This is a genomic window from Oceanobacillus neutriphilus, assembly GCF_014645515.1.
Classification (GTDB): Bacteria; Bacillota; Bacilli; order Bacillales; family Amphibacillaceae; genus Oceanobacillus; species Oceanobacillus neutriphilus.
Genome location: NZ_BMLW01000003.1, coordinates 230,179 through 287,849, shown reverse-complemented (window position 1 = coordinate 287,849; position 57,671 = coordinate 230,179). Strand labels below are relative to the sequence as shown.

General features: G+C 38.8%; 45 protein-coding genes and 1 tRNA gene (2 of these 46 only partly in view). 11 read left to right on the top strand and 35 right to left on the bottom strand.

All coding sequences use genetic code 11. From position 1 onward, the window contains the following. Together IEX29_RS06885 and fumC are read right to left on the bottom strand one after the other, a co-directional pair. A protein-coding gene (locus IEX29_RS06885) for a thiamine pyrophosphate-binding protein (RefSeq protein WP_188733722.1) crosses the window boundary here: on the bottom strand, nucleotides 1–693 show its start. It extends 975 nt beyond the left edge of the window; the window shows 693 of its 1,668 coding nt (coding positions 1–693); its start codon is at nucleotides 691–693; the stop codon falls past the left edge of the window. 457 nt (nucleotides 694–1,150) lie between these two features. Continuing rightward, on the bottom strand, nucleotides 1,151–2,536 hold the full coding sequence (fumC, locus tag IEX29_RS06880) for a class II fumarate hydratase (protein WP_188733721.1): 1,386 nt from the start codon (nucleotides 2,534–2,536) through the stop codon (nucleotides 1,151–1,153). A 157-nt stretch (nucleotides 2,537–2,693) separates the two neighbouring features. Between fumC and IEX29_RS06875 the strand changes: the two genes are divergently transcribed. Next, nucleotides 2,694–3,608, top strand: coding sequence for a zinc dependent phospholipase C family protein (locus IEX29_RS06875; RefSeq protein ID WP_188733720.1), 915 nt, complete (start codon nucleotides 2,694–2,696; stop codon nucleotides 3,606–3,608). A 69-nt stretch (nucleotides 3,609–3,677) separates the two neighbouring features. On the opposite strand, the gene IEX29_RS06870 is transcribed toward IEX29_RS06875, so the two are convergent. Beyond that, nucleotides 3,678–4,988 (bottom strand): MFS transporter, encoded by a 1,311-nt coding sequence (locus tag IEX29_RS06870; RefSeq protein WP_188733719.1) that lies wholly within the window; start codon nucleotides 4,986–4,988, stop codon nucleotides 3,678–3,680. 162 nt (nucleotides 4,989–5,150) lie between these two features. Continuing rightward, the gene (locus tag IEX29_RS06865) at nucleotides 5,151–5,387 is read right to left on the bottom strand and encodes a hypothetical protein (RefSeq protein WP_188733718.1); all 237 of its coding nucleotides are present in this window, start codon (nucleotides 5,385–5,387) and stop codon (nucleotides 5,151–5,153) included. A gap of 316 nt (nucleotides 5,388–5,703) precedes the next feature. Here IEX29_RS06865 and IEX29_RS06860 point away from each other — a divergent pair, with 316 nt between their 5' ends. Together IEX29_RS06860 and nhaC are read left to right on the top strand one after the other, a co-directional pair. Then, a complete protein-coding gene (locus tag IEX29_RS06860) occupies nucleotides 5,704–6,585 on the top strand; it encodes a cation diffusion facilitator family transporter (RefSeq protein ID WP_188733717.1) in 882 nt (293 codons plus the stop codon). A gap of 370 nt (nucleotides 6,586–6,955) precedes the next feature. After that, nucleotides 6,956–8,323 (top strand): Na+/H+ antiporter NhaC, encoded by a 1,368-nt coding sequence (gene nhaC / locus IEX29_RS06855; protein ID WP_188733716.1) that lies wholly within the window; start codon nucleotides 6,956–6,958, stop codon nucleotides 8,321–8,323. A gap of 65 nt (nucleotides 8,324–8,388) precedes the next feature. Here nhaC and map read toward each other — a convergent pair whose 3' ends face one another. After that, on the bottom strand, nucleotides 8,389–9,141 hold the full coding sequence (map, locus tag IEX29_RS06850) for a type I methionyl aminopeptidase (protein ID WP_188733715.1): 753 nt from the start codon (nucleotides 9,139–9,141) through the stop codon (nucleotides 8,389–8,391). Nucleotides 9,142–10,299: 1,158 nt separating this feature from the next. Here map and IEX29_RS06845 point away from each other — a divergent pair. Continuing rightward, complete coding sequence (locus IEX29_RS06845) at nucleotides 10,300–11,025, top strand: ABC transporter ATP-binding protein (RefSeq protein WP_188733714.1); 726 nt, start codon at nucleotides 10,300–10,302, stop codon at nucleotides 11,023–11,025. Further along, nucleotides 11,015–12,658: a putative ABC transporter permease subunit gene (locus tag IEX29_RS06840; RefSeq protein WP_188733713.1), complete on the top strand. Its 1,644-nt coding sequence runs from the start codon at nucleotides 11,015–11,017 to the stop codon at nucleotides 12,656–12,658. The genes IEX29_RS06845 and IEX29_RS06840 overlap by 11 nt, the downstream gene beginning before the upstream one ends. 49 nt (nucleotides 12,659–12,707) lie before the next feature. On the opposite strand, the gene IEX29_RS06835 is transcribed toward IEX29_RS06840, so the two are convergent. The 4 genes from IEX29_RS06835 to IEX29_RS06820 form a co-directional block, all read right to left on the bottom strand. Continuing rightward, nucleotides 12,708–12,854, bottom strand: coding sequence for a YjcZ family sporulation protein (locus tag IEX29_RS06835; RefSeq protein WP_147208196.1), 147 nt, complete (start codon nucleotides 12,852–12,854; stop codon nucleotides 12,708–12,710). A 76-nt stretch (nucleotides 12,855–12,930) separates the two neighbouring features. Next, nucleotides 12,931–13,689, bottom strand: coding sequence for a (S)-benzoin forming benzil reductase (locus IEX29_RS06830; RefSeq protein ID WP_188733712.1), 759 nt, complete (start codon nucleotides 13,687–13,689; stop codon nucleotides 12,931–12,933). Between the two features lie 110 nt (nucleotides 13,690–13,799). Then, nucleotides 13,800–15,161: a dipeptidase gene (locus IEX29_RS06825; protein WP_188733711.1), complete on the bottom strand. Its 1,362-nt coding sequence runs from the start codon at nucleotides 15,159–15,161 to the stop codon at nucleotides 13,800–13,802. A gap of 450 nt (nucleotides 15,162–15,611) precedes the next feature. Beyond that, nucleotides 15,612–16,196: a YhcN/YlaJ family sporulation lipoprotein gene (locus IEX29_RS06820; protein WP_188733710.1), complete on the bottom strand. Its 585-nt coding sequence runs from the start codon at nucleotides 16,194–16,196 to the stop codon at nucleotides 15,612–15,614. 221 nt (nucleotides 16,197–16,417) lie between these two features. On the opposite strand from IEX29_RS06820, the gene IEX29_RS06815 reads away from it, so the two are divergent. Then, a complete protein-coding gene (locus tag IEX29_RS06815) occupies nucleotides 16,418–16,651 on the top strand; it encodes a YhdB family protein (protein WP_188733818.1) in 234 nt (77 codons plus the stop codon). A 64-nt stretch (nucleotides 16,652–16,715) separates the two neighbouring features. On the opposite strand, the gene IEX29_RS06810 is transcribed toward IEX29_RS06815, so the two are convergent. From IEX29_RS06810 to IEX29_RS06785, 6 genes are all read right to left on the bottom strand, one after another. Beyond that, nucleotides 16,716–17,960 (bottom strand): anti-sigma-I factor RsgI family protein, encoded by a 1,245-nt coding sequence (locus IEX29_RS06810; RefSeq protein ID WP_188733709.1) that lies wholly within the window; start codon nucleotides 17,958–17,960, stop codon nucleotides 16,716–16,718. Next, nucleotides 17,960–18,700 carry an RNA polymerase sigma-I factor gene (sigI, locus tag IEX29_RS06805; protein ID WP_188733708.1) on the bottom strand — a complete coding sequence of 247 codons (741 nt, stop codon included), beginning with the start codon at nucleotides 18,698–18,700 and terminating at the stop codon, nucleotides 17,960–17,962. The genes IEX29_RS06810 and sigI overlap by 1 nt, the downstream gene beginning before the upstream one ends. Before the next feature lie 558 nt (nucleotides 18,701–19,258). Further along, nucleotides 19,259–19,981 carry a PRC-barrel domain-containing protein gene (locus IEX29_RS06800; protein ID WP_188733707.1) on the bottom strand — a complete coding sequence of 241 codons (723 nt, stop codon included), beginning with the start codon at nucleotides 19,979–19,981 and terminating at the stop codon, nucleotides 19,259–19,261. A 73-nt stretch (nucleotides 19,982–20,054) separates the two neighbouring features. Next, complete coding sequence (locus tag IEX29_RS06795; RefSeq protein ID WP_188733706.1) at nucleotides 20,055–20,876, bottom strand: S1C family serine protease; 822 nt, start codon at nucleotides 20,874–20,876, stop codon at nucleotides 20,055–20,057. 142 nt (nucleotides 20,877–21,018) lie between these two features. Next, nucleotides 21,019–23,046, bottom strand: a complete 2,028-nt coding sequence (locus IEX29_RS06790) for an ABC transporter ATP-binding protein (protein ID WP_188733705.1) — start codon at nucleotides 23,044–23,046, stop codon at nucleotides 21,019–21,021. Nucleotides 23,047–23,048: 2 nt separating this feature from the next. Beyond that, complete coding sequence (locus IEX29_RS06785; protein ID WP_188733704.1) at nucleotides 23,049–24,788, bottom strand: ABC transporter ATP-binding protein; 1,740 nt, start codon at nucleotides 24,786–24,788, stop codon at nucleotides 23,049–23,051. A gap of 446 nt (nucleotides 24,789–25,234) precedes the next feature. On the opposite strand from IEX29_RS06785, the gene IEX29_RS06780 reads away from it, so the two are divergent. Further along, complete coding sequence (locus IEX29_RS06780) at nucleotides 25,235–25,789, top strand: beta-class carbonic anhydrase (protein WP_373290654.1); 555 nt, start codon at nucleotides 25,235–25,237, stop codon at nucleotides 25,787–25,789. A 62-nt stretch (nucleotides 25,790–25,851) separates the two neighbouring features. Here the strand turns inward: IEX29_RS06780 and murG are convergent, their stop codons facing one another. Further along, on the bottom strand, nucleotides 25,852–26,937 hold the full coding sequence (murG, locus tag IEX29_RS06775; protein ID WP_188733702.1) for an undecaprenyldiphospho-muramoylpentapeptide beta-N-acetylglucosaminyltransferase: 1,086 nt from the start codon (nucleotides 26,935–26,937) through the stop codon (nucleotides 25,852–25,854). A 106-nt stretch (nucleotides 26,938–27,043) separates the two neighbouring features. Here murG and IEX29_RS06770 point away from each other — a divergent pair, with 106 nt between their 5' ends. Beyond that, nucleotides 27,044–28,411 (top strand): MATE family efflux transporter, encoded by a 1,368-nt coding sequence (locus IEX29_RS06770; protein WP_188733701.1) that lies wholly within the window; start codon nucleotides 27,044–27,046, stop codon nucleotides 28,409–28,411. A 71-nt stretch (nucleotides 28,412–28,482) separates the two neighbouring features. Here the strand turns inward: IEX29_RS06770 and IEX29_RS06765 are convergent, their stop codons facing one another. The 8 genes from IEX29_RS06765 to IEX29_RS06730 all read right to left on the bottom strand — a co-directional run bounded on the left by IEX29_RS06765 (nucleotide 28,483) and on the right by IEX29_RS06730 (nucleotide 39,584). Continuing rightward, nucleotides 28,483–29,670 carry a NupC/NupG family nucleoside CNT transporter gene (locus tag IEX29_RS06765; RefSeq protein WP_188733700.1) on the bottom strand — a complete coding sequence of 396 codons (1,188 nt, stop codon included), beginning with the start codon at nucleotides 29,668–29,670 and terminating at the stop codon, nucleotides 28,483–28,485. Between the two features lie 437 nt (nucleotides 29,671–30,107). Then, a complete protein-coding gene (odhB, locus tag IEX29_RS06760; RefSeq protein WP_188733699.1) occupies nucleotides 30,108–31,367 on the bottom strand; it encodes a 2-oxoglutarate dehydrogenase complex dihydrolipoyllysine-residue succinyltransferase in 1,260 nt (419 codons plus the stop codon). Then, on the bottom strand, nucleotides 31,354–34,242 hold the full coding sequence (locus IEX29_RS06755; protein WP_188733698.1) for a 2-oxoglutarate dehydrogenase E1 component: 2,889 nt from the start codon (nucleotides 34,240–34,242) through the stop codon (nucleotides 31,354–31,356). Before IEX29_RS06755 ends, odhB begins: the two co-directional genes overlap by 14 nt. Nucleotides 34,243–34,908: 666 nt before the next feature. Next, the gene (locus tag IEX29_RS06750; RefSeq protein ID WP_188733817.1) at nucleotides 34,909–35,382 is read right to left on the bottom strand and encodes a tRNA (cytidine(34)-2'-O)-methyltransferase; all 474 of its coding nucleotides are present in this window, start codon (nucleotides 35,380–35,382) and stop codon (nucleotides 34,909–34,911) included. 77 nt (nucleotides 35,383–35,459) lie between these two features. After that, nucleotides 35,460–36,314 (bottom strand): amidase domain-containing protein, encoded by an 855-nt coding sequence (locus tag IEX29_RS06745; protein WP_188733697.1) that lies wholly within the window; start codon nucleotides 36,312–36,314, stop codon nucleotides 35,460–35,462. A gap of 99 nt (nucleotides 36,315–36,413) precedes the next feature. Beyond that, nucleotides 36,414–37,550, bottom strand: a complete 1,137-nt coding sequence (queG, locus tag IEX29_RS06740; RefSeq protein WP_188733816.1) for a tRNA epoxyqueuosine(34) reductase QueG — start codon at nucleotides 37,548–37,550, stop codon at nucleotides 36,414–36,416. Between the two features lie 68 nt (nucleotides 37,551–37,618). Next, on the bottom strand, nucleotides 37,619–39,316 hold the full coding sequence (locus IEX29_RS06735) for an ABC-ATPase domain-containing protein (RefSeq protein WP_188733696.1): 1,698 nt from the start codon (nucleotides 39,314–39,316) through the stop codon (nucleotides 37,619–37,621). A gap of 194 nt (nucleotides 39,317–39,510) precedes the next feature. Then, nucleotides 39,511–39,584: transfer RNA gene (locus IEX29_RS06730), tRNA-Gly, on the bottom strand. A 412-nt stretch (nucleotides 39,585–39,996) separates the two neighbouring features. On the opposite strand from IEX29_RS06730, the gene IEX29_RS06725 reads away from it, so the two are divergent. The 3 genes from IEX29_RS06725 to IEX29_RS06715 all read left to right on the top strand — a co-directional run bounded on the left by IEX29_RS06725 (nucleotide 39,997) and on the right by IEX29_RS06715 (nucleotide 43,794). Then, nucleotides 39,997–40,227: a hypothetical protein gene (locus tag IEX29_RS06725; RefSeq protein ID WP_188733695.1), complete on the top strand. Its 231-nt coding sequence runs from the start codon at nucleotides 39,997–39,999 to the stop codon at nucleotides 40,225–40,227. A gap of 522 nt (nucleotides 40,228–40,749) precedes the next feature. Then, nucleotides 40,750–41,622, top strand: a complete 873-nt coding sequence (gene dat / locus IEX29_RS06720) for a D-amino-acid transaminase (protein WP_188733694.1) — start codon at nucleotides 40,750–40,752, stop codon at nucleotides 41,620–41,622. Nucleotides 41,623–41,787: 165 nt separating this feature from the next. Then, on the top strand, nucleotides 41,788–43,794 hold the full coding sequence (locus tag IEX29_RS06715; RefSeq protein ID WP_188733693.1) for a S9 family peptidase: 2,007 nt from the start codon (nucleotides 41,788–41,790) through the stop codon (nucleotides 43,792–43,794). A gap of 85 nt (nucleotides 43,795–43,879) precedes the next feature. Here IEX29_RS06715 and carB read toward each other — a convergent pair whose 3' ends face one another. The 11 genes from carB to IEX29_RS06660 form a co-directional block, all read right to left on the bottom strand. Next, nucleotides 43,880–47,107 (bottom strand): carbamoyl-phosphate synthase (glutamine-hydrolyzing) large subunit, encoded by a 3,228-nt coding sequence (gene carB / locus IEX29_RS06710; protein ID WP_188733692.1) that lies wholly within the window; start codon nucleotides 47,105–47,107, stop codon nucleotides 43,880–43,882. 3 nt (nucleotides 47,108–47,110) lie between these two features. Then, nucleotides 47,111–48,304: an aspartate aminotransferase family protein gene (locus IEX29_RS06705; RefSeq protein ID WP_188733691.1), complete on the bottom strand. Its 1,194-nt coding sequence runs from the start codon at nucleotides 48,302–48,304 to the stop codon at nucleotides 47,111–47,113. Beyond that, nucleotides 48,297–49,097, bottom strand: a complete 801-nt coding sequence (gene argB, locus IEX29_RS06700) for an acetylglutamate kinase (RefSeq protein ID WP_188733690.1) — start codon at nucleotides 49,095–49,097, stop codon at nucleotides 48,297–48,299. Before argB ends, IEX29_RS06705 begins: the two co-directional genes overlap by 8 nt. 9 nt (nucleotides 49,098–49,106) lie before the next feature. Next, nucleotides 49,107–50,327: a bifunctional ornithine acetyltransferase/N-acetylglutamate synthase gene (gene argJ / locus IEX29_RS06695; protein WP_188733689.1), complete on the bottom strand. Its 1,221-nt coding sequence runs from the start codon at nucleotides 50,325–50,327 to the stop codon at nucleotides 49,107–49,109. 15 nt (nucleotides 50,328–50,342) lie between these two features. Beyond that, nucleotides 50,343–51,380, bottom strand: a complete 1,038-nt coding sequence (gene argC / locus IEX29_RS06690) for an N-acetyl-gamma-glutamyl-phosphate reductase (protein WP_188733688.1) — start codon at nucleotides 51,378–51,380, stop codon at nucleotides 50,343–50,345. Between the two features lie 201 nt (nucleotides 51,381–51,581). Beyond that, nucleotides 51,582–52,433, bottom strand: a complete 852-nt coding sequence (locus tag IEX29_RS06685; RefSeq protein ID WP_188733687.1) for an AraC family transcriptional regulator — start codon at nucleotides 52,431–52,433, stop codon at nucleotides 51,582–51,584. 115 nt (nucleotides 52,434–52,548) lie between these two features. After that, a complete protein-coding gene (locus IEX29_RS06680; RefSeq protein WP_188733686.1) occupies nucleotides 52,549–53,514 on the bottom strand; it encodes an alpha/beta hydrolase in 966 nt (321 codons plus the stop codon). A 604-nt stretch (nucleotides 53,515–54,118) separates the two neighbouring features. Next, a complete protein-coding gene (locus IEX29_RS06675) occupies nucleotides 54,119–55,231 on the bottom strand; it encodes an ABC transporter permease (protein WP_188733685.1) in 1,113 nt (370 codons plus the stop codon). Further along, a complete protein-coding gene (locus IEX29_RS06670) occupies nucleotides 55,228–56,484 on the bottom strand; it encodes an ABC transporter permease (RefSeq protein ID WP_188733684.1) in 1,257 nt (418 codons plus the stop codon). Before IEX29_RS06670 ends, IEX29_RS06675 begins: the two co-directional genes overlap by 4 nt. A gap of 14 nt (nucleotides 56,485–56,498) precedes the next feature. Further along, complete coding sequence (locus tag IEX29_RS06665) at nucleotides 56,499–57,431, bottom strand: ABC transporter ATP-binding protein (protein WP_188733683.1); 933 nt, start codon at nucleotides 57,429–57,431, stop codon at nucleotides 56,499–56,501. A 230-nt stretch (nucleotides 57,432–57,661) separates the two neighbouring features. Continuing rightward, a protein-coding gene (locus IEX29_RS06660; protein WP_188733682.1) for a cytochrome c oxidase assembly protein crosses the window boundary here: on the bottom strand, nucleotides 57,662–57,671 show its 3' end. 830 nt of this gene lie beyond the right edge of the window; 10 of the gene's 840 nt are visible here — the last part of the coding sequence; its start codon lies beyond the right edge, outside the window; its stop codon occupies nucleotides 57,662–57,664.

Here is a 57,671-nt window from a genome sequence, read left to right as displayed (position 1 = left end):
TTCTACTAATGTTAAAAGCTCTTCAGATGCTCCGGAATGAATAATGCCATCGCCTGTCCAAACAATCGGCCTTTTCGCAGATATAATTGCTTCCATGATTTCTTCCGGTACAATAATTTCTGTCTTCTCCGGTTGTATTTCTGTCTCAATAATCTGGTTTTGCGGGATGATTTGTGCTTGGAAATTCGTTGGAATCGATACAGTGACAGGACCTTTAGGGACCTCCAGAGCATCGCTAATTGCCGTCCGCATAAATGGTGTAATCTGACGGGGTAACCGTAATAAGTAAGATGATTTATTAACACCATCCATCATTTTTTGCTGGTCTTTACACTCATGGATGTAGCGCAAATCTTTTCCGATATAGCTATAGTCTGCTTCTCCTGTAATGTGAAGCAGCGGCGTTCCTGAATTCCATGTTTCCGTTAATGAGCCTGCTCCATTACCAGCTCCGGCGCCTGTACTGGTAAGCACAACACCTAATTTACCTGTCGTACGTGAATAAGCATCTGCCATATTAACAGCGCCGCTCTCTCCCCGGGCAGTCGCCATTCGAATCGAGCCTTCCTTGAGCATTGCTTCATAAATAGGCATATTATGGATACTGACAATTCCAAAAATTGTATCTACTCCTGCCTCGACAAGTTCTTTCACAATTGCATCTGCAACTGTAAACTCTTTCTGTTTTACCATGATAATCCTCTCCTTGCTGCCTGTATGCTTTTCTCACCTTTTTCATCGGACACTTCCATTACCTCCCCAAACAGCGCAGTAAAATATAACTGGCTGCGCAGATCCTATGAATTATTTCTATGTATTTTATGATTCTCATGTAAAGCCTCTCTCCAATAATAAATAATAGAGAAAGGAAAAAAATAGACCGATTATAAGTGAGAAAAAAAGACCAAATGGAAGTTTTAATTTATGTTCAGCTTATAGTACCCTTCCAAAGATTGCAAGGGAAGTGAAGGGATTTCCCTGGTGTTTCCCGGGTTTTGATAGCGATTACATCATATGCAGAGAGACTTGCTCTGCATATTGGATTTTCAAACAAAAAAGTTTACTTTCACATAAATATTCCGTTTTTTCACTCAAAAAACTGTTGAGCTTTAAATATAGAAACTCAACAGTTTTTCGGGTTTATTTGTACTTATTTTGGATGTGTCATTTCTTCTGGTTTCACGTATTCATCAAATTGCTCGGCAGTCAGCAAATCAAGCTTTACAGCTGTTTCTTTTAATGTTGCATTATCAGCAAAGGCGGTTTTTGCAATTTTTGCAGCATTTTCATAGCCGATATGCGGGTTTAAAGCTGTTACCAGCATTAGTGAGCCATGCAGGTTTTTCTCGATTTGCTCCAGGTTTGCTTCAATTCCTACAGCACAACGCTCATCAAAGGAAAGAATGCTGTCTGCCAGTAACTGACTGGACTGTAAGAAGTTATAAGCGATGACCGGTTTGAATACATTTAATTCAAAATTCCCTTGACTGGCTGCAAATCCGATTGCCGCATCATTACCCATTACCTGTGTTGCAACCATGGTTACTGCTTCACTTTGGGTCGGATTTACTTTTCCTGGCATGATGGAGCTTCCCGGCTCATTCGCAGGTATAGAAATTTCTCCAATCCCGCATCGTGGTCCACTTGCCAGCCAGCGGACATCATTGGCAATTTTCATCATGTCTGCGGCCAGTCCCTTTAATGCTCCGTGTGCGTAAACAGTCTCATCATGACTGGTTAAGGCATGGAATTTATTTTTAGCAGAAGTAAAGGTTTTTCCAGTATACGCTGAAATAGCTTTACAAACCTTTTCCGAGAAATCTGGATGTGCGTTTAAACCAGTTCCTACAGCTGTTCCGCCAATAGCAAGCTCCCGCAGATGCTCGTTACTTTCTTTAATCATAGTGTATGATTTTTCCAGCATCCGGTGCCAGCCGCTGATTTCCTGGCCTAATGTCAATGGCGTTGCATCCTGCAGATGCGTTCTGCCAATTTTTACAATATCAGTGAATTTATTTTGTTTTTCTTCCAGGGTTTCCTTTAATTGTTGAATGGCAGGCAATACTGTATCTTCCAGCTTTAATACAGCTGCTACATGCATGGCAGTAGGATATGTATCATTCGAGCTTTGCGATTTATTCACATCATCATTTGGATGAAGCTTTAATTCACTTCCCTGCTCTTTTAACCATTCATTCCCTACATAGGCCAATACTTCGTTCACATTCATATTTGATTGTGTGCCGCTTCCTGTTTGCCAAACTACTAATGGAAAATGTTCATTTAATTTATCTGCTAATACCTGATCAGCAGCATATTTTATTGCTTCTGCTTTTTCTTCTTCCATTAAGCCCAAATCAAGGTTAGCAATTGCTGTACTTCTTTTTAAAATTGCAAACGCTTTAATAATTTCTACAGGCATTGTTTCCTGACCAATCGGAAAGTTCTGCTTACTGCGCTGCGTTTGTGCTCCCCAATATTTATCTGCCGGGACCTTGATTTCCCCAATTGTATCTTTTTCTATGCGATAATCCATCCTGATTCCTCCTTGAACTTTTCCTGAATCCATATCTAGTGTACCAAATTTTTTCATTTTTTTCGATTTCTTTTTCATGATATGATAAAGGTAATCTTATTTTCAGAAATCATTCTCTATTCACCTACTTTAACCTGATAGAAACGAGGAATAAAACATGCCAAATATCTGGACCCATATTTTTTTCGCAGAAGATGCCTGTAAATCATTATCATATGATATACCTGACTCTCCTGACAGACATGCTTTGTTTTTAGGTGCCCAAGGTCCCGATCCCTTCTTTTATTATCGATTTTGGCCGTGGCTCTCCGGTCAAAAGGAAGGACATGATATCGGCGATACATTACATACCAAAGAATGCGGTCCCTTTCTGCTGCATCTTATTGAGAAGGCGTACAAGCAATCAGATGAGGTAAAAGCTTATGTAACGGGTTTTATCACACATCATTTTCTGGACCGGCATACGCACCCTTATATCCATTATCGGGCCGGTTATCAAGGAAGCAGGCATCAAATGCTGGAAACAATTATTGATACCAAAATGGCTTTAAAACATCGGCAAATGGAAATTTGGAAGCACCCGGCTTACGCAGAGATTTACGTTGGCAAAACATTACCTCCAACCATCCGGCATTTTTTGGATGAAGCTATCCGGAATGTTTATCCAGACCTTGCCTTTCAAATAAGCACTATACAGGATGCTTATCAGGATATGATCACCGCACAGAAAATTTTTTCTGATCCTTCAGGTTGGAAAAATAAGCTGTTGAAGCCATTTATCCATTCCTATTCGCATCAGCCGGCAGATGAATTTATCGATTACCTTAATGAAGAAAAAACGGCCTGGGTTCATTCAGCTACGGGAGAATTACACGAGGAAAGCTTTGAAGAATTATATACTGATGCTTTAAATGATGTAGTCAGCGTACTTCCTCTGGTCGTGGACTATTGGAATGAAGCCGAAGAATCCACAAAAAAACAGCTGATCCGCCGTATTGATAATATTTCATATGATACCGGCACACATATAGCTGATCATTATACAAACCGTTTCAGTGCACCAATTGTATAATATAAAGAAGCACATACTTTTTGATTTCATCAGGTTAAAAAGCATGCGCTTCTTTTATTTTGATTCCATTTATTGTGGACGTATTTTTACTTCCTCATTTTTATTCGAAGCTCTTTGTGCCTCTTCTATCCCTTTATCAATATCTACAAATTTCAAAAGAATAATTCCAATAATAAAGAAGAAGACAAGTGACAGAATCCCTAAACGGCTATTTCCAGTCAGCTGCCCGATGATTGCAAACATAAACGGACCGATAACAGCTGCAAATTTGGATGAAATTCCGTAAAACCCAAAAAACTCAGCGTGCTTGCCAGTCGGAATCATTCTTCCAAAAATAGACCGGCTCAATGATTGCGCCCCTCCCTGAACCATACCTACAATAATCGCTAAAATATAAAAATGTAGCGCTGTACTCATAAAGTAACCAATAATGACTATTCCTAAATAAACATATAAAGTAATGAATAGAGCTTTCTTTGCTGTAATTTTTACCGCCAGCCAGCCAAAAAAGAATGTAAATGGAATCCCGACAAACTGCGTAATTAATAATGCAATAATTAGATCATTCTGGCCGATGCCTATTTCACTTCCATAAACCGTTGCCATACGAATAATGGTCGAAATACCGTCATTATACAGCCAAAAAGCAATCAGGAATATAATCAGCTGTTTGAATTGCTTCATTTCCCGGAAAGTATTTCCTACTCGTGAGAAGCCGATTGATACATATGATTTCGTCCGCTCTACTTTTTCTTTTTTCTCTTCTTTTATATTTTTAAGCAGCGGAATCGTAAAAATAAGCCACCATATCCCTACAGAAGCAAGTGAAATTCTGGTTGCCCACTCTGTATCTGCAATTCCAAACCATGACGGATTTAATATCATCATGACATTAATGGCAAGTAGAATCCCGCCGCCAATATATCCATATGCAAAGCCTCCTGATGATACCCTATCCATCTCTTCCTTCTCTGCAATCTCTGGTAAAAAACCGTCATAAAATATATTTCCGCCGGAGAACCCGATCGATCCAACAATAAATAATAATGAAGCAAGCAAATAATCTCCTTCACTGATAAAGATCATCAGAATACTTGCGATAATCCCCATAAATGAGAAAAAACGGAGAAATTTTTTCTTTGCCGCTGAAAAATCACTGATAGCACCCAGTATTGGCGCAAGGATTGCAACGATCAAAACAGAGATAGATTGTGAATACCCCCAATAGCTCGTTGCTAAATGGTCATCCAGACCCGATGCAGCAACAGTTGAATAATAAACGGGCAGCACGGCAGCCATAATCGTTGTCGCAAAAGCAGAGTTTCCAAAATCGTACATCATCCAGCTGCGCTGTATTTTCTTTTTCGATTTTGCGTCCATCTTATCCCCCCTTACTTGCATTATAATGGATTTATTTGGTTTATCCTATCTGTTTTTTTTAATCAATATGAATTTACAAAATATTCACTTTGGCAAGAAGGCATAATTACAGACACAAAAAAAGCATAGGCACGCTTTTGACTGCGTCCTATGCTTGTATTCTTAATCTTCCCAAACATATTGTTTGTAAGCTTTACTATATTTCTTAAAATCATTATAATTATTTGTTTCAATTGCATGATTTATTTTATCTTCCAAGTGAGACTTATTCCAGTTAAAACAAAGCTCGTCCAATAATAATTGTGCATACAGCTGCTCTTCAAACGCCAGTTCTTTTCTTGCTGTTAACGGCTCTCCTACATATTGAAAAAAGCGATAAATGACTTTTTCTTGTTTCACGGAAAATTCCCCCTTAAGCCTTTTTCCCATTATGCACAAACTTTCTATAAATTTCAACTAAAAAATATTTTAAAATATTTTTTTCCGAATTATTTTTCAAATAGAGAGCAACAATAAATACTGCCTGAGTAATGTTTTTTTCCCATAGGAAAATATGCTTGCAGCTTTCAATAACTCTTCCTGTGGTCTGTTATGTTTCTCTAGACCCACCAGCGGGTGATTTGATAGACTATATAAGCTATCTTTTTAAAAGAGGATGTTCAAAAAGGAATGCTTCATCGCTTCACATTGAATAATAAAATATGGTGGGATTAAAATGAATAATCATAATGAAAACTTAAAAACCGGGGAAAAGGGTGCCTGGTTAAGTATTATTGCATATATCTTCTTAGCTGTTATGAAGCTTTATATTGCTTCCATCGGAAATTCTGACGGCCTGCGGGCTGACGGTTTAAATAACTTTACAGATATCATTGCTTCCATTGCTGTATTAGTCGGATTAAAAATAGCACGAAAGCCGGCAGACTCCGTACATCGTTACGGCCATTACCGGGCAGAAAGTATTGCTTCTTTATTTGCAGCTTTTGTTATGATGCTTATCGGCCTTCAGGTTATATTTACTGCCGGTCAGACGCTGTATCTATCCAACTACTCTCAGCCGGATATGCTGACAGCCTGGGTTGCTCTCTTTGCAGCCTTCGTTATGCTTGGTGTATACAGCTATAATTTAAAGCTGTCAAAAAAAGTAGGAAGCAGCGCACTTTTTGCAGCGGCAATGGATAACCGCTCCGATGCTTTTGTAAGTGTCGGTGTCTTTATCGGTATTATCGGAGCACAATTTGGACTTTACTGGTTAGATCCTGTGGTTGCGGTGTTAGTCGGCTTAATCATTTGCAAAACAGCCTGGGATATCTTTAAAGACTCCACCGTTACGTTGACAGACGGATTTGATTATAAGAAATTGGATGAAATGAAGGACGCCATCCGGACATTTAAAAATGTGCGGGACATAGTTGATATTAAAGGCCGGATTCACGGAAACCAGGAGCTTTTAGATATAACTATCCTGGTGGATCCAGCACTGAATGTCGTTGACAGTCATGCGATCACAGAGCAAATTGAAGACTATCTGTATAAAGAATACGGAATCAATCACGCATTAATTCATATTGAACCATACGAAGAAGACAAAGAATGAATGTAACAAAATCTGTTATTGACAATTCCAGTAAATTAATTGTATAGTCATTATTAACAATTCTATCGTTTTGACAGTAAAAGTCCGAAGTAAATCATTATATGACAATTTTCAGAGACAAGGCGGGTGGTGAAAGCCTTGGTGTATAATAGATTGAATTACAGGCTTTGCATTTATACTTGTCACTGAAATCAAGTGGATGTACTTTTTTGTGCATCAACCAGGGTGGTAACGCGGAGATATACTTCGTCCCTATTACAGGGGCGGAGTTTTTTTATTGGTTTAAATAAATGATTCAGCTTCCATCTGTACTTTTTATGGAAAAATAGCAATACCATATAGAATGTATTTTCAAGAGGAGGAAATAAAAATGAATTCAATTGAAGCAAAACATAATCCTTCATTAGCTGTTTCCATCATTTTTCTCATATTGATTGTAGCAATTATCAGCTTTTTTATGATTGGACTGGAAGCTAACCCCCATATACCTATTCTAATAGCTATATTTGTTTTAATCGGCTATGGTTTATGGAATAAAATCAGCTTTCAAGCACTTCAAAATGCGATGAGTTTAGGAGCCGGTTCTGCAATGGGCGCAGTATTTCTCTTTTTTGTTATCGGTATTTTAATCAGCAGCTGGATGATCAGCGGTACAATTCCCGTGCTGATGATGACAGGCCTGTCTATTATTACGACAACCTGGTTCTACGCGATTGTTTTTACCGTTACAGCAATAATCGGAATTTCCTTAGGAAGCTCGTTAACAACAACCGCTACAGTCGGAGTTGCTTTAATCGGAATGGCCGGTGCCATGGATGCCTCCGTGGCAATTACAGCAGGAGCGATTGTTTCCGGAGCTTTTTTCGGTGATAAGATGTCTCCTTTATCGGATACGACTAACCTTGCTTCAACGGTTGTCGGTGTAGATTTATTTGAGCATATCAAACATATCAGTTTAACTACCATACCTGCGTTTATTATATCATTTATTATTTTTGCAATTTTATCACCAGGTAAATCATATGCAAGTAATAATATTGAACAATATCAGGATGCTTTACAAGCTGCCGGTTTGATTCACTGGAGTTCATGGATTCCATTAATAGTACTGATCATTTGTACTATTTTTAAGCTTTCTGCTTTTTTATCGTTATCTATCAGCAGTGTCATTGCGAGCATAATAGCTGTCACAGTTAATAAATTCCCATTTAGTGATATTCCAAAAATCTGGTTTGGCGGCTATACGGGAGACTCTGACTTTGACCCTGTAAATGAATTAATTTCAAAAGGCGGGATGGATAGTATGTTTTTCACCATCGCTCTGGTGCTGCTTGCATTGAGCTTTGGCGGACTGCTGTTTGTTACAGGTATTTTACCGACCATACTTGAAACACTTCAATCCAGGCTCAGAAAAACCAGATCAATCATCGCTTCAACTGCCGCCACCGCTATTGGTGTGAATGTTTTTATCGGGGAACAATATTTATCCATTCTGTTAACCGGGGAAACATTCCAGCGGATTTATGAACGGGCCGGATTAACAAAGAAAGCACTGTCGCGAACTTTAGAGGATGCAGGAACAGTGATTAACCCGCTCGTTCCATGGAGTGTGTGCGGTGTATTTATTGCAGATGTCCTTGGCGTTCCTGTACTGACCTACCTGCCATTTGCATTTTTCTGCCTGCTAAGTCCGGTAATTACTATTTTGTTTGGTGCAAGAACTGCTAAAAAGCAATAAATAAAAAATAGAATCCCCAATGAATCGATGCTTGATTTCATTGGGGATTTTTCTATTTCAATCCATTATTTATCCTGCTCTGTTAAAATAATCGCTTCATCTTTTGTAATGACAATTTGATGTTCAAATTGTGCAGAGCGTCCTTTATCCACTGTTCTGGCTGTCCATCCATTATCATCCATCTTACTGCGCCAATCACCTTCATTAATCATCGGTTCAATGGTAATAACCATGCCTTCTTTTAAACGAATACCTTTATTTGGTAATCCGTAATGCGGGACATGTGGATCTTCATGAATGGTAGGTCCAATCCCATGACCTGTAAAATCACGCACAACGGAAAATCCTTCTGCTTCGGCATAAGACTGGATAGCATGGCCGATATCACCTAAGCGATTTCCGTGTTTTGCTTGGGCAATCCCTTTATACAATGCTTCTTTCGTCACTTCAATCAGTTTCTGCCCTTTTTCATCTACATTCCCGACGGCATATGTCCAGGCCGAGTCGGCTAAACCTCCGTTTAGATTTACAACCATATCAACTGTTACAATGTCACCATCTTTTAGAGGTTTGTCATTTGGAAATCCGTGACAGATTTCGTCATTTAAGGAAGCACAAATTGCATAAGGATAACCATTATAGCCTTTTTGCTCCGGTGTTGCACCATGCTCCTCTAAAAATTTTTCCACAAAGGTATCTAATTCCAGTGTAGTAACACCCGGTTTAATACGCTTTGCAATTTCTTTATGCGTTGCGACCAGCAAATCTGCGGCTTCCTGCATTTGCTGTACTTCTCGTTTGCTTTTTCTAGTTATCATTCACTTTTCTTCCTTTCTATGTTCTATATACGCGATACTTTATGGGTAATAAACTTATTTTAAATGCTGTTTCGTATCCATAGTCCATTGTAAATTTTAACACAAGCGCCCGGAAACTAACAGAAAGTTAACTTTCCTAGTCTTATGATAATCTGTATTCCTGGTGTATAAATTGTGTAATCCTATCAGGAACAATTATTTTTGCTTAAAGTTAGAAAATTCCTATTTTGCTAAACTTAAGCAGCATGTTACGATATAGATATATTTTTTCCGCTGTTCAGTTTCTTATCTTAATAACTCAATTTTCGCACCTGAGAATAAGCAACTATACCTTCCTATTCCAGGATGAACATGTTCTTCATTATGCTGCTTGCATGTTGTTAAATCATCCTTCTATTGAAATGGAGATTGTGTATAGCGCCGCTCCGACCAACCACTACGCTTTCCATGGAGGACGGCTTCAGCTAACTTGAAAAGAAACCCGCTTTTCAAGTGGATCTTCAGCTCGCCCTGCGATGCACAAATGTTTCCGATGGGGCGAGTAATCGCAGTCCCAGGACGTGCAAGTGCAGGGGTTGTGACAGGAGTCTGCCTGGTTGGTCTGCGCTCAATTAAGCTTCTACAGCGAATGAAAGGAATTATATCTTGATGGAGTTGGATGAAATCATTGCCTTTTGCTTGATGAAAAGATCATTTTAGCATTTCAAATGGTTGATTTGCAATTTAAATGATGATAGAGCATGGATAGTAAATATCGAATTGCTTTCATGAATAGAGAATAATCATGAAAGAATATTTTATCGTGAATCAGGAAAAATGTTGTATCTGATCTAATTTCTATTTAGTCAGCTGCTTCAGCTTGTATAGAGCACTCCTTCTAGCGGAGGCGGACCGTTTTGACTCCTGAGGGATTAGCATCATCTGAAGATCCACTTTTGCCAAGTGCTCTTCTTGGCAAAAGTTAGCTGAAGAGCATGCCCCTAGGAAAGCAAAACGGTCCGCCGCAGCGGTGGCTTCACACGTTACCTTATTTCCAGCTAGAGTTTATGCTTTGTCAAAAGATAGATGGAAAGAACGATCAACACCTGTCTCTATGATAAGCAAGTTATTTTTTAAGGTACGAAAGTTGAGTTAATAACAAAAAATGGAGGCTTCCTAATGATAGAAATAGCTCAAATTAATAAAAGCTTTGATGGAAAAAATCAAATTATTGAAGATTTAACATTAACCGTTCCTGATGGAAAAATTGTCGGTTTCCTCGGACCAAATGGAGCAGGTAAATCTACTACGATTAATATGATGACCGGAATTTTACCAATTGATAAAGGGAGAATTTCTCTAAATGGTATCGATATTGAAAAAGAACCCTTAAAGGCGAAGCAGATTTTCGGATTCGTCCCTGACCGCTCAGATATCTTTCTAAGATTAAAAGGATTAGAATATCTTAATTTTATTGCAGATATTTATCAGGTTCCTGAAGAAATGCGCCAGGAGAAAATCAAATACCTTACAGAACAATTTGCAATTGATCATGCGCTCGGAAATTATATTCAAAGTTATTCACATGGAATGCGTCAAAAAATCGCAGTTACGTCTGTCCTTCTGCATGATCCTGATATTTGGATTTTAGATGAACCATTAACCGGTCTGGACCCGAAATCTTCGCATGCTTTAAAACAAATGATGCGGGAACATGCTGACAAAGGGAATACCGTCTTTTTCTCCAGCCACGGTCTGGAAGTTGTTGAGCAGATTTGTGATGAAGTAGCCATTATTAATCACGGAAAGCTGTTATTTTATGGAACGATTGAAGAGCTGCAGGCAAAATATCAAACAGATCAGTCCCTTGAAAATGTATTTTTGGAGTTGACGAATGATGCGTAATACTTGGGAAGTAACTAAAATCATGTTAAAAATGCAGTATTCGTCTGGCGGCAAACATAGTAATACATGGATTTATGCTTTACTTGCAGTTATTCTGATTCCATTTTTCCTTATCATAATGATGCAGGTCTTTGGGGCAATTATTGAAAATGTTTATCACATGCTGACAGAAGTGAATCAGGAGAGTATGCTGCTTGGCTTCGTATTACTCTTTATTACTGCTATACTGCTCTTCTTTTCTTTTATTACCATTTTATCAGCATTTTATTTTTCAGATGATATTACAGCTTACATCCCGTTACCTTTACACCCTTATCAATTATTAATTGGTAAAGCAGCAAATCCATTAATTTATAATTATTTAATTTCAGCAGTTATTTTTATTCCATTTCTGTTTATTTACGGAAGCATCAGCAGTGCACCTATTTTATTTTATGTCTATGGTTTTATTTTGTTTATTTTTTTTCCAATTATTCCGTTTACTATTGTAGCAATTATACTTATGTTCCTGATGCGGTATGTAAATATCGCAAAAAATAAAGATCGTTCCAAAATCTTTATGGGGGCGGGTTCCCTGATATTTGTTATTCTGGTTAATGTACTTGTCCGTTTAAATTTGGATGATGCAGCGTTAATGAGCGCCTTTACTGCCTATATACAGGAGCAGGAGGGTTTATTAAAGATGATTACAACGATTTTTCCACCTGCCTACTTTGGGGCACTCAGTCTCCATTTCGCAAATAGCTGGCAAGGTTTGCTGGCTATTGTGGCCCTCCTGGCTATTTTTATAATCACTGCATTGTTATTTATCTGGGCAGGTCAGCGATTTTACCTGAAGGGCGTAAGAGGCATGAGCTCAGGGAGTAAAGGAAATTTATCTGAGAAAGCCTCTCATAAATTAACGAAACAGCGTTCCATTTTAAAAACATATATACGGAAAGAAATAAAAATCATCATTCGTACACCGGCTTTTTTAATGCAGTGTGTTGTTCAGCCGTTATTTTTTCCCGTATTTATAACTGTTATTCTATTTTTAGACCTGGGAGAAGGACTATCATCACTGGGCTCTGTTACACCGGAAAAAAATCTTTTTCTCATCTTATTTATGCTTTCGATTGTTATGTTAAGTATAAATGCCACAGCATTCACTGCTATTTCCAGAGAAGGACCGAGCCGAAAATTAAATTTATTCCTGCCAATACCGTTTCATCATTTGATTTTTGCGAAACTGCTGGTGGCTTACCTTATCCCGCTTATACCATTTATATTGATTACCTTTATTGGAATATATGTAAATATCCCGATTCATATATTAATCGGCTGGATAGGTATTTCCTTATTATATAACTGTCTGGCGGTAATCATTAACTTTCTTATCGATGTGTATAGCCCGAAGCTTCACTGGACAGATGAACAGGAATTATTTAAAGGAAGATTTACACCATTATTTATTTCTCTCGGGCAGACAGCCTTTTTTGGGATTATAACCCTTATACTTTGGAATACAAATATGGAGAATGTTTATTTGATCATGCTCATTCTTCTGATCGCTGTGGCAGGTTTAACAGATATTGCAAAAACATATTTAAAGAAAAAAATAACCTTGGAAACATTACAGAATCTGGACAATTAACCTTTGAAAAAAGACTTACCGGAAAAATCCGGTAAGTCTTTTTTAATAATTAACAGTAGTAACCGCCAGTGTAACACTGGTTGCCGCCTGAATACGCGGTTCCAATAATAATTAACAAGATAAATAACACAACTAATAACGCAAAGCCAGCTGAGCCGAAGCTTTGACGATCTTCACAACATTCTTCTCTACCCATGTGTATAACCTCCTCTATCTGAACTACTTTAACTTATGCAGCTCTGCTCAAATTGGGAAGGCGAATGACTATTTTTTTAAATATACTCCCGGACATCATAAATTTTTCCGTTTTCTAAATGTTCATCGGTTAAGATATCAATCAAAACACCGCCGATGATATCTGCATCCTTTAATTGATTATTTTCTTTTAATGCACGAAAGCTTTCTACATCTTTAAAAGCTCCCTCTGAGCTTGAGCGGATTGTCTTTTGCATTCCGGTATCCATTACCCCCGGACTAAATGCAATGATAGCATGCCCTGTCCCTTGTTCCGCCTGCTCTATAGCAACTGTTTGTGTATACATATTCATACTTGCTTTTGTAGAACAATATACACTCCATCCATACTTCGGTTTTAAAGCCGCCCCCGAAGTCACGATTGCTGTAATAAGCTGTACGCTATTTTCTGATGCTTTTTTTAAGAAATGATTCGTTAAAATCATTGGTGCAACCGTGTTTACGTGAACCTGTTTCATTAAATCATCCACTTCAATATTTTCGGCACGATCAATTGGATCGACCAGGCCTGCATTATTAATTAAGTATACTTTAGACACGCTGGTATCTTTAAATAATGTTTCATCTAAGTTGTTCATTGCTGCCTGTATCGAAGTTTTTTCAGATAAATCGCAGGCTACGTAATTATAATTAGCATTATTTTCTTTAGCATAGGTATATAAATTGGTGTTATCTGTTCTGGAAATCCCCACTACATTTATTCCGGACTCTAAAAAAAGCTTTGCAAGCCCTGCTCCTAAACCCTTCGAAGCTCCAGTAATAATTGCTGTCTCCATACGCTTTGCCCCTCTCTGTTCTAATTATTATTTATTCCCCTTTGTAAAAAATCAGCCTCAACCAGGTCTAACCGATTGAAAGCTGATCTTTTGTCAATACTTACAATGTATTACAGTTCATTCCAATAATAAGCTAGTGTTTCCATACCTTTTTCAAAGCTGTCAACCGGAAAGCTTTCATTTGGCGAATGAAGCCGGTCTTCCGGTGTACCAAACCCTAAAAGAACAATTGGATATTGATATGCAGCTTCCAGCCATTCCACTACAGGAATGGAGCCTCCCATTCTCAGGAAAACTGTTTCTTTTCCAAACGCTTTTGTATAGCTTTTAGCCGCTTTTTTAATTAATGGGTGATCCGGTTCTACTTTATATGCTTTTGCAGAAAGCTTTTCCTTTTCCACATGAACATGGACACCTGATGGAGCATGTTTATGAATATGGTCCACTAATTTTTCCTGAATGTCCTGTGGGTCCTGTCCAGGGACAAGACGACATGTAATTTTAGCAGTTGCTGTAGAAGGAATAATTGTCTTCGTACCCTTTCCCTGATACCCGCCAAATAGTCCATTTACTTCTAGGGTTGGTCTGCCCATGGTATGTTCTTTTGCTGTATACCCTTTTTCAGATACCGTTTCCGGGATGTTCGTTGCTTTTACAAAGTCTTCTCCCGGCGCTTTTTCCATAAGCTCTCTTTCATCTGGCGTCAAATCCTCCACACCATCGTAAAAACCATCAACCGTAATGACTTCATCCTCATCCTTCATAGATGCCAGCAAATGACTCATTGCCATTAAAGGATTTCGGACTGCTCCGCCATACATACCAGAATGAAGATCATGGTCCGGTCCTGTTAATGTAATTTCAACCCCTGTAAAGCCTTTTAAACCGTACAAAATAGTCGGCTGATTTTTTTCTGCCATACCAGAATCAGAAATAACTGCAAAATCTGCCTGAAATTGATCTTTCTTCTCATGAAGAAGTTCATAAAGATTCTCACTGCCTATTTCTTCTTCCCCTTCAATACAGACTTTTACATTCATCGGCAGCTTCCCTTCCGTTTTTAATAACGCTTCAAAAACTGCAAGGTGCATAAATGTTTGTCCTTTGTCATCGCTTGATCCACGGGCATAGATTCTTCCATCCCGCACTTCTGCCTTGAATGGTTCACTATCCCATAAATCAATTGGATCAACCGGCTGAACATCATAATGACCATAAAGTAAAACTGTTGGAGCTTCAGGTCCTGCTTCTGTATATTCTGCATAAACAAGCGGGTGCCCTTTTGTTTCCATTTTTTCTACGCTTTCAAACCCCAGTTCATTTAAATACCCGGTTAAAAAATCAGCAGCTCGGTGTATATCCTCCTTGTGTGCCGGGTCTGTACTTACACTCGGAATTGCTAAGAATTCATATAATTTTTTTAATAATGCTTCCTGATTTTCTTTTAAGTAAGCAATTGCTTTTTCGCTCATAGCCTTTATTTCCTCCCTCAACATTATGTAAATTTAAAAAACGGCTTTCTTAATAAATAATGTATCACGTACCTGCCACATATCCTTATCAGGATACTTCATGCCGTGCTTTTTTTGGTTCAACATTTTTATGATTTCCAGAAAGTGACCAGCTGCCCATTCCCATTGAATTTCATTACAACCAGGAACCTCTGCTGCTTCTTATACATCATATCGTAAAACTTCCTTCTATTTCAAATATTGCAATGCTTTGAACCTTTTTATATCATACATGAAATAAACATCAAAGAAAAGGAAAGAACGGTGTGCTATACGCTGATGCATTTTCTTTATACTTTTACACATAAGTTTTCCATTTGAAAATAAAAATCCAATTCCTGTTGTAAAACTGACGGAATTGGATTTTTATCACAATAAATTGTAAAACACTATTCAAAGAGTGGTGTTGTATTATTTTCCATCCGGGAAAACACGGTCAATCATATTGCCAATTTGATCAAAGAAGCCTTCGACTGGATGACCATTATCCATATCATTGACATATCTGTCAGCTAGGTCCAGAAAATCCGGATTAGTTGTTACATGAACGTGATCAATAGAAGGATCTACAGAACGGACGATATCTGCAATTTTGTCTTTTACTTCATCAGTAACTTCCATCCCGTCATTGTCCTTATTATTGTCATGTCTAATTTCATCATTGTCAGTATCTAAATTAGCACCAACATATGCATTATTTTTCGTTGTTAGCACATAGGCATGATCAATATCATCCATTTCTTCTGTAATTTTTTCAGCTGCTTCTTTGGATACATTATAATCGGCTTCACGATCATTGTCACGGTCAGATACTCTTTCTAACGTATGGTCACGGCCCTGATTCCTTGCATCGTCACCCATGTTGTGACCTTGATATCGTGTCGGCTCAACATTTCCCTCATTATCGTTAGGATTCGTATCTCCATTATCCGTGTTTTGACAAGCTACTAACGCCATCATAAGAACAGCTAAAACTGCAAATAAACGTAATTTCATTTTCATTCCTCCTTACCTGTTTGCCTTTATTATGGATAGGAAGGTAAGGATTTATGCACATAAAAAACGTTAATTTTTGGAAACGAGACCATGAAAGTAGCAGGGATATTTAAAGAGCAATGGAGATGATATAAACGAGGTAATTTACCTTTTTAACTTAGCCTGTCTATATTAAGATGGTCTTCCTTCTTTATAAAGGAGTGATAATTTTGATACCTGAGATGCCTGACTATGACAAAGCTTTATACTACACTATATGGGGACAGTGGGATAATTTATTTTTGTTAATGTCACGGACAGATGATGATTTACTTGCAAAAAAAATCGAACGTTTTCTTTACGATTACCACCATTCGTCCAGTCAAAAAAACGTTGAACAATCTCACAATACACTGCTTTACTATCTGGAACATGCCCTTCAAATCAGCAGTCCATGGATGTATGAAATTGAATAATTTACTTGCTGAAAAAGCAGATGCCAGTCAAGCATTTTGGGCTTACATCTGCTTTTTTACAGTCTTATCCTGTATAAGTATCCATTTCAGGCTCTGTGTTTTCCTCCTGAACTGGAGGAAAATCATCCTGTTCTCTATTCATATCCTCTTTGTTTTCAACAACTTGTGTTCCATTTTGGGAATCATATTGTTCCTGTTCATATCCGCTCATATTTTCCTCTGAGTCTTTTGGAAAAACATTTTCCTCTTTTTCCGCAAACAGCATATCCTCTTGCTTTTTATGTTCTTTCTTTTCCTCAAACTCCTGTGTTTCCTTATATTGCTTTTGTTCTGCATTTATATCCATTTCTGACGGATTATCTAACCCTTGTATCATTTTATCATCTGTGAAGGAGTGATCTTTTCCCGTCTCTTCCTGAACATCCTGGTGTATGCCAGTCTTCCGGTCTTTTTTATCATCCTTCACATCATTGTCTATATCAGTTGTATCATCTGTATATTTATTATTTTGCTGCTCTGGAGGATTGGCTTGTTCCATAGAACGGTCAGCTTCCGAATCAAACTCTTGTTCTCCATAGAAAAAATCAATAATAGCACTATCTTCTTCTGAGTCTGTTGTAACATCATTCACCTGTTCTATTTCACCTTCCTCGCCGTTTGCCATTTCAAGAGCCATTATTTCATTCATTGATTTATCTTGATTTTGCGCAATTTCCCGGATCTCTTCTGGAATAATCAAAGTTGAAACCTCCCAATCGGGAAGCGATTCTATGTATGGAGTAATTTCTGTGATGACTTCATCTTTGCTATCCTGATTCTCATAACTAATTCCTACAATCATCGTTTTATGATCTGCCAGACCCTTATCTTCACTTTCATCAACAATACTGGCTAAAACAGAGGTAATGGGCTCGTCTTGAATACTGCTTACCTCGTCTATCAACTCGCAAGCAGATTCATTTAACGCATTAACATCTGTAACGATTAAATCCTCATTCAATTCTAATTCAAGACTGGGATTTATATCAATGGCAACATAAGCATGGGTTTCTGTATCGCTTAACCCTGTTTTATACAGAGGAAAGCCGAAAAGTAACAGCGCCAGAATAAAAATGGCAGATAATCTTACAGTGCGATGCGATTTTTCCCAGCACCTTTTCCATCCGAATTTTTCATATACCGGCTGAAAAATAACCTCGGCTCCAATTTCGGCTCCCTCTGTTAAAATAATCCCCTTTTCAAAATTGCCATTTTTGGAAAGTAAAATGGCATATTTGCGATGGATTTCCATCACAATTCCTTTTTTCATTATTCCACATCCTTGAGATAATCCTTAAGGTAATCCTTAAGATAAGCATATTCACTGCTCAACACAATAAAAATAGCTATAATAAATTTCCGGTTCCTTTCTAAGGTTTTCTTGCTCACTTCTACTTTCTTTAATAATTTCTTGATTGGCAGCTTTTTTTTGCGATAAACATACTCACTTAATTCGCTGTCCAGGTATAAAATATAAGCCACCTGAACCGCAGATTCTCTGGCATCCCTATGTTTAGGAGAAGCCTTCGTCAATTCTTCCAATGTAAGCCTGTAAGTTTGTAATTTTTCATTAAATAAAGCTATTTCTTCTTTCCTCTTGATATTTTCTGCTTCTATTTGATGTTTTTCTTTTGCAGCAGCAATAACCAGCGGATTCTCCATCTGCTCCGTATCATTTATTTCATCTAAAGATAACAGGTTAGGTCTCTTTTGATGATAACGGATATAATCAATTACTTTTCTTTTTACCACAAGTTTTGCAAACGACAGAAATGAACTGCCCTTATCCTGTTCATAAGAAAAAATAGCGTCATTAAATGCCATTAATCCTACACTGAATTCATCGTCCTTCTTAGGATCAATATACCTTTTACATACCTCTGAAACACACTTGGCGATAAACGGCTTGTACGTTTGAAGAATTTCATTTTGTAATACAATATCACCTGCCTGAATCGCTTCTATCTTTTCTTCAATAGGGGGATCTGTTATCTGCTTTGTCATCATCATTGGGAGATTCCCCCTATCATCATATAATTCGAACATATTTTTATTTTTTCGGGTTTTAAATTTATTTTTATGAAATGTTTCTTTTTATTTTTTATTCTCATATTAAATAATCTCCATTTTTTTGTCTTTCTTCATTATTTATCGGATAGATTGTTTAGTCAGCAATAAAATCAATTTTATTGGTTATATATATACAGCCTTTGTAATGCCGTATACATAATACTACCCTATAATCACAGCACTTACTATCACAAATGAATAACATTTCATTTAAATTAATATGACGGAAAACAATATTTTTGTAAAATACAGCAGAACAATGTAGGAGTTTGTAAAAAACATTTAATCAAGGAATATAAATATAAAGGGTCTTTTTTTCTCATCTCGATTAAAAAACAGGAAAATATTCAAATAATAAAGTATATCAGGTCATACTCAATTAATTAGATAATGACAGATTTTTCTTTATCTGGTTATCTCCCGTCCCTCTTCATATGAATAAAGAGGGTTACCATTGAGGCAACCCTCTTTATTCATATGAAAAGGTTATAAAGTCATTCATGAATGATTTAAATGACTGAATACTTCTTCTTTGTTTTTAAATGGTGTTACCCGCTCCATACCTTTTACAGAATCATCTAAATACAAATCCTTTTCAAACCAATCTACAGATGTCACCTGATCAGCCCGATATAAATAGAAGCTGTTTTCTACATAACTCTCACTGCTATTTACAACAAGATATTGTATCCTTCCGTCTTCTGTTAAAATAACATCATCCAGCATACCAATTTTACCGTCTTTTGCATGTGCTTTAAACTCCATAAATTCGTCAATACTTCTCAGATTATCATTCTTTCCTTCATCAGGTGCAGCCAGATCCGATTCTGGCGGTATATCTCTGTAATTGTATTGACTGTTGCCGGTGGTTACCGGACCATGATCCGAGTCCAACACGGCATTTTCTTTATAATTATTCCAGCCAAAATAATCTAATACCGTTCCCTGATAAGAAGAAATTAAATCATTATCTTCCGGGACTTTGGGACTTTCGCGAATCGTTTCTTTATCCCTGTCTACCCTGATATATCCTTCTTCCAAGTTGATTTCCTCCTGTACATGGAAAGGCAGAAGAACTTTCTTGCCGGGCAGCCATTTTCTGGTATCTACAATAATAAATCGTAACTCCCAATCGTCATTAAAATACAAATCCTTTACTTTTCCTATTTCTCCGTCTGCAGCATGAATATTTAAATTTGTTAATGTTGAGCCGAGAAACATAAAAACACCCCCGTAAAAGGTTTTATTATCTAGTACCCTTTTACCGGGGAATTAAACAGCTCTATTTGAATTGTTAATGATTTGTAAAATAATCTATAGGTACATAAAGACCTACACGTCCATGTTCTTCATGATTCAATGTTGCGAAAATAACCCCAATCACGTTACCTTCTTCATTAATGACAGGACTGCCGCTGTTCCCGCGATATACAGGAGCTCTGATCATCATAACCTCCTGCTCCCAGCTGGAAAGCTGCAATGGACCTAATACAGTACCTTCATTGGCAATTCCATTGAAAAATAAAGGATTGCCTATAAAGGAGATATAATCTCCATGCTCTACAGAAGCATCTTCCTCTAAAGTTAAATATGGAAAGCTGTCACCGTCAACTTCAACAACTGCTAAATCAATCTCCGGATATTCTTCTACTACCTCTCCCTGAAATAAACCTTCCTCTGGAAAAGCAACAGTAACAGTCTGATTATCTTCAATGACATGATAATTCGTTAATATCTTTCCTTCCTCAGAAATAGAGAATCCAGTTCCTTTACTATCATCTGTTTCAATAACAACAACAGCTTCTTTGTATGCTGCTACCTGTTCATCCTGCGACAGGCGGCTGGATGCCTGAAGAAATTCTATAGCAGGAATGGATATGACTCTGGGAAATAATGAAATGACATAGAAAGTCATTGCAACAGCTATCAAAATGGTTATTATCTTTGAAAATCGCCGTTTTGGTTTAGGCTTATTTTTTTCTGCCTGCGCTCTTTCGAATGCTTCTGCCTTCGCCTGCATAACCAGTTCATGCATTTTCTCATCATCAATATCTTCAATTAAGTCTTCATCCATCTGCTTTTTTGTTTTGTCATTTTCATCCTGGCTGTCCAACATCCAGCCTCCCTTCACTTGTAAATTAATTATCTTTATTTTAACAAATATTATTAAAAACAGCCTTTTTTTCTATTTAAAAAGCTCATATACTCTTTGGTTTAAGAATACATGAGCCTTCCTTTAACAATTATTCAATTTTATTTTAAACACTAACCTTCAAGGAACCTTGCTGCATTTGATACATTTGATAGTATGACCCGCGTTCAGCAATCAACGTATCATGATTCCCTTGTTCAATAATAGTTCCTTTATCCAGAACAATAATTTGATCTGCCTGCTGGATGGTTGATAGTCTGTGAGCAATCACAAGTGTTGTTCTTCCTTTTTTCAGCACCTCCAGCGCATGCTGAATCATCAGCTCTGTTTCTGTATCGATATTTGCTGTCGCTTCATCCAGAATCAAAATAGATGGATCAAAAGCAAGTGCCCGCGCAAAGGAAATTAATTGTCTCTCACCCAATGAATAGGTAGATCCGTTTTCAGTTACCTCTTCATCATAGCCATTAGGCAGCTTTTTAATAAACCGGTCTGCCCCCACCGCTTTTAATGCAGCGATTGCCGTTTCCCTTGTAATTTTTTCATCCTGCATCGTTACATTGCTCAAAATAGTACCAGAGAATAAAAACGGGTCTTGGAGAACAATCCCCATATGACTGCGAACCTGTTGTCTGGATAAAGAAGATGTATCCATCCCGTCTATGGTAATCCTTCCCTTTTGCGGATCATAAAAACGGAAAAGCAGGTTCATAATAGAGCTTTTCCCTGAGCCTGTATGACCTACAAAAGCAGTTGTCTGACCGGCATTTACTTTAAAGGAAATATCCTTTAAGACATAATCTTCTTTTTGATAAGCAAAATATACATGATCAAAGGAAATAGTTCCTCTATATTTGTCGATCTCACGGTTATCCGTTTCTTCAGCAGGCTGATCCAGCAGCTCAAACACACGGCTGCCCGCCACTCTCGCCTGTTCAATTAACGGGAGCTGATTTACAATATCCGTTACTGGTTCAAATAAACGGTTAATGTAATCGACAAAGGCATATAGAACACCAATTGAAATCACACTTGTCATATCAAAGGAAGAAGTTCCAAAATACCAGATGAAACCGACAAATGTTATATTCCGAAATACGGTTACTAAATTATAAGACGTCAACGCACTTAAACGGATCAATTTCTTTTGGAATGTATAATTACGATTATTTAATACTTCAAAATCCTCTTTTATCGCTTTTTCCTTATTAAAAGCCTGAATAATCGGCATTCCTTGGATTGCTTCATTAATATTTCCGTTAATCTGACTGATTGTTTTTCGAATAACCTTATTATACTTACTGCCAAAATACTTATAAAGCTGCATCCATCCGTATAATAACGGAATGACAAGCAGGCAGAGTGCTGCAAGCTTAGGGTCTAAAATAAATAAAGCAACAAAGATTCCAGCCATATAAATTAAACTGGTCACAACAATAGATAAAACACGTTCATATAAATCACGAATTGCTTCGGTATCATTTGTAATTCTCGCGACAATAGTCCCTGCCGGCTGATCAATATAATAATTAATCGGCAGCCGCTCAGTATGTGCAAATAAATCAGTCCGCATCTGCTTTACAATCTGATTCGCAGACTTTTGCAATAAAAATGTCTGGTAAAACTGAAAAACGCCGGCGATTACTAATAAAATCATATATAATACCAATAACCAGATAATCGGTGTTTTCTCCGGTTCAAAAAATGGATATGCTTCTTGAACAGATAAACGCTCTCCTTCGGCCTGAACAACATTATCATTTAACTCAATAGTCAATTCGCCATCATTCATTTCCCGCTGTCCTGTCAGTGGCAGCTCTCCTTCAAAAATGTAGTAGGAAATACCGATTTGCATCAAAGTATAGGTATCCCCTGAGAGAGTATCTTCCCCTGAAATACGATCTGACCGTTTTAATAACTCGCCGTGATAAGGAGCTGCAGTATCATCAGCTGATTCCACTGCCTCCCAATGGCCCTCTACCCCTAATATATGATCATCAATGACCCGTTTGGCAATCAAGGGACCGGCAAGCTCCAAAGCAACAGCTATGACTAAACAGATAAGACCGATAATAATTCCTTTTTTATATTTTAAGGCGTATTGAAATAACCGCCGCTCTGTACTCTTCTTCATTCTTACACCTCCTCTTCCATTTGCTGCTGAACGTATTGTGTATAGTACCAGCCTCTCTCTTTCATTAACTGCTCATGGCTTCCTTCCTCTGCAATCCTGCCGTCCTCGAGAACAATAATATGATCGGCATGCGTGACAGCAGATAAGCGGTGCGCAGCTATAAATGTAGTTTTATTTTTGCGTTCCTCTTTTAGATGAGCAATAATTGCCGCTTCCGTCTTTCCATCCACTGCAGATAAGGAATCATCTAAAATAAGAACCTCCGGATTTTTAATAAAGGCCCGTGCCAAAGCTACACGCTGCTTTTGTCCTCCTGATAATGTAATTCCGCTTTCTCCGACCTGGGTATCCAATCCTTCAGGCAGCTGCAGAATGTCACTTGAGAAATATGCAAGCTCAAGTGCCCGAAATATTTCTTCATCTGTCGCAGCTTCTTTACCGAATTGAATATTTTCACGAATTGTTTTAGAAAACATCATTTGATCCTGCGGTACATACCCTATCCAATCACGGATCTGTTTTAACGGTATTGTTTCTATTTCCTCTCCGGAGATAACTATATTCCCTTGTACGTCCGGATATTGTCTCAGCATTAACTTAAATAACGTTGTTTTCCCCGCTCCTGTTTTTCCGACAACACCAATAGTCTCTCCAATCTGCACATCCAATGAAACTCCCTTTAGAGCCTTCTCTGCCGTATTTGGATAGTTAAAGGATACATCCTGAAAACAGATTTCTTTAACCGTTTCAACCTGCTTAGGCTCCAACACATCCCGGACATCCGGTGTATAGGATAAAGTTTTGTTTACCCGATCTAAGGATGCATTCCCCCGTTGCAGGATGTTAATCAGCTCGCCCACGGCAAACATTGGCCAAATCAGCATTCCTAAATAGACATTAAAGGTAACGAGGTCTCCTAAAGTCAATCTGTTTTCAAATACAAGCATGGCCCCATAACCAATTCCAATCGTATAAGACAATCCGACGAGAATTTTCATCGTCGGTTCAAACAGAGCATCAATTTTAGCAACTTCAATATTTTTGTCATATACATCATTCGTCATATCTTCAAATCGCTCTTTCTCATGCTCCTCCTGAACAAATGCCCGGACAGCCCGAACACCGCGTATGGATTCCAGGACGCTGTTATTCATCTCTCCAAAAGCCTCCTGAGCTTTCGTAAAGCGCTGATGGATTGCACTGCCGTAAAAATTCATAATGACTGCCATAATCGGCAGTGGGAGTAGGGCAGCAATGGTCAGCGGCCAGCTGATTGTTAACCCCATTACGGTAATAATCATCAGCATAAATATACTGGAGTCAACCAATGTCAGCACACCAAATCCCGCTGTCAGACTGATTGCTTTTAAATCATTTGTCGATCTTGCCATCAAATCACCGGTCCGATATTTCCCAAAAAAAGTTGGTGACATTGATAGAAAATGCTTCATCAGCTTACTCCGCATCCAGCGTTCTAAAATAACGGCTCCGCCAAAAAGCGTGTAATCCCATAGATACGAGATAATATAATGCACAATAAGCAATAAAATATATCCTGCGATAACTGCTGTCAGGATTTGTGCAGTCAACGTTTCAAATTGAATATGGTCTATAATATACCCCACTAATTTCGGGGGGATTAATCCAATTGCACTTGCAATGATTAACGCTATAATTGCGAACGTATATCTTTTCCAATAATGTGCAAAGAACCAGCTTAATTTCTTAAAAACTGCAAACATTTTTTCACCTGCTTTCTATGTAGCCTCCTACACCTTAAAACTTTTCCATTGAATTTGTTTACATTCCATTTTCTGTTTAAAAAAGCACCAAAAAAGCATATACCATTTGTCGGCATACGCTTATAAAAATCTATTTATCCCTTTATCAGCCGGCCACATGGAAACTTGCGGCCATGTATGACTTTTCTCCCCTGAAATTTAGAAGAAAGAGCACCCTTTTGTTTTTGGAGGCCACAAAATCATATTCTGTTTTGTTTGGTTAGATTGATTCATCTGATTGATTTGACGCTGTAGGTTATTCATTTTGTGTTTTCCTCCTTTTCTCATTTATTTGAAAATTGAATGCCCTATCATTATATATTTTTCCAAATCGCAAGTCAATTGTTTTTTTTATTTTCATATTTTATAATCCGTGCTATTATTTTAAATTAAGGGAGATGAAGGAAATGAATTTAGATCAGCTTTTAGAATTCAATGAAAAATTTGTCGATAGTAAAGGGTATGAAGAATATACAACGGACAAGTTCCCAAATAAACGGATGGTCATTTTCACTTGCATGGACACGCGTTTAGTAGAGCTCCTACCAAAAGCTTTGAATATTCGTAATGGTGATGTGAAAATGGTGAAAAATGCCGGAGCTATTATCCGGAAACCATTTGATAGTATTATGAAAAGTTTGCTCATAGCAATTTATAGTTTAAAAGCAGAGGAAGTTGTTGTTATCGGACACCACGGCTGCGGGATGTCCAATGTAGATACAGAAGCATTACAGCAGTCTATGCTTGATCGTGGAATATCCGAGGAAACGTTACATACGCTGGAGCATTCTGGTATTAATCTTCATAAGGAATTCCATGGCTTTGAAAAAATCGAAGACTCTGTGACACAAAGTGTGGGTATTATCCGTAATCACCCGCTGCTGCCAAAGGAAATAAAAGTTCATGGTCTTGTTATTGATCCGGAAACAGGAAAGTTAGATATTGTTACAAGAGAAGACTAAAAGAAAGGAAGGACCTTGGTATATCTGCTTAGGTCCTTCCTTTCTTTATAATTACAGCTAGCTTATTTTTTTTGAACTGCTTCAATAATTTCAATAACTTTATTTCTTGATTCTTCACTTTTATATTTTTTCATTTCATCCAGCATGATTGGAGCAGCTTTTTTCAGCGCAGCTGTTTCCTGGATAAGCTTCTCAGTTGTTAATGTTTCTTCTTCAAGAATTTTGGCATAGTTTTTTTCCTTAAAAGAATTGGCATTAATAATCTGGTCTCCTCTGCTCGCTCCACGGGAAAGCGGAATTAGCAGCATCGGCTTTCGTAAAGCCAGAAATTCAAAAATGGCATTGGAGCCGGCTCTGGAGATAACAAAGTCTGTTGCAGCAAAAATATCCTTTAATTCTTCATGCACATATTCAAATTGCGCATATCCTGGCACATGAAGAGATGAATCTACTTTTCCGCTGCCGCAAATATGAATAATTTCAAAAGTTGTCAGCAATTCATCCAATGCTTCACGGATCGTTTCATTAATCTTCTCAGATCCGCCGCTTCCGCCCATAATTAATAGAACAGGCTTTTCTCCCGTGAGCTGCGCAAATTCCAATCCTGTCTTTTTATCCCCTGTGAATAATTCATCACGGATAACTGCTCCAACATAAGAAGCTTTCTTTTCCGGAAGATATTTCATTGTTTCAGGGAATGTTGCCAATACTTTTTTTGTAAATGGTATGGACAGCTTATTAGCCAGACCCGGTGTGAAATCCGACTCGTGAATAACGGAAGGAATTCCTCTTAATTTTGCAGCCGCAACAACCGGTACGGATACAAAGCCGCCTTTTGAAAAAACAACTGCCGGCTTTTTTCTTTTTCCCAAAATGCGAAAAGCCTGCATCGTTCCCTTTAAGACTTTAAATGGATCTTTAAAGTTTTCCTTAGACATGTAGCGTCGCAGTTTACCAGTGGATATTGGATGATACGCCACGCCATCCAGCTTTTCAATCAGGTTTCTTTCGATTCCCTCATAAGATCCGATGTATTCTACCTCATAACCCTGTTCCTGATAATATGGTATAAGTGCTAAATTAACAATGACATGACCGGCAGTACCGCCGCCAGTGAATATAATACGTTTTTTATTTCTTTTTTCCATGGAATCAATTCATCCTTTCCCAAATTATTATATCAGCGTATAATTACCATTGCACCTATTAATTTAACTAAAAAACCGAATTACGAAATGTTAGGAAAGATTAACTATGTATGAAACAACAAACCGAAAACAAAAGATAAGACTTTTCATTATTATTATGCTGCCAATCCTTGTGACACAGGTCAGCATGAATCTGATGAATTTTTTTGATACCGTGATGTCCGGGAAAGCTGGTGCAGTTGATTTAGCAGGAGTTGCGATCGGTTCCAGTCTATGGATACCTATTTTAACAGCTGTAAATGGTATAGTTCTTGCTATAACTCCAATCATCGCCCAGTTGATCGGCGCCAAGGAGAAAAAAGATATTCCACAGGTTATTCAGCAGGGTATTTACCTTTCCATCGGCTTATCCTTTATTATCCTCATTGCAGGCTTCTTTATTTTAGATCCTGTTCTACAGCTGATGAGTCTGGAACCTGACGTACATCATGTAGCAAAATATTATTTAGTCTCCCTTGCTACAGGCATTATGCCATTATTTATTTTCCATACCGTCCGAAGTTTTATGGATGGATTGGGACAGACAAGAGCTTCAATGATTATTATCTTAATTTCCCTGCCAATTAATGCACTCCTAAATTATATCTTTATTTTCGGCAAGCTGGGAATACCTGCATTTGGCGGGATTGGAGCAGGTATCGCAACAAGTATTACCTATTGGATCGTCAGTATCATTTCTTTATATATGATACATAGAGTTGCTCCTTTTAAATCTTATCAGGTCTTTCGGGTTGGTTTTAAACCACAGATTTCTTATTGGCTCAGTCAATTAAAAATCGGACTGCCAATCGGACTTGCCATGTTTTTTGAAACAAGTATTTTTTCTGCAGTCACCATTATGATGAGTGTCTATGATACAAATACCATTGCAGCCCATCAGGCAGCCATGAATTTTGCAGGATTATTATACATGCTTCCATTAAGTGTGGGAATGGCACTTACCATTGCCGTCGGGTTTGAAGTAGGTGCCGGACGCCTTAAGGATGCCCGTTCTTATACTTATTTAGGGATTACCGGCGGGATAATTATCGCATTATTTACCGGGATTATCTTATTTGTATTTGACGGGGCTGTTGCACGGCTATACCATACAAATCCGGAAGTCATTGCCCTGACAAAACAGTTTATTCTTTTTGCGATTTTTTATCAGCTTGCGGATGCAATTGGAGCGCCAATTCAAGGGGCTTTAAGAGGATATAAGGATGTTAATGTAACACTTGTTCTCGCACTAATTTCTTATTGGGTCATCGGATTGCCGGTTGGATATTTATTTGCCAACTACACAAACTTTGATGCTTTTGGCTACTGGATTGGAATTATTGCCGGTTTAAGTGCAGGTGCAGCTGCTCTGCTTTTCCGTTTATTATACATCCAGCGTAAGGTAAAACATGATTATCAGATAAAACGAAGCTAAAATGGTTTTACAGGTATCGTTAAAAGCACCATGAATCTTTTTTTAAAGACTCATGGTGCTTTTATGTTCTTTTATAGAAATAACCCGACAATCGTTGCTGAAAGAATGGATACTAAAATCGATCCTGCCAGCAGCTTCATTCCGAATTTAGAAACGACAACTGCCTTTGCACTATCAATTCCTTTTACGGTACCTGCAATAATACCAATCGATGAAAAATTGGCAAAGCTAGTTAAGAATACCGTTACAATACCAGTTGTTTTTTCAGAAAGTTCTCCTATTAAAGGTTCTAACTGCAACATTGCTACAAATTCATTTGTAACAATTTTCGTACCCATGATACTTCCTGCTTGTAATACCTCCCCAGGCGTAATCCCCATAAGGATACCGATAGGATAAAAAACATAGCCAAGAATTTCTTCCAGTGTGACCCCTGCAAATATTGCCTGGATTATCCAATTAACAAGCTCTAAAGATGCTATAAAAGCAATTAGCATGGTTGCGACAATCAGCGCAATCTTTCCGCCTTCCAATGCTCCATTTCCCATTGCTTCAAAAATACTCTTATCATTACTGACATCTTTTATATCCACCTTATCTTCCTCTTTAGGAACATTTACAGGTGCAATAACAGAAGCAATCATTAACCCGCTGAACATGTTTAACGGAAGCGCCACTAAAACGTATTTTGGGGGCAACATAAGAATGTACGAACCTACAATCGATGCAGATACAGAACTCATTGCAGATGCACAAATAATATAAAGCCGATTCTCTGATAAATGATGAAATTGTGAACGAATCGCAATCAATGCTTCTGACTGACCAAAGAAAATACTGTTTACACCATTAAATGATTCAATCCTCGGCAGGCCGGTAATCTTTGAAATAGCAGCCCCGATATATTTAATAATGAACGGAAGGATTTTCAGATAAGTTAATACAGACAACAACGTGGCAAAAAAGATAATTAACAGAAGGACGTTAAAGAAGAACACGCCGTTCTCATCTAAGATAAATCCTCCAACCACAAAGCTGATACCTTCTTGTCCAAATTCAATTAACTTATTAAAAACATTTGATATTCCTGTAATAATTTTTGTACCGATAGTAGTTGAAAACATGAACCAGGTAATCAACAGCTGTAAGACCAGCATAATGCCAATACCTTTAAAGTTGATTCTCTTCTTATCATTGGACATTAAGAATGCTAAACCAAATGTGATGATAATTGCCAGGATGCCTAAGAGAATGTCCAAGCCAGTTCCTCCTTTTTATAAAAGCGCTTTATTTAATGTACAAATGTATCTGCAGAAAATGAATTTATGAAACATATAATCATTATTCGTATCCTTGCCTATACAAGTTGTTCGTACAAATACTATCATATTCGTTATGGAAAAGAATTTCAATGCTCTCAAAAAGAATTAATTATTAAAATAATTCCCAAATTAGTAAATAAAATGAATGTAATTTTAAAAATGAAGTACTTATTATTGTGCATATTTAATAGTCATTTATTCCGATTATTTTTTATACAATTTGTTTACCCGTTTTTAAAAAAATAATACTGATTTTTATGTTATTTCTCTATTTCAATAAAAAAAGCCTTGATACTTCAGTGCCTTTCCCTGAAAGTCAGTTTTCACTCTGACTCTCAGGGTAGACACCTCTATATCAAGACTCTACTTATCTTTTAACCTTCCAGCAATAAATCATATGGATCTTCAAGCATCTGCTTAATCCGAACCAGGAATTGTACCGCTTCTTTTCCATCAACAATACGGTGGTCATAGGATAATGCAATATACATCATCGGACGTACTTCAATGGAATCATCCGGCATTGCAATTGGACGTTTAATGATATTATGCATTCCTAAAATACCAACCTGTGGTGCATTTAAAATTGGTGTAGACATCATAGAACCAAATGTACCGCCGTTCGTAATTGTGAAGGAGCCACCCTGTAAGTCGTTTAAGGATAATTTATTATCACGTGCTTTTTTACCCAAATCAACGATATCCTGCTCAATTCCTGCGAAGTCCTTGCGATCTGCATCACGGACAACAGGAACGACAAGACCATCATCTGTGGAAACAGCAATACCGATATCATAGAATTTCTTAATGACTAATTCATTACCTTGAATTTCTGCATTAAGAAGCGGGAATTCTTTTAAAGCCCCAACCACAGCTTTGGCAAAGAAGGACATAAATCCTAGCTTCACGCCATTCTTCTCTAAGAATTTATCCTTTCGCTGCTTACGAAGCTCCATAACAGAAGTCATATCAACCTCATTAAAGGTTGTTAACATAGCTGTATTATGCTGTACCTCTACAAGATTCTTAGCAATCGTTTGACGGCGGCGGGTCATTTTAACGCGTTCTACGGGTTTATCAAACTCTGTTTTCTCCGATTTAGATTCTTCTTTTTTCGCAGGCTTGGATGGTGCAGAATCATTTTTAGGTGCATTATTATGTGCAGTAACATCATCCGGACGAACTCTGCCCAGAGGATCGCGGGTCTGTACTTCATTTAAATCAATACCCAATTCACGTGCACGCTTTCTTGCTGCCGGTGACGCAATGACATTACCATTATTTTGCTCAGGTGCTGCTTCCTGCTTACTTTCCTTGGCAGGTTCTTTCTTAGGCTCTTCTTTCAGAGCTTCCTCTTCTTTTTTACTTTCTTCATTACTGGAAGATGCCCCTGCTTCTCCATTTTCATCCAGCTTACCAATGGTATCACCTACAGAAACATCTTCCCCTTCCGCACTGATGATTTCCGTAACAACACCTGTAAATTCTGAGTTTACTTCCACATTTACTTTATCTGTCTCTAACTCTACAATAGCATCGCCCTTTTCTACTTTATCGCCCTCTTTTACAAGCCATTCTGCTATTGTTCCTTCTGTGATGGATTCCGCTAATTCAGGTATCTTAATTTCCTGCACTTGATTTTCCTCCTTCAAATTCGCTTAATGCTTGGTCAATAATATATTTATGAGCTGTTTTATGCACAGTAGGAATACCTCCAGCTGGTGCTGCACGCTTCGGTCTGCTGATAACATGTAATTCTTGGTTCTCTTCAAGAAGCTCTCTTAAATAGTCGTCTACAAAGTCCCATGAACCCATATTTTTCGGTTCTTCCTGTACCCAGACAATTTCTTTTAAATGAGGAAGTTTTTTGATTTCTTCCTGAATCGCTTTTTTAGGGAATGGATAGATTTGCTCTACACGCAGCGCACGAATCCAATCACAAGCTTCTTCTGCTTCTTCCATTTCTCCTTCAATATCAATCATAATTTTTCCGCTTCCTAATAAAAGGCGGGTTGTTTTCTCAGGATCCGTATCAAAATATGGCTGTTCACGTAATGTTTTAAATCCGCCGCTCGTAAACTCTTCGGCACTGGAAGCCATCTTGTAATCTCTAATCAGACTGCTTTTCGGTGTCATCAAAATCAACGGACGTGCCTCTGGACGGGAACGCATCGCTGCCTGACGACGAAGAAGGTGAAATAACTGTGCAGAAGAAGTTACATTAGCTACAATCCAGTTATTTTCTGCAGCCATCTGCAAGTAACGTTCTAAACGTGCACTTGAATGCTCTGGTCCCTGCCCCTCATAACCGTGAGGAAGTAATAGCACCATATTGGATTTTTCGTTCCATTTCGCTCTTGCCGAAGCAATAAATTGATCAATAATAACCTGACCGGCATTAGCAAAATCACCAAACTGCGCTTCCCAAATAACTAAGGTATTTGGCGAATAGACACTATATCCATATTCAAAACCTAAAACTGCTGTTTCTGATAATGGACTATTCCGGACATCAAAGGATGCCTTCACATCGGATAACCCGTGCATCGGGCTATATTTTTCGCCTGTTTCCACATCGTGCAGGACAACATGACGGTGAGCAAAGGTTCCACGCTCTGTATCCTGGCCTGTCAACCGGATTGGTGTACCGTCTTTTAATATGGATGCAAACGCTAAAGCTTCTCCTGTGCCCCAATCAGCTTTATTGCCTTCTTTTAGTGCATCCTTTCTGCGCTGTAAGATTCTTTCTGTCTTCTTAAATCCTTTAAAACCTTCCGGACGTTCCAGAAGCTCTTCATTTATTTTCTGTAAATTCTCTAAGTCTACTGCTGTTTCAAATTGATCTAATCTATTAGATAGTACTTCCGGCATTGACTTCGGCTGAGGTTCACCAATTTCACTTTCTGTCATTCCTTTATAAATATCAGAAAGTCTTGTTTCAATCTCATTTTTAATTTCGTCAAATTCCCCTGATTCCAATAATTTTCTTTCTTCCATCGCACGCGCGAATAATGTTGCTACCGATGGATGATTATCAATTTCACTGTATAATTGAGGCTGTGTTGTTCTTGGTTCATCCATTTCGTTATGTCCATAACGGCGATAACCTACTAAATCAATTAAAATGTCTTTATGAAATTTTTTGCGATACTCGCAAGCTATCTTAATAGCAGAAATACAAGAAATCGGATCATCTGCACTTACACGGATAATTGGAATTTCAAAGCCTTTTGCCAAGTCACTTGCATAGCGTGTCGAGCGTCCGTCTACACGATCTGTTGTGTAACCAAGCTGGTTATTGGCGATAAGGTGTACGGTTCCGCCTGTTGTATATCCGGGTAAACCGCTAAGATTAAGGGTTTCAGCAACCACACCTTCACCGATAAAAGCGGCATCTCCGTGAATTACCAGCGGCATCGATTTGTTAATATCTCTGGCAGGATAACCGCTTACTTCCCGTTCATCCTGTGCTGCTCTTGCAAATCCTTCTACAACCGGATTTACAAATTCAAGATGTGATGGGTTATGAGCAAGTGTTATTTTAGTATTTACTTTACTTCCATGTATAACTTCTTTTTCAGCGCCGAAATGATACTTCACGTCTCCAGTCCAGCCATAGTTAATTGCTTTCGAACCTTCTGACGGCATTAATTCCTTGTCTCTTGTATAATTAAACTCGGAAAAAATCTTATCATACGGCTTTTTCAGTACATTCGCAAGTACAGCCAAACGGCCGCGGTGAGCCATTCCCATCATTACATGTTCAATATTATCTTCATTTGCATATTTCACGAGAAAGTCAATCATCGGAATCATAGATTCAAGGCCTTCGATAGAAAAGCGCTTTTGACCGACAAATGTTTTATGAAGGAATTTTTCAAAGCCTTCTACTTCAGATAAACGTCTCAGGATATCCTTTCTCTCTTCCTGGTCGGGATCAAATCTTGCATTACCTTCTTCAATTAAATCAAAAAGCCAGGTACGTTCGTCATCATTATTTACATGATCATATTCAAATGTAATCGTACCTGTATAATATTTCTTCATCAGGTTAATAACATCTAAACCTGTTTCGACGCCTTCTTTTTCCCGTTCCCAGATCCAGGATGCCGGGATTTTTTTTAAATCCTCTTCTGTTAAACCATAATGCTTCAAGCTCAACATTTGTGAAGGAGCACTTTTATATCCGCCGACTGAATAGATGTCAGCATCTGTATGACCGTAACGCCGAATAGCCTCAACAAGTTTGATTGCTGAGGTTAATTTAGTCACATCAAGATTTTCTGATACACCAGCATTAAAAGCTGTCTGTTCATTACTGATTGGGCTGATTACTTCTTCCCCTGTCATCCAGGCAGGCGCTCCATGTGTATCAAACAATGATTTTATAGAAGATTCGACTTGCTCTGGATCTTCTCTGTACAATTCATATTGTTGTTCCAAATACCCCGCATTTTGTCCGTGAAACTGTCCCCAAAATCTTTCCGCAGACTCTTCATTTCCTGGCACGACTGATACCCCCATTGAATTAACTAATCCGTTCATGAAAACGGTTCAAATTATTTGTAATAAGATTGATTTCTTTACACCAACTAATATACATGATTTTTAGTGAGGTTACAAGGAATCGGAACCGATTTATTGGGATAATTCGACATTTTCCTTGAATCCATAAAAATACATCGTCACCGCTTACTTATCACATTTTTCTGATAATTAATTATTTGAAATTCCCTGGTAAAAAATCATTTACTTTCTAAATAACATTTATGATCGCATCACCTCTCTGGATAAATAAATATGGGAATAGTTCACAATATGTGATTTTTCCGTTATAATAAGGACAAATTATGAAATAAAACTTCCTTCTGCTCCGAAATGATCGGTTCTGCAGAATGATAAAAAAATGTATCCATATTTTCAAGTAAAATACACTACTTTTCTTTTTGATGTAAAATTGGGTACTGTCACTACATAAAAGGAGGAACCGCATTATGAAATTAGCATTGCTTATGGGTGTAATTGTTACATTTATTGTATCCTGCTTCACAGCCGGTTACGAATCGAAACCGGGAGTACCAAAAGAAGACCAGCGCACTTGAGAACCAATTAATGATTTTTCAAAAGCATTTAGATGCTAAAAAAGATGCCTCCAATTTTATGGAGGCATCTTTTTTAGTGTAATTTTGGAAATCCCTGCTGCCTTAATGCTTCATAGATAATAATAGAAGCTGTGTTGGAAAGGTTTAATGAACGGACCTCGTCATTCATGTGAATCCGCAGGCATCTATCTTCTTTACCTGTCAGCAGTTCACGCGGAATTCCTGTGGACTCTTTCCCAAATACAAAAAATTGATCGGTATCTACAGGAGAAAAATCAAAATCTGTGTAATATTTTGTTCCAAAGTTTTCTATATAGTAAAAACTTCCTTCTGGAAAGGTTTTATACAAATCTTCTATCGAGTCATATTCTTTAACATCGACATGCTCCCAATAATCCAGCCCGGCGCGGCGGACCATTTTACTATCCGTTGAAAAACCAAGCGGATGAATAAGATGTAAAGTCGTTCCAGTCGCTAAACATGTTCTGCCGATATTCCCCGTATTAGCCGGGATTTCCGGTTCAAATAATACAACGTGCAAACTCACCATTCATTCTCCTTCAATTGCAAATTCTAAAAGACTATTGCTTCGATTTTTATCTCTTTTCTAAAATTTATTATACACTAACTTATCTCAATCCGAAAAAATTTATATTGAATTTCCGGCGTCCAGGCAGCAGAATCCTCGTAAGACCAGTAGCGGTTACGGCTATTATTCGTATGTGCATTGACGAGCGGCATATTATCAGCGTCTTTTGCCACTACTATCGTTGTATGATTCCATCTGTCATCACCTTCAAAATCATAGCAAATCACATCACCGGGATTTAATTCTTCCGGCTGTTCAACCTCTACCCCTCTTATGCCTCTTTCAGAACCGCTTAGATACCATCTGAAAGAATGCGCAACAGACCAGCTGAAGCTCCATGAATCCTTTCCATACCACCAGCCGCGTTCCCTGACCGGCTCTCCCCACATCGGACCTCCCCCCGCACGCAGACATTGGGAGATATAATTCGTGCAATCATCTTCAAAGCGTCGGTATTCCGGATTGAAGCTGTTCCACCAGTGCTCAGCATATTTTACTGCTTCCAGCCGGTTATATTCTATTTGACGCTTATTTTGTTTCATATTTTCCTGCTTTAATACAGGGAGCTGATTGCCGGTATTTTCTACAGGAGGCTTTTCGATATATTGATGCCTGGATTCTCCATTCGATTTTTTCAAAAGCTGATAAGGGACAATCTGTTCTTCCGTATAAAAAAAATCTCCCTGTTTCATTAAGTATTCCAGGTGTACTGCATATCCCGTATTTCTGGATGTATCGTAGAATCGTTTGCTTAAAACTATTCCTTTTCCCTTTATCTTTACAATTTGTGCCTCACGTTTCTTACAAAGTGCCTTCTTTTTATGCCACCAATCTTGGTCTGCTTTATTTTGTCTGAAAAAATCCTGCCAATACGCTGTGATTTCGCCCATTAAAAATCGCCTCCTCGTCAAAGCTTATGCATAAAGGAGGCGAATTAGGTCATAGAAACAACGTGTCTGGCTGCGGTAAACTCTTTTTGAACACGCTTTTTACTTTACTGCCATTGCGGACAGCGCATTTTCCATTTCATATTGCACTTGTTCATTATCTTCTTTTTCCAGTGCTTTTGAGAGAGCTTCTCTTGCTGCATCGGTTCCTATTTTTCCTAAGGACCATGCAGCAGTACCGCGAATAACAGGCCTGGGATCGTTTTTCATTACAGCAATTAAATCCTCTTCAGCAGATGCTTCCTTATAGTGGCCTAATGCTAGAATGACATTACGTTGAATTGGCTTTTTCCCTCTCCAGGACCCTGACATATGACCAAACTTTTCTTTGAACTCGCGGTTCGACAAATGGAGCATTGGTTTAAGCTTCGGTTTAACCAGCTCCGGATCAGGCTCTAATTCTTTATGAAAATGAGAGTCCCTGCCCTTGTTCCAAGGGCAGACCTGCTGACAGGTATCACATCCGTATAACCGATTTCCGATCTTAGTACGGAATTCCTCCGGCAGAAAATCTTTTGTCTGTGTTAAGAACGCTATACAGCGCTGGGCATTCAGCTGACCAGCCTGAACAATAGCACCTGTCGGACAGGCATCCAGGCAGATGGTGCAGTCTCCACAGCCGTCCTCTATCTGCTCATCAGGAATAAACGGAATATTAGTCAGCATTTCGCCTAAATAAACAAATGAACCATACTCTTTTGTAATAATCGATGTATTTTTGCCGCTGAAACCCACACCTGCCCGTTCAGCAACTGCCCGGTCGCTTAATTCACCTGTATCTACCATTGACTTGATGATTGCATCAGGAACTCTTTCTTTAATATATTCCCCAAGTTTATCCAATCGTTCCCGCAAAGCTGTGTGATAGTCAATACCCCAGGAGGCGCGTGCAAAAATACCGCGTCTGTCTCCTTTAGTTCCTCTCGGTGTTTTCTCCATACGGGACGGATAGGCGACGGCAATGGAAATAATAGACTTTGCTTCCGGAAGCAGCCTTTGAGGTTCCGTTCTTTCCTCCACGCTTCCTTTTTCAAAACCAGATTGATATTTTAACTCTTGCTGCCGTCTTAAACGTTCCTTCATTTCTGTAAAAATATCTGCTGTTGTAAAGCCAATTTTATCTATTCCAATCGTTTTTGCGTATGCTTGAATATCTTTTTTCAGTTCGTCCACTTTCACCATACCGCCTCCTTTCTATCTACTTTTAATCTCTGTCCATCCACTTTAATTACTCCGAGTGCAATGGCTCATCTCACCAGAAACTTTCCTGTACGCATCCGGTTTAATACAGCTGCAATTTCATTCTTTCTTGGCCTTGCCAGATCTCCGGGATGCTTTCCATTGCTTTTAGTCAACTTCGCCAGCCCCTGATCCATTTTATCATCTATATGCTGTATTAATCCTTCAAACGAAGAAAAATTCTGCTCTTTATTCCGATTAAGATACTGAATGATTTCTGCAATCATTCTTGTTTGTGAGGCATCCACCAGCTGCTCTGTATAAGCAAAAGAGATTGGTTCTTTCCCAAACAAAATTTGAAATTGGCCTTTTGCCTGGATTTTGAATCTTCTATCTGTCTGTTCAGGAAACGTTGAAGCCAATAACTGCCGATTCTTCAGGATCGTGAAATCTGCCGGTTCCACATTACTATGCGCAATAGGATCTTCCTTTATAATTTCCTTCGCTCTTGATGTCACATTCTTTGGCTTATATTCCTCCATCAGAATAACTGTTTCCGCTACGGCAAAATAATCTCCGGACCCGCCGGTTACTAAGATCACTGATTTATCTGCTTCCTCCACCAGCTGTCTGATACGATGTATAAAAGGTGTTATCGGTTCACTTTTATGATCAATCAGTTTTTGCATACGGCTATCACGGATCATAAAATTTGTTGCACTTGTATCTTCATCTATAAGCAGTGTTTCTGCACCGATTTCCAGTGCCTCCATTACATTTGCGGCCTGTGACGTACTTCCGCTTGCATTCGTTGTGGAAAAGGAAGTAGTCCCTTTCCCATGAGGGAGATTAGAAATAAAAGGAGAGATATTTACTGACGATATTTCTCTTCCATCTTCTGCTCTAATTTTAACAGCACTCGGGTCTGTACAGATAAATTCCCGTCCATCCCCTTCGCAGTGAGGGTAAACGCCTCGTTCAACCGCCTGCAGCAGGGTGCTTTTTCCATGATAACCGCCGCCAGTGATTAATGTAACTCCCTTTTTCACCGGCATTCCTTTTACTATTTTACCATGAGGGAGCTCTAATTCCACCTCGTCTTCCTCGGGGCTTTTAAAGGCTACCGCTCCCTCAGCCGGTAAATCACTTACACCACTTTTTCTTGGTAAAATGGAGCCATTGGCAATAAAACTCACCCAATTATTTTCTTTCAGTGCTTTCCATATTGCTTCTTGTTGATCGGCGAGCTGAACAGATTTTTCAATGTTTTTATCCAAAATCTGAAAGACTGAGCTCTCTAATAAAGCGGGAATAACCTGATTGAATAATTTTACTGCTTCTTTGCCATTAATCGAACGTCCATTAGCAGGTAAGCCTACCGATAAGCAAACAGTTATTTCCTTCTCTGTAACACTTACAGCTGTCCGGTCTAATATTTCCTGTCCTGGCCCGTCAAAAGCAATCAAGCCGCTTTTACCAGAACCCTTGATAAAATATTTATTATGATTGACTGCTTTGCCAATCACTCTTGCAAAAGCATCCTCCACTGCAATCCGTCTAACTTTCGGTTTCAGCCATTCCGCTGCCACATGACGTTCCTTTTCAGGAATCACTGCTCTTATTTTCGAAGGACCGGCAAATGGATCTCCCTGTACATAGTCAATATGGAGCGTATAACGCGGGTACGTATAACTTCCTGCAATTTGCTTGTATGCTTTGTAACTTTTCCGGTCAATTTGTAATAAACTATTTTTAAGATGATTCATAATAGCTCCTCCTATCTGTTTTGGTATCTTTACTTCATTCTCTTTTATAGACAGGTTACTATGTTTTAAAGAAGTTAAACAAATATTTTATTAAGAAATATCCGCATTTATGCAATCTTATATATATTCTGGTACAAAATAAAAACGCAACACTTCGTAGACTAAGTACGAAACACTGCGTTATCACATATGTATGGAGCGGGTGAAGGGAATCGAACCCTCATCATCAGCTTGGAAGGCTGAGGTTTTACCACTAAACTACACCCGCATGATTTTCATTCGTTTTTTCAACGATAAAATTTATTATAGCAACGTATTCGATAAAAATCAACAATAAATTTAATTTTTTTCATAAAAAATTAATCACTCAACTTTCGCACCAGAGAATAAGCATCTATACCTTCCTATTCCAGAATGAACATGTTCTTCATTATCCTGCTTGCATTTTTTTAAATCATCTTTTTATTGAAATGAAGATTGTGTATAGCACCGCTCCGACCAACCACTACGCTTTCCATGAGGACGGCTTCAGCTAACTTGAAAAGAAAACCGCTTTTCAAGTGGATCTTCAGCTCGCCCTGTTCCCATAGGAGTCTTCGTGGTTGGTCTGCGCTCAGTTAGGTTTTCACAGCGTATGAAAGAAATCATATCCTGATGGAGTTGGATGAAATAATTGCTTTTTGCTTGTTGAAAAGATCATTTTAGCGTTTCAAATGGTTGATTTGGCAATTGAAGTGATGATACAGCCATGGATAGTAAATATCGGGAATAACTTTTATACACAGAAAATAATCGTGACAGGACATTTTATATGGACCATGAAAAATATGTTCTTTACCGGTCTAATTTCTACTGGCTCAGTTGTATTAAACAGTATAGGGCCCCATTCTAGCGAAGGCGGACCGTTTTGACTCCTGAAAGAAAAGCGGAAAGCGTCGTTTAAAAACGTAACAACTGGACCGAAGCAACTGAGATAAAGGAATCACCGTGAGTTTACGAACGGATGATGACTTATCGTAGGGCGCTGTCGGGAAGTTGTCTAGTTTTTGACGCTTGTAGCTGGACAGGGATTAGCACCATCTGAAGATCCACTTTTGCCAAGTGTTCTTCTTGGCAAAAGTTAGCTGAAGAGCGTGCCCCTAGGAAAGCAAAACGGTCCGCCGCAGCGGCAGCCTCACACATTACCTTCTTTCTAGCTAGAGTTTTTGCTTTAACAAGAGATAGATGGAAGAAACGATCAACACCTGTCTCTATGATAAGTAAGTTTTTTAGGTGCGAAAGTTGTGATATTTAGAAATCATGATAAAACAATAATAATTTGAAATACCGCTGAATACACTTCTAAAATGCTGAAGTTTATCTTGTTATCTATTTACAATCATCTGGTCGCGTAATAAACTATTATTATGCTTCACGGAGAGGAGAATTTTAAAATGTCAGTATATTCAACTATTCTTACCCAATCAGAGTTTGTTGATAAGGATAGTCTCAGCTACCCATTTGAAGAAAGAGGATTACAGTTTGGTGATGGAATTTATGAGGTGATTCGTATTTATAAAGGAGAATACTATCTCCTGACAGAACATGTCGATCGCCTGTACCGTTCTGCCGAGGCCATCAAAATTAAGATCCCTTATAATAAAGAAAAAATGACTGATCTATTACATCAATTAATGAAAAAAAATAATATGGAAAATGACGGAAAAGTATATATGCAGATCACACGTGGCTCAGCTCCACGAGATCATATCTTCCCACAAGAAGTCACACCTAATATCTATGCCTACCTCCAGGACTTACCGAGAAATGAAAAGATTTTGGAAAATGGTGTGAAGACTATTTCTCAACGTGATGTCCGTTGGGAAAACTGTTACATCAAAAGTCTAAATCTGCTGCCGAATGTTCTGGCTAAACAGACAGCAAAAGAAAATAATTGCTATGAAGCTATCCTGCATCGTGATGGCGTTGTAACAGAATGCAGCTCTTCCAATATCTACTTAGTAAAAGATGGAAAAGTATATACACATCCGGCTACCAATAATATCTTACATGGTTGTGTACGGATGGCAGTGGAACGCTTCTTAAAAGAAGAAAATATTCCGCTGATTGAAGAAGCCTTTCATATTGAAGATATTCAGCATGCTGATGAGATGTTTTTATCCAGCAGTACTTCAGAAGTCTTGCCTGTCATTCAGCTTGATAATGTCGTCATTGGAAACGGAGAGCCTGGTGAAATTACCCGTACACTGCAAAAAGCATATGAACAGGATGCTAAAATTACTGATAAATTAATTACAAACCTTTAATTAGAAACAGCCGTCTTTTTTCAAGGCGGTTGTTTTTGTATTAAAATATGCTTTATGGTAAACCACTCGCATAAAGCTTAATATTATTGATTCGCAAATCGAAATAGTTTAAACTGAAATACAGATAGAGTGCAACACATTTTTTTAAAATTCAGGAGGGGTATTATGACGGCATCGACAAAGAAAAGAGCGATTACCGCAACCGATTTTCAGAATATTAAGGTTCTTAGTGAGCCGCAATTTATTTCAGAAGACAAGTATAGTTATGTCACCACATTTGTTAATGAAGATAAAGAATATGAATCACAGGTTTATGTACATAACCTTAGCGATGATTCACATAAACAATGGACTTCAGGAAGTCATCGAAATCATACATTTTGCGTTTCTCCAAACAAGGAAAAAGCCTTCTTCCTTTCCAATCGCAGCGGTGCTTCTCAAATTTGGCTGACAGATATGGATGGCGGGGAAGCTAAACAAATTACTACATTTCCAAATGGCGCCTTCTCGCCTGTCTGGTCAGAGGATGGAAGGTCTATTTTATTCTGTTCCTACCTTGAAAAAGATGATGATATTTCTGCCTTAAAAGAATTAAGTAAAGAAGAAAAACAGGCAAAGCAAAAAGAAGCGCAGACGAAGCCGCTGGTTGTGGACCGCCTAAGATATAAATCAGATGCCCGGGGGTTTCATGATAATTCCAAAGTTCAAATTATCCAATATGATTTAATAACAGATGCATTTTATCAGCTGACATACAAAGAAGCTGATCATTACTTGGTAGATGTTGCTCCTGACAACAAATCACTTATCTTTGCTGCTAATTTGGAGGAAGATGCCGATTCTTCACTGGTTTCTGATCTGTATTTACTTGAATTGCAATCAAAGGAAATAACTAAATTAACTGACAGTAAAGGAAGCTATCACGGTGCAGCTTTCTCCAGAGACAGTAAAAAAATTGTTGCTTACGGACACGAATTTGAATACGCAGGTGCTACATTGACAAAGCTGATTATATACGACGAAGAGAGTAAGGAAAGAACTCTCCTGTCCAGAGATTGGAGTATCCAGCCGGGAGATACAATGGTCGGAGATACGCGTCTTGGCAGCTCGGAAGCTGGTCCTGTCTGGTCTGAAAACAACGAATACATTTACTTTGTTGGATCAGATAATGGAGCCGTTTCTTTATATGAAACAGATTTAGAAGGCAATTTAAAAACACTTTATAGTGACAATAGTCACTTGTTCGGCTTCTCCTATAACCCGGATACAAAAAGCTTTATATTAGGAATCAGCCATCCAACAGATCCTTGTAATTTTTATAAACTATCAGCAGATGGTAAGTTGAAGCAGCTGACAGATGTAAATAAAACATTTGTCAGTGAAATAGCTTTAAGCAGCCCGGAGGAGATTACTTTTACTTCAAGTGACGGTTTAGAAATACAGGGCTGGCTGCTTCGTCCATACGGTTTCCAGGAAGGTAAAAAATATCCTTTTGTATTGGAGGTTCACGGCGGCCCGCATGCTATGTATGGACAAACCTTCTTCCATGAACTGCAGCTTCTGGCAGCTAAAGGATATGTTGTACTTTATACAAATCCCCGCGGCAGCCATGGTTATGGACAGGAGTTTGTCAATGGTGTGCGTGAGAACTATGGTAAAGGAGATTACCGTGACCTGATGGAGGCTGTTGATTATTGTCTGGAGCAGTATTCCTTTATTGATGAAAACCGCCTAGGTGTGACCGGAGGCAGCTATGGCGGGTTTATGACAAACTGGATTGTCGGCCACACAAACCGCTTTAAAGCAGCTGTTACACAAAGATCTATTTCCAATTGGTTAAGCTTCTATGGCGTAAGTGATATTGGCTTCTTCTTTACGAAATGGGAGCATGGCGTGAACTTAATGGAGGACCCGACAGAGCTCTGGGATATATCTCCGCTGAAATACGCAGAAAACGTGGAAACACCACTGCTTATTCTGCATGGTGAAAAGGACTATCGCTGTCCGGTTGAGCAGGGCGAACAATTATTTATCACCTTAAAACATTTAAACAAGGAAGTCGAATTCGTACGCTTCCCGAATGCTAACCATGAATTGAGCAGAAGCGGTAATCCTACGCTTCGGGTAGCCCGTTTAGAAAATATATGCCGCTGGTTTGAAAAATATCTGTAAAAATAATGAACCAAAAAATAGAGGCGACAGCTCCTGTCAGCCTCTATTTTTATGGTTTTTGGATATAATACTTTTTTCCGTTTATTTACGAGGTAACACTATCAACTTTATCCATTGTTTTCAAATATTCTTGTAAAGATTGAATATCCTCCTGCTTCAAATGCTGGTATTTCCATACAAGCTTTGCTGTTTCCAGGCTGGTGAAGTAAGGTATATTCAATTGAATGCAAAGCTCTCTAAGCTGAAACCCGAATCGCTCTTTATCTCTTCCGATGCTTGGAATATTAATCACATATCCCGGTGGATCCTGTAAAAACAGCTTTTTGAGATCGGTTATTTCACGACCCGCTTTTATAGAAGAAATTTGTTTTGTCTCCAGATAAGCACTTGTTCCCTGTGTAGCAATGATTTCTGTTTTTCCGGCAATATCATGAATAAACGGGATGCTTTCTTCCTTATGGTGATCACTAATGGACACAAACCATTTTTTTGTGTTATTCAATTTTTGCTGTGAAGGGATGACCGCTTTTCTAATTGCCTTTTCCAACGTAACGTCCATTCCGATTGCTTCGCCAGTTGATTTCATTTCCGGCCCTAAAATATGATCGACGCCTTTTAGTTTATTTTTAGAAAAGACAGGTGCTTTGACTGTATAATAATCCGGCTCTTTATAAGCTGTAAATTCCTTCATAAAGCTCTGCAGAGACTCTCCTAACTGTGCGTTTACTGCTAAAGCGACCAGCGGGATGCCTGTTACCTTGCTTACTACCGGCACAGTACGGGAAGATCTTGGGTTTACTTCCAGGACATATACCTCTTCCTGATAAATGACAAACTGGATATTCATCATTCCGACAATCGGCAGCTCCGTAGCAATTTTTTTCGAAATCTGATAAATTTGTTCTTTTTGCTGATTGGTTAATGTGATCGACGGGAACACGCTCGTGCTGTCGCCCGAATGAACCCCTGCTTTTTCAATATGCTCGAAAATCCCTGGAATAATTACATTTTCCCCATCACTCACTACATCTACTTCACATTCTAATCCCGGCAGATATGAATCCATCAATAAGGGCCAGCACTGGTCATAGGTATCTACCTGCACTCTCTCTACATTGCTGATTAACTCCTCTTTGTTGTAACAGACAAACATTGACTGGCCGCCAATAACATAGGAAGGACGGATTAAAACAGGATAACCGAGCTGATAAGCTGCCGCCTTTGCCTGTTCAGCATCATGCACAATTTCTCCATGAATATGTGCAATATTTAATTGCTCTAAAAAAGCATAGAATTGTTCCCTGTCTTCCATTTTGTCCATATTCTCAGGTGTTGTTCCTAATATAGAAACACCTGCTTCTTTTAACTGCTCCATTAAATTAATGGCCGTCTGTCCGCCAAACTGGATAAGAACTCCTTGAATCTGCTCTATTTCCATCACATGTAATACATCTTCAAGAGTCAACGGTTCAAAATAGAGACGATCTGCTACCGTATAGTCCGTGCTGACCGTTTCCGGATTATTATTGATCATTACCGCTTCATAGCCGGCTTTCTGCAGAGCCTGGACAGCATGAACAGAGCAATAATCAAATTCAACTCCCTGCCCGATACGGATAGGCCCGGAACCGATAACAAGTACTTTCTTCTTATGAGATACTTGATGTACTTGATTAAAACCTGACCAGGTGGAATAAAAATAAGTGGAATTTTCACCTGAAGTGCCTGGGCATGTATCGACAAAACGATAATTAGGTGAAAGTCCATGTTTCTTATAGAATTGGCGTAAAACAGCCGGCTGAATATCAAATAACTGGGCCAGTCGTACATCACTGATATTATATTGTTTTGCCTGTAATATTAATTCCTCTGTTACATCCTTCCACCCTATTGTGGATAAATCTTTTTCCAGCTCTATTATAGCTGCAATCTTCTCTAAGAAATAAGGCTGGATTAAAGTCAGTTCAGACACTCTGGCAACAGAAATCTGGCGCCAGAAAGCCTCTGCGATTGCAAAGAGACGTAAATCATTCGGTTCTTCAAGCAACGCCATTAATTCTTCCTCCGACTTTCCCGCAAAAGCCGGCCAGTGCATGGACTGAACATTCATTTCCAAAGAGCGGACCGCTTTATTTAACGCTCCCTCGAAGGTTTTATCCAAAGACATAACCTCACCAGTTGCTTTCATTTGTGTTCCCAGGCTGCGATCTGCTTCTGAGAACTTGTCAAATGGGAAACGCGGAATTTTCACAACCGTATAATCTAAATCAGGTGTAAAATGAAGATAGGTTGCTCCGCTGACTGGATCTACTAATTCATCCAGATGATAGCCAACCGCACATTTCGCAGCTACTCTTGCAATAGGATAGCCTGTTGCTTTAGATGCTAATGCAGAAGAACGGCTGACACGGGGATTTACCTCGATGATACAGTATTCATTCGTTTCCGGATGCAGGGCAAATTGAATATTACAGCCGCCTACTACTTCCAGTGCACGGATAATTTTTATAGATGCGTCACGCAGCATTTTGCTTTGTTCTGCCGTTAATGTCTGAGCCGGAGCAACAACGATTGAATCGCCGGTATGCACCCCAACCGGATCAACATTTTCCATATCACAAATAATTTGACAGGCATCACTTTCATCACGCATTACTTCATATTCAATCTCTTTCCAGCCTTTAATACTGCGTTCTACAAGCACCTGGTGTATCGGACTTAAGTGGAGGCCTTTTGCTATAAGTTCACAGAATTCCTCCCTGTTATTCGCAAATCCCCCGCCTTCCCCGCCTAATGTATAGGCTGGACGGAGAATAACCGGGTAACCAATTTGCTCAGCGAAAGACAGGCCATCCTCTATATTCGTCACAATTTGCGATTCAGAAATAGGCTCCTGGATGGCAATCATTAAATCTCTGAACCTTTCTCTGTCTTCTCCTTTTTGGATAGAGGCAATAGATGTTCCCAGTAATTCCACATTATATTTTTTCAAAATTCCTTTATCATAAAGCTCCATGGATAAATTTAATCCTGTCTGCCCACCCAAAGTTCCAATTAAACCATCCGGTTTTTCCTTTTCAATAATTTTTTCGACCACCTCTGCTTCTAACGGCTCTAAGTAGACCTGGTCTGTGATAGTTTCATCTGTCATAATAGTCGCGGGATTGTTATTGATAAGAACTACTTCCAGTCCCTCTTCTTTTAATGCAAGACAAGCCTGTGTTCCTGCATAATCAAACTCTGCTGCCTGACCGATAACAATTGGCCCCGAACCTAAAACAAGCACTTTCTTAATTCCTGGATGTATAGGCATATATTATTCTCCCTTCTCCTCTAAATCTGCTGCAATAGCCGTTATCACTCCGATAAAAGTGAATAACTCTTCTTTCTCTGTTGTTAATGGAGGTAAAATACGCACAACATTCTCCCCTGCTGTTAAAACAAGAACCTGTTTTTCTCTTAATTTTTCAACCCAGACACCGGCTTTATTTTTAACTTCCAATCCAATTAAAAATCCTTTTCCTCTAACCGCTTTAATGAGTGAATTAGTTTCTGCCAGCTTCGTCAGCGCTTCTGTTAACAGCAGGCATTTCTCCTGTAAACCTGCCAAAAATTCAGCATCTGTAATTTGCTCCAATGTAGCCAGCCCGGCTGTTGCTGCCAAAGGATTTCCGCCAAAGGTACTGCCATGCGTTCCGGGAGAAAAACTTTCTGCCGCTTTGTTTTTTGCTAATAATGCTCCAATAGGAAAACCAGAGCCTAAGCCTTTAGCCAAAGTAATTGCATCTGGTTCTATTTCATATTGCTCGTATGCGAAAAGAGATCCGGTTCTGCCGATTCCGGTTTGGATTTCATCAACCATAAACAAAATATCAGCTTCCTTGCAATACGCATGTAGAGCTTTTACCCACTGGACATCTGCCGGATGAACCCCGCCTTCCCCCTGCACAAGCTCCAATAAAACACCTGCTGTCGTATCGGTGTCTATTTGCTCAATTGCTTCCTGCTGGTTAAACGGTAAATAAGTAAACCCGGGCGTTAATGGGGTAAAGCCGTTATGAATTTTCGTTTGTGCAGTTGCAGCCATTGCTGAACCAGTTCTCCCATGAAAGGAATTTGAAAAAGTAACGATTTCTGTTCTTTCCGGTTTCTGTTGGTCTTTGGCATACTTTTTAGCTAATTTGATAGCTGCTTCATTTGCTTCCGCACCACTGTTACAAAAGAATGCCTGGTCCAGGCAGCTTAGGGAAGCTAATTTTTCAGCTAATGCCTCCTGCTGGGGAATCTGGTATAAATTAGAAACATGCCATAAATTCTCTAATTGCTCTGACAATTTTGCCTGCACATAATCCGGCACATGCCCCAGACTGCATGTAGCAATTCCAGATGTATAATCAAGATATTTCACACCCTGATCATCCCACAAATAGCTTCCCTTACCCTTTAAAACAGTAATTGGCAGGCGTTGATAGTTTTTCATTAATGCTGATGTTGTCATTGTACTAGACATGTTCTGCAATCTCCTTTTCTCTTAAAATAGTTCCTACCTTTTCGCCATCTAAATATTTCAAAATATTATCAGGCTCCAAGCCGTTTAAAATCACAGATTCCTCTACGCCGCCCTTTAAACTCGCCAGTGCCGAACGTACTTTGGGAATCATACCGCCATAAATTACTCCGGAAGCTATCATTGCTTCCACATCATTCTTTGTTAAATGATGGTGTATAATTTCTTTTTGGTTGATTGTTTCCATTACTCCGGGTATATTGCTGATCAGGATAAGCTTACAGCCTAATGCTTCTGCTACAGCTCCTGCTGCTGTATCGCCATTGATATTCAAACGGATTTCCCCTTCACCTGCTGCAATCGGCGAAATTACTGGAATGCCTCCTTCTTTCAATATCATGTCAATCCAGCTTGTTTCCACTTTCGTAATTTCACCGACTAATCCCAGCTTTCCATTATGAATAGGTTTGGCTTGCAGCAATCTTCCGTCTACGCCGCTTAATCCAATTGCTTTTCCATTCTGTCCCTGAAATAAACCGACAATCCGCTTATTGATTGTTCCGCTCATAACCATTTGTGCTACTTCCAATACTTCTTCTGTAGTAACCCGAAGCCCGTCAACAAAAGTACTTTCAATATTCATTTGCTTTAATGCCTGATTAATTTCCGGTCCGCCGCCATGAACGATTACAGGATCACAAATTCCTTTTTCTTTCAAATCAATGAGCAGCTGATAAAAGGATTTTGGCAGCTCCTGTAAAATGCTTCCGCCTATTTTAAATACTGCTTTTTTCATTAAAACACCTCATGTCCGATAGGATGCATTGATTTTCACGTAATCATAGGTTAAATCACAGCCCCATGCTGTAGCTTTTTCTGAACCATCCTTTAAGCAGATAAAAAGCTGAACCGTATCCTTGACCAGCTCTTCCACACAGTTTGGTTCATGGAAGGATAATAATTGACCGTCCTCAATAATACGTTCAGAACCAATTGCAATGGATAGACTGTTTTTATCAAATGGTACACCACTTGCACCAAGCGCACTGACAATTCTCCCCCAATTGGCGTCTTCTCCGTAAATCGCTGTTTTCACTAAACTGGAAGCAATAACAGCCTTAGCCATCTGCGTAGCCTGTTCCTCAGTCGCAGCGCCTTCAACCGTGACCTCCACAAGCTTCGTTGCCCCTTCTCCATCCTTGGCAATCATTTTGGCAAGCTCCCGGCTGACAAATTGCCATGCCTCCATAAATCTATTCCATTCTGGATGATCCTGATCAAGAGTGTTATTATTCTGCATTCCGTTGGCTAATATCAGCACCATATCATTCGTGCTGCAGTCACCATCCACGGTAATACGATTAAATGTCTGATTAGTAGATTGCTTTAACCCTTGCTGGAGACTGTCTCCTTCTACTTTTGCATCTGTTGTAATAAAGGAAAGCATTGTCGCCATATTCGGATGAATCATACCGGAGCCTTTGGCAGCACCTGCAATCGTTATCGGCTTTCCATCTATTTCAACCTCTACCGCTATATGCTTGGTTTTCGTATCTGTTGTTAAAATAGCATGCTCAAAAGCATCCGCATCTTTATTTTCATCAATCCGCGCTATTGCTCCTTTTATCAAATCCATCGGCAGCATCTCGCCAATGACACCAGTTGACGCTACAGCCACCAAGGAAGGATCAACTCCTATTTTTTCTGCAGCCAGCTGCTGCATTTGAACAGCATCCTGATAGCCTTGTTCTCCAGTATAGGAATTGGCATTCGCTGAATTCACAATAATTGTCTGCAGCTGATCAGATTGCTTTAATACTTCCTGTGTAATCTGAAGCGGAGCAGCCTGAAACGCATTCTGTGTATAAACACCTGCAGCAGTTGCCGGCACTTCCGAATAAATCCAGCCAAAATCAAGCTTTGATTTGCGCAGTCCGGCATGAACACCTCCTGCTGTAAACCCCTTCGGCTGATCGATATGTGCGTTTTCTATAATCTTAAATGGCTTTAATAAAGTCTTTTCCATTTATTCTCCTCCTATTTACGGAAATACCGGTATAAATTCCAGCCCCATCGTCTCATCCCAGCCGTTCATAATATTGGCATTTTGGATTGCCTGGCCTGCAGCTCCCTTTACTAAATTGTCAATCGCAGATACAACCACTAGGCTATTTGTCCTCTCATCCACGTATGCCCCAATATCACAAAAATTGCTGCCTGATACACCCTTCGTTGTCGGGAAAATTCCCTCCCGCAAAATCCGGACAAAGGATTTTGCCTGATAAAATTCCTGCAAATAATTTAAAATAGAAGCTGTTGTTTCCTGATTTTTCATATCTGCATATATCGTACACATCAGACCTCTTGTCATTGGAATTAAATGTGTTGTAAATGATACTTTCAAGTCTTTTTTGGCAAACTTGGAAGCATAACGTTCTATTTCCGGAATATGCTGATGCTGCCCGATTTTATAGGGAATAACATTTTCATTTGTTGTAGAGAAATGCGTTTTTTCACTCAGACCTTTTCCCGCTCCGGAGATTCCTGTTTTTGCATCAATACGGATTCCTTCCGTCAGAATCTTATTCCCGTCGATAAGGGGAATAAGTGCTGACAAAGCTGCGGTCGGAAAACAGCCGGGGTTAGAAATAATAGACGCTGTTTTTATATCCTCTGTAAAAATATCACTGAGTCCAAACACCGCTTTTTCCAAGACATCAGCCGGGGCAGGCTCTTTTCCGTACCATTCACTGTATTCCTCCCCTGTCAGCCGAAAGTCTCCGGATAAATCAATGCACTGGACGGAAGTGTCCTGGAAAGAAGGAATAATATTTTTAGCGACACCGGCTGGTGTTGCTAAGAATAAAATATCAATCTCTTTTTCCAGCTCCTCTAAATCTAGTGATTCCATTTTTTTAGTAATAATTCCCGATAAATGCGGATAAGTAGACGATAAATGCTCTCCCGCCTGTGATTGCGAGATAATTTTAGTAAGCTGGATTTCTTTATGTGATTGGAGGAGTCTTATAAGTTCAATTGCCCCGTAACCGGTTCCTCCAATAATTGCTGCTTTTTTCAATAATCTTCTCTCCCTTATCTGAAAAATTAATTATTAATCATTATAAATTTTTATGTATGTTTATGCAAGTAATTTTATAAATATTAATTAAATTTCTTTAAATAACCCATTTTCATGTATAAAAAATGTATAAAAAAAGACAATGATCAACTTTTGCTGCGATCAATGTCTTTCTCGTTTCGTTTTGAAATGGATGTTATTTTATTTAACCGGGATCCAGATTTCTGAATAATAATTCTCTTCAGAGGCATCACCATCCGAATACACTTCTAATTCTGGTGTACCTGCATGCTCATAATTGCTGGATGGAAACCATTCTGAAAATATTTGCTGCCACACTTTTTGAATAGCATCTGGCATCGCACCATGAACTTCAAATATCGCCCACTTAGATGCTGGAATCTCAGTGGCTTCGAATCTATCAGGTGTTTCATTCTGATAAGCTGTTCCAATCCAATAATCAATGGATTTATCACTTTTATCATCACAGACGCCAATAACTCCTTTTACCGGTCCATTATTCAGTCTGCCTAATAATTCATCTGTACCATCAGCGTGTGCCTGCTGCCACATTTCAGAAATTCCGGTCAGATTTTGTTCATTCACTAATGAAAATTCTTTTCTCACTCCAATCACCTGAAATGCCTCATGGTCAACAATCTTGTAATTCATAGGATTCTCCCCTTTTAAATTCACCTGAATAACCAGGCGATTATAAGATGTAAAGTTTCCTGAATGCTTCCGTGCTTCTGTCGGTGTAATTCCATGCTGTTTACGAAATGCCTTCGAGAAAGCTTCCGGGGTTTCATAACCGTATTTGTGGGCAATATCAATTACCTTTTTATCAGATTTCCTTAACTCATTGGCAGCTAAGGTCAGCCGTCGCCGCCGGATATACTCCGCAACAGTGATACCCGTCATCACATTAAATGTTCTCTGAAAATGAAATACTGAAAAATTTGCCTGCTTTGCAATTTCTTTGATAGATAGTTCCTCCAGCATTTTTTCTTCCATATAGTTCAAAGCTGATTGTATTGATTTCACCCACATCAAGTGACTCACCCCTTAATAACATCTTAGCAAGACCGCTTGAAGAAATCCTGTTCTTCCATGCTCACCTTTGACAGATTTCACATGATTGTACAGGCAGCCATCTGTCGCATTTTCGCTAGTCTTCCTTTACAAAACGCTCTAAAAATTCATCCAAAGTTTTCTTATATAATTTTTCGTCTTTTACAAAGGATTCTCCATGACTTGCATCATCCACAAGTAAAAGCTCTTTCTCACTTTTGGTGTTTTCATAGAGCTCTTCTGTCATTTCTGTCGGCACAAAGACATCCTTTTTTCCATGAATAAATAAAATCGGCACTTTTGCCTTTGCGACCTGATCCAGTGCAGAGGCTTCCTTTAAACCATAACCGGCCCGTATCTGTGTTACCAGACTGGTAGACGGAATGAATGGAAATGACGGCAGATGGAACATCCGGTCAAGGTGATAAGCGAACAGGTCATTTGCATCTGTATAAGAAGCATCTGCTACAATTGCTTTCACATTAGCAGGAAGCTCTTCTCCACTCGCCATTAATACAGTAGATCCTCCCATAGAAACCCCGTGAAGTACAATTTCCGCATCATCACCAACCCGGTCGATAACCTGATCAATCCAGTTGATTAAGTCCAGACGGTCATGCCAGCCAAAGCCGATATAATCCCCTTCACTTTCCCCGTGACCGCGCATGTCTGCAGTAAAAACGTTATATCCTAAATCCTCATAATAATGTTGCCCATATAAAGACATATCTTTTCCACGTCCTAAGTAGCCATGAGCGAAAATAACTACTTTATTGGTCGGCTGTTTTGCCTCCAGGTAATATCCCTGCAAATCAAGTCCGTCAAAGGAAGTCTGATGCCATGTTTCAAACGGCTGTTCATCCGACCAGTCACGCCAATCTCCTTCCAATAATATATCCAAAGTCTCTGCCTCAACCTCTAAATCAGTATTTCCGTTCAAAAAATCCTTTACGTTACGCTCAACGGCGAGATTATAAAAGAAAACGGCAGCTGCAAAATTTATAATAAGGAGTATGACAACTACCCCTAAAATAATCCAAATCCATTTTTTCTTTTTCTTCACACTCTGACCCTCTCTTCTATCATTCTATTTATTTATTATACAAGAAATTTCCTTATGTATATAATCCAAGTTATGGGAGATACCATAGAACCCTCTTATTATTTGCTTTCATAAAAAAAAACAAGAAAATCACTTGGTCTTTAAAATACTGGTGTTCTGGCCAAGGAGATGTCCGCTCCGGGAAGTCGCTTTCCGCGGGCAACGCCTCAGCCTCCTCGAAAGAAGACCACTTTCTGCGGGGTCTTCACCTGTTGCTTTTCCCGCAGGAGTCGACTTCCCTCCGCTCCCATCTTTGAAGAAATATGTTTTATTTACTTTTTTACAAAGAAATAAAGCTAATTTTAGCGACGGTTTTCGTTGTCGCAACACCGAACTGACATACGTCCTGTATGCCTCCGCAGGAAAAAAGTACTCTTCTTTTTTTGAGGAGATGAGCTCGGGGCCCACGGAAAGCGTAGTGTATTTCTGGAGCCTAAGATTACTCACCCCATGAAACCCGTTGCAGCGGCTAATTTCAGCATTTTTATATACTTTCTTATTCTTTAACAAACAAAATAAACGTACAATACCTCGCATATCGCAAAGTTTTGTACGTTTATTTCTTTTATTCAATATGACGTTTTTCCATTAAGTGGATTCCCAGTCCGCTAAATAAAACAGACATCAACGTTAAAACACTCATCGGCAGAAGAAGATCCGTAAAGGAGTATCCATATACTGCCACTCCCTGGATGATATCCAAACCATATTTGATTGGATTTACGTTTGCTAAGAACAGCAGGACAGGGTTGCTGACAATTTCCAAGGGCCAAAATGCACCGCCGATCATTGCTAAACTTACTGCTGTTATAGTAATTACTGCATTAAACTGCTGCACATTTTTTACTAATGCTGTAATCAAAATAGAGAGTGAAACAATAGTTAAAGCATATGGAATAAGCATCAGCAGAATTTCAATAAGCCGGTCATTAAAGGTGATTCCCCGCCAGAAATAAAACACGCTGAAAATAATTAATATTTGCAGATATCCTTCTATAAAACTGGATAATAAATTAGCCGCATACATTTCTGATTTCCTAATCGGGGATAATATCATCCGGTCCCATAAGCCCATCCGCTTCTCTGTTAAAATTTTCACCACACCGTAAGCAATGGTATAAATAGCGAAGAATATTGCAAATCCACCAATACGCTGCACACTTTCATCATATTTCCACGATTCCTCTCCTGAGAAGCTTTGTACGGATAAATCGAATGTACCTTCAGTTAATGCTTCCTGATAAGAGGAGATAACTTGATCTGCATTCATGCCTTTATTCTCTGCGCTCTCCCGAATTAATGTCTCTTGGGTTTCTGCTGTATATACTTCTTGAACTGCCTGTTGAATAAGTCCTGCGTTCGGAGACTCCACCCCTACTAAAATATCAAAATGTTTTTCTGATAATTTGACACCAGTATCTACTTTTCCTTCTTTTAACTCCTGCTCTAATTTTTCTTTATCTACCATATAAAAATGAAAGGCATCCTGCTCCTTCAGAGAATTCTCATAAGCATCGGCTCCCTCTTCAACATATACAGGTACAGGAAGACCATCACTCCCGCCTCCAGTTGCTGAAGAAGTTGCCCAGGCAAATAGAATAGAAATGCCAGTAAAAAGCAGAAAAGAAAATGGATTGCGGATAAATTCACGAATCCGCGCTAACAGTATTCCTTTCATCGTGCAGCCCCCCTTTTCGGAAAGCTCATAGCTGCCACAACAATCATCACGGCACCAAAACCGAGCATATAAATAATATAATTTAGAACATCCTCTATGCCGCTTCCCCGGAGTAATTGAATATAGGCACTTAATCCAGAACCATTCGGCGTCAGGTCACCTATCAGTTTTACAGTATCTGATGCTTCTCCAATCGGAAAAAAGCTTCCTCCAATAAATGCAAAGATGGAGGTTACTACACTAGTGAAAAATCCGACAATCGTGTCTGACTGTAAGCGATAGCTGATAGCCGTTAATAAAACGGAAATTCCGCTTGCGGCTACAGCGTAGGCCAGAGTGATAATAAGAAACGCCAAAATATTATCAAAGGTTACTTGGAATACAAAATAAGAGAAACAGAAAAGAATTATTAATTGTATAAAAGCGACGATCATACTTGAAATCAGCACTCCAAAGAAATAATGCCATCTTGATATATTTGCGACCAGGATACGGTCAAACACCTGATCCTGCCTTTCTCTTGTAGCAAAGAAAGCAATTGTCGATGCAACATATAATCCCAAATACACAGCCATCCCGGCAGTATAATAATCACTGGAGGAAACGGGATTCATTTGTTCCATTTGTACTTGCTCTCCCGTGTTTGCTGCTGCCAGCATTTCATTCATGTCGACATCTAATTCATTCTGCTGCAGAAAATCCTGAGTAGTCAGCTCCTTGTCAAATTGCTCCAAAATTTGTGAGAGCACTGCAGAATAAATCCCATCCTCCTGATTGACATGTACAGTTAATTGCGGTTTTTCTCTACCTTGGCCTGACAGAAATTGAAGCATATCATACGTAAAGTTTTCCGGAACCTCAATTAAACCAGAATAAGAATCATCTGCGAGCACATCAGACTTTTCATCTTCCTGTATGACTTCCAAATCAATCATTTCCTGCAAGTCTGACCCCTGAAATACATCATTTTTAAGCATTGTAATCATATGCGGGTCTGCATTCTTTTCCATAACTTCTGCAGAGACACCGCTTTCTTTCGTCTCATTCATAAATCGGTCAACCTGCTCTGTTTCATTTTGATGCTCCAGCCAAGCTACTTTTAATTCTATCGTTGGGCTTCCTTCTTGCATAAAATCAGCTAATGCCATACTTAAAATTAAAATTAAAATAATAGGCAGACCCAAAAGATAAAAGATTTGGGTCGGATTACGCCACAGCAGGAGCAATTGTTTTTTCACTAATTGAAATAACATACAAATCCTCCCCTCTAATCGCGCAATGCTCTTCCAGTTAAGTGCAAGAATACATCCTCTAACGTCGGAGACTTAACATGCAATGAGCGTAAATCAATATGATGTTTTTCAGTCATCGAAATAATATCTGAAAACAGGTTGATCTCCTTTGGTGCAATTAACGTAATCTCTTTTTCCTCCACATGGACATTGCTGATATATTCATGCTCCTTTAATTGCGTAATAAATGTATCATTCCAACGGTTAGCTTGAATGGAAATCGTATTTTCTGACGAAAGAATTTGTTTAATTTCTTCTTTTGTCCCGGAAGCAATTAAATTTCCACGATCCATAATATAAATACGGTCACACAGGTAATCTACTTCCTCCATATAATGACTTGTATAAACAACTGTCATTTGATTTTCCTGATTCAGCCGTTTTACCGTTTCTAAAATGTAGCTTCTAGATTGCGGATCAATTCCGACAGTCGGTTCATCCATAATTAGAATCTTCGGACTGTGAAGCATGGCTACTCCAATATTCAACCGTCTTTTCATTCCTCCTGAGAAAGATTCTACCAATGCTTTTCTCTTCTCAGTTAAACCAATCTGTTCTAATATTTCATTCACACGCTGCTTCAATTCTGCTCCCTTCAAATGATAAATCCTTCCAAAGAAAAGCAGATTTTCCTCCGCCGATAACTGCGGATAGAGTGCAATTTCCTGTGGAACAACACCGATGGCTTTTCGTAATGGAGACGGCTTTTTTATAACAGACTTTTTTAAAAAACGGACATCTCCCTGCGTCGGTTCAATCAATGTAGAAAGTATTGAAATAGCTGTTGACTTCCCGGCTCCATTCGGCCCGAGCAGACCGACAATTTCCCCCTGCTCAATAAACATATTTAATGACTTTACAGCTTCCACTTTTTTAAAACGTTTTGAAATATCAACTAATTCCAGCATGATTATTCCTCCCAGTGACAATCTATCTTTATTCTATAGTTTTATAAAGCAAACCAATACTATCCTCCGTCATAAATTACCCCGAAAAAAAGTGACTGAAGTCATTTCTTTTTTCTTCCTGCGATAAGCAATACCACTTTTTCTTATCACTCCATAAAAATACCCCTGAAAATTAGATTTCCACTCTAACTTTCAGGGGGCTGCCGGTTTCAAGCTGTGTTGTTTTATAACTAAATTACT

Bases quoted from the DNA above. Each gene is read 5' to 3' on its own strand.
- IEX29_RS06840 (WP_188733713.1), top strand. From the start codon at position 11,015: ATGATGCGTAATACTTGGGAAGTAACTAAAATCATGTTAAAAATGCAG.
- argJ (WP_188733689.1), bottom strand. From the start codon at position 50,327: ATGGAAAAGACTTTATTAAAGCCATTTAAGATTATAGAAAACGCACAT.
- IEX29_RS06665 (WP_188733683.1), bottom strand. From the start codon at position 57,431: ATGCTGGAATTAGTTGATATTTCAAAACGTTTTAAAAAAGTGGAAGCT.
- IEX29_RS06770 (WP_188733701.1), top strand. From the start codon at position 27,044: ATGTATGAAACAACAAACCGAAAACAAAAGATAAGACTTTTCATTATT.
- IEX29_RS06810 (WP_188733709.1), bottom strand. From the start codon at position 17,960: ATGAAAAAAGGAATTGTGATGGAAATCCATCGCAAATATGCCATTTTA.
- IEX29_RS06875 (WP_188733720.1), top strand. From the start codon at position 2,694: ATGCCAAATATCTGGACCCATATTTTTTTCGCAGAAGATGCCTGTAAA.
- IEX29_RS06800 (WP_188733707.1), bottom strand. From the start codon at position 19,981: ATGTTTCTCGGCTCAACATTAACAAATTTAAATATTCATGCTGCAGAC.
- carB (WP_188733692.1), bottom strand. From the start codon at position 47,107: ATGCCTATACATCCAGGAATTAAGAAAGTGCTTGTTTTAGGTTCGGGG.
- IEX29_RS06815 (WP_188733818.1), top strand. From the start codon at position 16,418: ATGCCTGACTATGACAAAGCTTTATACTACACTATATGGGGACAGTGG.
- map (WP_188733715.1), bottom strand. From the start codon at position 9,141: ATGATAACTAGAAAAAGCAAACGAGAAGTACAGCAAATGCAGGAAGCC.
- IEX29_RS06820 (WP_188733710.1), bottom strand. From the start codon at position 16,196: ATGAAATTACGTTTATTTGCAGTTTTAGCTGTTCTTATGATGGCGTTA.
- IEX29_RS06670 (WP_188733684.1), bottom strand. From the start codon at position 56,484: ATGTTATTTCAATTAGTGAAAAAACAATTGCTCCTGCTGTGGCGTAAT.
- IEX29_RS06870 (WP_188733719.1), bottom strand. From the start codon at position 4,988: ATGGACGCAAAATCGAAAAAGAAAATACAGCGCAGCTGGATGATGTAC.
- IEX29_RS06780 (WP_373290654.1), top strand. From the start codon at position 25,235: ATGAATTTAGATCAGCTTTTAGAATTCAATGAAAAATTTGTCGATAGT.
- IEX29_RS06735 (WP_188733696.1), bottom strand. From the start codon at position 39,316: ATGAATCATCTTAAAAATAGTTTATTACAAATTGACCGGAAAAGTTAC.
- nhaC (WP_188733716.1), top strand. From the start codon at position 6,956: ATGAATTCAATTGAAGCAAAACATAATCCTTCATTAGCTGTTTCCATC.
- IEX29_RS06715 (WP_188733693.1), top strand. From the start codon at position 41,788: ATGACGGCATCGACAAAGAAAAGAGCGATTACCGCAACCGATTTTCAG.
- IEX29_RS06790 (WP_188733705.1), bottom strand. From the start codon at position 23,046: ATGAAGAAGAGTACAGAGCGGCGGTTATTTCAATACGCCTTAAAATAT.
- IEX29_RS06675 (WP_188733685.1), bottom strand. From the start codon at position 55,231: ATGAAAGGAATACTGTTAGCGCGGATTCGTGAATTTATCCGCAATCCA.
- IEX29_RS06825 (WP_188733711.1), bottom strand. From the start codon at position 15,161: ATGAGCGAAAAAGCAATTGCTTACTTAAAAGAAAATCAGGAAGCATTA.
- dat (WP_188733694.1), top strand. From the start codon at position 40,750: ATGTCAGTATATTCAACTATTCTTACCCAATCAGAGTTTGTTGATAAG.
- IEX29_RS06845 (WP_188733714.1), top strand. From the start codon at position 10,300: ATGATAGAAATAGCTCAAATTAATAAAAGCTTTGATGGAAAAAATCAA.
- sigI (WP_188733708.1), bottom strand. From the start codon at position 18,700: ATGATGATGACAAAGCAGATAACAGATCCCCCTATTGAAGAAAAGATA.
- argB (WP_188733690.1), bottom strand. From the start codon at position 49,097: ATGAAAAAAGCAGTATTTAAAATAGGCGGAAGCATTTTACAGGAGCTG.
- IEX29_RS06860 (WP_188733717.1), top strand. From the start codon at position 5,704: ATGAATAATCATAATGAAAACTTAAAAACCGGGGAAAAGGGTGCCTGG.
- IEX29_RS06705 (WP_188733691.1), bottom strand. From the start codon at position 48,304: ATGTCTAGTACAATGACAACATCAGCATTAATGAAAAACTATCAACGC.
- IEX29_RS06785 (WP_188733704.1), bottom strand. From the start codon at position 24,788: ATGTTTGCAGTTTTTAAGAAATTAAGCTGGTTCTTTGCACATTATTGG.
- IEX29_RS06830 (WP_188733712.1), bottom strand. From the start codon at position 13,689: ATGGAGACAGCAATTATTACTGGAGCTTCGAAGGGTTTAGGAGCAGGG.
- IEX29_RS06745 (WP_188733697.1), bottom strand. From the start codon at position 36,314: ATGGGCGAAATCACAGCGTATTGGCAGGATTTTTTCAGACAAAATAAA.
- murG (WP_188733702.1), bottom strand. From the start codon at position 26,937: ATGGAAAAAAGAAATAAAAAACGTATTATATTCACTGGCGGCGGTACT.
- fumC (WP_188733721.1), bottom strand. From the start codon at position 2,536: ATGGATTATCGCATAGAAAAAGATACAATTGGGGAAATCAAGGTCCCG.
- IEX29_RS06795 (WP_188733706.1), bottom strand. From the start codon at position 20,876: ATGTTGGACAGCCAGGATGAAAATGACAAAACAAAAAAGCAGATGGAT.
- IEX29_RS06835 (WP_147208196.1), bottom strand. From the start codon at position 12,854: ATGGGTAGAGAAGAATGTTGTGAAGATCGTCAAAGCTTCGGCTCAGCT.